This window comes from Bacillus sp. JK106 (assembly GCF_053663355.1).
Window position 1 is genome coordinate 569,257 of the sequence record NZ_JBSJQC010000002.1, and the last position, 57,671, is coordinate 626,927.

Consider the following 57,671-nt stretch of genomic DNA (forward strand, 5'->3'; position numbering starts at 1 on the left):
CAGGGCGGTCTATTTTGCTTGAGAATCCGAAACTGGCCCTTAAGACAATCGGGATATCAGTTTCAGACAAGTCATCGTTGCCGGCTCTTACAGCTGAAATCATCAGATGCGAATCAACTGAAGCGCATCCGGGAGAAACCGATCTTTATTATGAAGGAAATGTGCGCTGGGTCCGTGCCTTACGGGAAGCAGAACCGGCTCAAAACTCAAGTTTCTCCTTTAAAGAAAACGGAGTATACATGATTACAGGAGGGGCCGGCGGCTTAGGCCTTATATTTGCAGAACATATCGCAGCGCAAACGAAAGCCAATATTATTTTAGCGGGCCGTTCTGAACTGACGGAAGACAAAAAGAACAAAATCAGCCGAATGAAAGCAGGCGGTTCTTCGGTTCAATATATAAGAGGAGATTTTTCAGATAGCCGCGATGCAGAGCGAATCATAAAAACCATTAAAAGGCAATTCGGAGAAATCAACGGTGTGATACACAGTGCCGGTGTGACGCACGACGCTTTATTGATTCAAAAATCAAAAGATGAAATTCAGGAAGTGATCGCTCCGAAAATAAATGGGACGGTCTTATTGGACAGCTTGCTGCAAACCGAACCTTTGGACTTCTTTGTGATGTTTTCATCAAGCAGCTCGATGTACGGGAATATCGGACAGACGGATTACGCATTGGCCAATAGGTTCATCGATCTTTTCGCTGAGTGGCGTGAAGGAATGAGGCGGAAAAAAGAACGCTCCGGCGTCTCAGTAGCCATCGGCTGGCCCCTATGGGAAGACGGCGGCATGAAAGTGGATAAACAAACTGAAAAATGGATGAAACAAAAAATCGGTATGGTTCCTCTTAGTAAAACCAATGGGATCAAAGCTTTTCAAGATTCACTCTCTCTGAACGCATCACAGCTGATCGTGTTTGAAGGTGACAAAGAAAAATTGGAATCTGCACTTCAAGATACCTTCATAGAGGATGAAAGCCGTGAGATCCAAATAAATGAAACGGCTGATATAAGGCATCAAGACATTGCCATTATCGGATTAAGCGGAAAGTATCCGATGGCTGAAGACTTACCTGAATTTTGGGATAATTTAAAGATCGGAAAAGATTGTATTACAGAAATCCCGCCTGACCGCTGGAATATGGTTGATTTCTTCAGCGAAGACAGAGATATGAAAGGGAAGTCTTACAGCAAGTGGGGAGGTTTTATCAGCGGTGCCGATCAATTTGATCCGCTTTTCTTTCATATTTCCCCACGGGAAGCAGAACTTATGGATCCCCAGGAAAGGCTCTTTTTAGAAACGGCCAAAAATTGTTTTGAAGACTCAGGGTACCCGAGAAACATGCTGGAAAAGATGAAAGTCGGTGTATTTGTCGGTGCCATGTGGGGCCAATATCAACTATTTGAAGGAGAAGAAAACGGAGTGGCTTTCTCGCCGGCTTCCGTCTATTCTTCAATTGCCAATCGGGTGTCTTATTACTTTCATTTAAAAGGTCCGAGTTTGGCTCTGGATACAATGTGCTCTTCATCACTGACCTCTATTCATTACGCATGCCAAAGCATACATTGCGGAGAGAGCGATATGGCATTAGCCGGCGGAGTGAATTTGTCAATACATCCGAATAAATATAAGTTCCTCAGCATGGGACAGTTTCTATCAAGTGACGGCAGATGCCGGAGTTTTGGAAAAGACGGAAGCGGTTATGTTCCCGGTGAGGGAGTCGGAGCTGTATTGTTAAAACCATTGAAAAACGCAATAGAAGATCAAGATCAAATATACGGTGTGATTAAGGGAAGCGCCGTTAACCACGGAGGAAAGACGAGCGGGTATTCCATACCGAATCCGGATGCACAGGCGGAGGTCATTTCAGAAGCGCTTCGTAAAGCTGACATTGATCCGAACACCGTCAATTATATTGAAGCGCATGGAACAGGGACGTCATTAGGCGATCCGATTGAAATTCAAGGACTGAAAGATTCCTATCAATTGAACCATCCTTGCGCCATCGGTTCGGTGAAATCAAATATCGGACATTTAGAATCTGCGGCAGGAATCGCTGCGGTAACGAAAGTGCTTCTCCAAATGAAGAATAAGCAGCTTGTTCCCTCTCTGCATTCCGATATTGTTAATCCGTTTATAGATTTTGATCAGGTTCCTTTTCAAGTGCAGCGGAAAGCGGCTGAATGGAATATTCCGCAAAACAGCCATGCTGTTCATCCTTTAAGAGCCGGGGTAAGCGCTTTTGGGGCAGGAGGGACAAACGCGCATCTTATATTGGAAGCGTATGAGCCGCCAAAAGTTTTTGATCATCAAAGCGGCCGAGTGATCTTTGTTTTATCGGCTCAAGACAAACAACGGCTGATAAAATATGCGAAGGTTATGGCTGATTTTCTATCAGAAAATGAATCGAAGGATAACAATCATAAACTGCGTCTTCAGGATATTGCCTATACACTTCAGACGGGACGCGATCATATGGAAGAACGGCTGGCGATAGTGGCAGATTCCGGGCAGGTCATTGCTGAAGAGCTTTCAGCTTATACCAGGGGTGAAAAAAGCAGCTTAAGCTATACCGGTAATACATTCGAATCAGAAGTTCACAATGAAATGCCTCACGTTTGTTCAGATTACGCCGAAGCAGCATCCAAATGGGTAAACGGAAGAAAGATAGATTGGGAGACTTTTGAGGTGAATCGGAATGCCCGCAGGATTTCTATTCCGGGACAACCGCTGATCAAACAGCGGTATTGGATAGCGGAAAAAGGGGAAGCACTTGTTTCAGCGGATGTGAGTAAGACGGGTCACCCTTTCTTGGGGAGTAACACGTCCGATTTTAATCAGTTCAGTTTCACGAAAAAAATCAGCCGTAATCATCCGTTCGCACTAAGTCTGTCTGAAGGAAACGTGTCCTTTTTCCCTTACGCATCCTTGGCTGAAATGGCTATCGTCAATGCAGCGGCGGCATTTGGACAACCAGTTCAAACATTGACCGATTTATTGTGGACCGAAAGCATGAACGGGATGACTGATATACTGGAACTGATGATTACGCTGACGCCTGAGCGTGACTTTGCGCGGTTTGACATATATGCAAACACAAAAAATGAGAATAAAGTACGTCTTGCCAGGGGAAATGCGCATATGGTTAAGCCTGAAAGCGGTATGCTTCCTGAAGCGCTAGATATTGCTGAAGTCAAATCAGAAATGACTGAACATCCGGCTGAAGCGCCTTTTGTCATAGAATCAGTGAAAAACAGTTACGGAATGCTGTCGCTTCATTCAATGCCGGATGAGCTTTATGCAAAAAGAGAAAATTTTACGATTTCACCTGAAGCGCTTGAGTCCGCGATTCAAGCCAGTGCATTTTTTGTCAGCGGAGAAACCTTCCCGGAATTGATCGGAATGGGAGCGGCGGATGTCTATCAGCCTCTCGCTCAAAATTTTTATGTCTATACTCAAAAAGAGAACCGGCAGAACAGCCGTGATGTAACATGTCATATGACATTTACAGATGGAAACGGAAGCATTCTGGCGGAGTGCAGAGATGTGAGATTCAGATATGGTCATGAAAAAGACACTGTTCAGACGGACGATGAACTCATTCGTCTCCTGCGTCAATTAGAAACCAATGATATTGATCAGAAGGCTGTATTGAAACAATTAATGGGGGAAGAATGATGAACGGAAAACGTGAACAAATCAGCGATATTCTTGATCTGATTCAAACAGGACAAATGTCGGCTGACGAAGGCTATGCCCGTGTGACATCCATTCAGAATCAAAAATCACGGGCATCGAACCATCCGCTTTTATATTACAAGCCGGAATGGACAGAATCGTTCATTCCGAGTAAGAAGAGCGTGTCCTTGACGGGATTGCTCCTGATTTTTGCAGAAAATGAACGGCAAATACAAGAATTGAGCGGTTTGTTTAAGGACTGCACTCTCTTGTTTGTCATCCGCGGAAAAGAATTTGCTGTTTTACATGATGATACGATTTGTATGAACCACGTGAAAAAAGACGATTATCTAAAGCTGTTCCGATACATTCATGATCATTATCAGCCGCCCGAAAAGATTCTTCACTTGTGGTCTGATTCTCAGGCTGACATGAGTAAGGGAGGTATACAGAAACAATTGGAAAACGGATTGTTTTCTCTTCTGTATATTACACAGGCGCTGATTGAACTAAAATGGAAAAAGATACTAAAACTGACGCATGTTTTTCAAACTGAGAATAAAGAACAACTGCCGCTGCATCATGCTCTCGGCGGATTGGTGAAAACCGTTCACCAGGAACACCCCAATTTTCACTATCAGATTATCAATATCACCCTTTCAGAGGGTGCGGGAGCCGCTCTTCCAGCAATAGCTGATATATATCAGAGAGAGTGTGACGAAAAACGGGATATCCATTTTGAAGTGCGCTATGAAAACGGCAGACGTTTTACGAAAAGCTATAATAAAGCCGGCTCATTCGATTTAACCCAGCCGCTGAAACATCATGGGAATTATCTGATTACAGGAGGCCTGGGCGGTCTCGGTTATATACTGGCAAAACATCTGTCGGAAAAATGGAAAGCGAATCTCATATTGACAGGGCGCTCTGATTTAACTGAAGAGCAGAAAAAAAAGATCGAATATTTAAGAAGCTCAGGTTCAACAATTGAATACATCCGATCTGATGTTTCAAAACAAAGTGATGCTGAACGGATGTTTGCTTTTGCAAAAGAGCAGTTCGGCACCTTACATGGAGTATTTCACAGTGCCGGCGTACTCCGTGACTCTTTTATCTTAAGAAAGACAAAAGAAGAAATCGATCAAGTCACAAGTTCGAAAGTTTATGGCACGCTCTGGCTGGCGGAAGAAATCAAAAAAATGAAAGTTGAATTACTTGTCTTGTTTTCATCCACATCGGCAGTCTTCGGATCAGCCGGCCAATGTGACTATGCTTTCGCCAATGCCTTTTTGGATCAGTATGCAGCAGTTATGACCGCAAAAGAGTCTGCCGAAAGGGTGGTGTCAGTCAATTGGCCGCTATGGACTTCCGGCGGGATGAATATTGACGATGAAGGAATATCCTACATGAAACAGGAACTCGGCCTTGACCCGCTAGATGACGGTGACGGAATGCAGGCTCTGGAGAACAGCTTGTGTCAATCATCTGAACAGCTGATCGCCCTGAAAGGTCGAAAAGAAAAGATTGAGGATGTGCTGAAGCGTGCCGGCACAATCAGCTTACATTCAGACCAGCAGGAAGATGCCGATTTGCAAAGCGATGAATTAAGACAAAATATCATCAGTTATCTAAAAAATATAATGTCAGAGGAATTGAAATTACCGGCCTCACTCATAGATGAAAAACAATACCTGGAGAAATACGGCATTGATTCAGTGATGATCATGCGTCTGACCAAAAAGCTGGAGCAAAGTATCGGCAGATTGTCGAAAACATTATTTTTTGAATATCATTCAATATCGCAGTTAGCCGAATATTTCCTGAGTCATCACAGCGAACGAATGATGAAACTGCTGAACCCGGCCGGCAGATCTGAACTTGTTTCATATCAAAAAAAGCAAAAAAGAAAACCAGTGGAAACAAAAGCGCCGGCACGCTCTGAAGGAGAAGATTCAAAAGAGCACATTGCGGCCGATCCCCTTTCTGCTGATATAGCCATTATCGGTGTCAGCGGCAGATACCCGGGTGCGGAAAACATCAGGGAGTTCCAGAATGTGCTGATGAATGGACGGGATTGCGTAAGCGAAATTCCTGATGACCGGAAGGAAATGCTCGAGGGAAGCTGCTATAAGTGGGGAGGTTTTCTGAAAAATCCAGACCGGTTTGATCCTTTATTTTTCCGGATATCACCGAAAGAAGCGGCTTTTCTTGATCCTCAGGAACGTCTCTTTTTAGAGACAGTGTACAATACCATAGAGGATGCGGGTTATAAACCTTCAGATCTGACCCGCAAAAAGGTCGGAGTATTTGCAGGCGTCACATATGGAAGCTATCAATTTTTCGGCGTTGAAGAATCACTTAAAGGAAATGAACTGGCCGTCGGGTCTCCATTTTCTGCAATAGCAAACAGAATATCGTATTTCTTTAATTTTAAGGGGCCGAGTATGGCGGTGGATACAATGTGTTCATCCTCTCTTAACGCCATTCACTTAGCCTGTGAAAGTATACGGAGAGGGGAAAGCACACTTGCTGTTGCGGGCGGGGTCAATCTTACACTTCATCCGAATAAATATACATTATTAAATCAAAGCCGCTTCTTTGCAAGTGATGGCCGATGCCGTACATTCGGCGAGGGCGGTGACGGTTATGTACCGGGAGAAGGAGTGGGCTCCGTACTTTTAAAGCCGGCGGCGGAAGCGGTAAGGGACGGAGATCATATTTATGCGCTGATTAAAGCGACAGCGGTCAATCACGGAGGGAGAACAAACGGTTTTACGGTTCCTAATCCAAATGGTCAGTCTGAACTGATACAGGACGCGCTTCAGAAAGCTTGTATTGACCCTCGTACAATTAGTTATATTGAAGCTCACGGAACGGGAACCGCACTGGGAGACCCGATTGAGATCACCGGATTAACAAAAGCGTTTCGGGAATTTACGGAGCACACTCAATATTGTTCAATCGGTTCTGTCAAATCAAATATCGGCCATCTTGAGGCCGCAGCGGGAATTGCCGGTTTGACAAAGGTTCTTTTGCAAATGAAATTGAAAAAACTGTTTCCTTCCATACATGCGGAGACGTTGAATCCAAATATTGATTTTAAAGCATCTCCCTTTTATGTACAGCGGTCATTGCAAGACTGGAAGAAACCGAAACTGCAGGAAAACGGAAAAACAGTAACTGTTCCGAGAAGAGCGGGAATCAGCTCATTCGGAGCAGGAGGAACGAATGTTCATATCATTATAGAAGAATATGAAGAAACAAACGTCTCAACAGAACATGTTGAGAACGAACCGCATATTGTCCTGTTATCTGCTAAAGACAATGAACGTCTTCTTGAGTATGCCGAAAACATGAAAGATTTTATTCAGCGTTCACTAAGTCCTGAAGTAAAGGATAAACAGCCTGATATGAAAGAAAAGGTGAATGAAGTACTCAAACCGTTTGTTTCGGAATTGCTTCATATCCATCCGGAAGAAATTAATATTTCTGATCACCTGAGTGAATTTGGCGTAGGGCCTTTGGAATTAAGCCGGATGGCGGATTTTATTAACGAAATGTTTCATATTGAACTCACGATGTATGAATTAACGGATTGCCCCTCTATTCAAGCGGTTACTGAATACTTACTGAAGGAATATGCCGGAGCGATAAGAAACATGTTCCCGAATGAAGTGATGGAAGGCGGCCAATCGGAAAGCGTCGTTTTACGGGATCTGGCATACACTACACAATCGGGCAGAGAAGCGATGGAGGCCAGAGCGGCGATTACCGGTACCTCTCTTAAAGAAATGAAAGATAAATTATCTGAGTTTTGCCGCGGGGACAAGCAAGTTCCAGGCGTATATGTTAATCAGCAATCAGATGCATTTGCTGAAAAAATGAAGGCGTTAACGGAAGGCAGAGCAGGTGAATTGTTTGTAAAAACCATTATTGAGAACGGTGAAGCGGAAAAGCTGGCTCAATTATGGGTTTGGGGGGCGGATATCGACTGGAAATCCGTTCATCAACATTTACAGCAGCCGGGTAAACGGATCTCAATTCCGACTTATCCGTTTGCAAAAGAACGTTATTGGGTTCCGTTCAGGACTGAGAGGGCAGAGATCCCTCAGCATTCTTTTCAACATCACTTGCAAAAAAAATGGAGGGAGAATCCGTTTGTAAATCCTTCCGAAACAAAAGAGTACGGACTGACAGTTGTATTTGTGAATCAAGACACAGAATCAATTGCCCGCACCATTTGTTCAGATATAGATCAGGAGAATCTGATTGTCATAAAACATCACTCTTCATTTATAAAACACTCTGATCAAATGTTTGAGTGTTCTTTATTAGATGAAAACCACGCATACGACGTTATCTGTGAGATCTTCTCGGGCGGTGAGCGGCAGGTCGAAAATATATTTGATTTCTCAGATATCGGAAACCAGAGTGACAATCAGAACGGCATCCCATATGGTAAATTCTTATTTATACAAGAAATAATTAAGCGGAGTAAAAAGGAAACACCATTATCCATTCTACAACTAACCAATGGCTTGCAGGTATTTAAAGCGGAAAAACCAAAACTGACGGGTGCAGAATCAGCGGCTTTTCTGAAAGCCCTTTCTGCGGAATACGGCTTTGTTCATGTGAAAACAATAGATATAGACAGCATGAAAGAAACGCATGAGCTGAAACAAATCTTTGAGATTGAGAGGGCGCAATGTACCGGAGAGAATGAAGTATGCTACCGCAGCGGCGTCAGATATGTTCCGTATTTTGAAGAAGAAAGAATCCATACCGGCGGCGGGCCTGTTTCATTTCCTGCGGATAAAGCCATCGTCATTACCGGCGGGACAGGGGGCATTGGCAGAGCAATAGCTGAAGATTTGGTGAAACGGGGAGTGAAAAAACTCGTGCTGACGGGTACGCGTCCATTACCTTTGCGAAGTGAATGGGATCATTTGCTGAAAGAAGGCAGACAGGACGAAAAGACAGTCAGCAATATAAAACTGTTTCAAAGTTTTGAAGAGAAAGGTGTCGACTATCTGTATTACAGCGGTTCTCTCACAAATGAAGAGAAGCTTCGTTCATTCTTTCACCAAGTAAGCCTTGAATTTAAAGATATTAGCGGTGTCATACACTGTGCCGGACTGCACAGCGGCGGAAATCCGGCCTTTATTCATAAAAGAATGAGTGAATTTAAGACGGTGTACGGGCCGAAAGTCACTGGACTTCAGAATTTGGAGCGGATTTTTAATAATAGGCCGCTGGATTTCTTTATTCTGTTTTCATCAATTGCAGCACAGTCACCCAAACTGTCGAAAGGAATGACTGATTACGCGTCTGCAAATGCATATATGGACTATTTCGCGGCTTATCATTTTCAAAAGGGGAGAACGTATTTTACGTCCATCAATTGGCCGAGCTGGAAAGAAGTCGGAATGGGTACTGTGACGAGTCCTTTATATGATGAATTGGGATTGGACTCTCTATCCACGCGGGAAGGACTGGCGATTTTGTATCATGCACTGGAGAAAAAATCGGCCAATATCATTCCTATCGTGAAAAAAGGAACAGTGTTTCATGCAGGCAGTCTCCTGAACATCAATAAAACCGGCAAGACTTCATTTCCGGCCCGAAGACAGGAGAATCCCGGCACTTTTGATCATTCAGAAGGGCTTGTCAGTGAACTTTCTGCCGTATTTGCCGAGGAATTGAGCATCCCCCTTGAAAAGCTTAACCCAAATACGGATTTTCAGGAATACGGTGTGGATTCTATACTTCTTGTCAGCATTATACATCGTATAGAAGCAATGATTCAGAAAAAAATCGACCCTACTGTGCTTCTTGAACACAACACGATTCATGGTCTTGCGGAATATATCGGTAAGACGGCGCCGCCGTTGAAAAAACAAATCGAACAGACTGATTCTCAAAGCAGCAATCAGCATGATATGCAGTCTGTGACGAGCCGAGATACAGAACCGCAGACGCCTTCCTCTGCAAAGATAGCTGTTATCGGAATCGGATGTAAGTTTCCGGGCGCGGCTGATAAAGAGGAATTTTGGGACAATCTGAGAAAAGGGAAGAATCATATTAAAGAAGTACCTGATTCCCGGTGGAATATAGAAGAAAATTACTCTCCGGTGCAGCAAAAGGGAAAAAGCATCAGCAAATGGGGAGGATTTATTAATGGAATCGGCAGCTTCGATCCGGAGTATTTCCGTATGGAAGAGGAGAAAGCCATCCAAACGGACCCGCTGATAAGACATTTCTTAGAAACGAGTGTACAGACTGTACGGGATGCCGGTTATAAAGAAACAGAATTATCGGGAAAAAAAGTCGGCGTATTTGTCGGTTCCAGAATGGGCGGATACGGTCACAAACTGCCGAAAGAAAGCAGCAGCCACATCGTCGGGCTTAGTCAAAACTTTATTGCTTCACATGTGTCGCATTTCTTTAATTTTCACGGTCCAAGCATGGTGTCTGATACCGCTTGTTCTTCTTCATTAGTCAGCATTCATTTAGCCTGCCAAAGCATAAAAAACGGTGATTCAGAAATGGCGCTGGCAGGAGGGGCGGATCTGCTTTTGGATGAAATTCCTTACCTGATGTTAACAGAAGGAGGAGCTCTTTCGCCGGACGGTCAGTGTTTTACTTTTGATGAAAGGGCAAACGGCTTTGTACCCGGAGAGGGTTTTGGCGCTGTTCTGTTAAAACCGCTGGAGAAAGCAAAAGCTGACGGAGATCGGATATACGGTATCATTGAAGCATCAGCTATTAATAACGACGGTGCGACAATGGGAATTACGACTCCGAATCCTAAGCTTCAAGAGCAGGTTATTCAAGATGCATTTGAAAAAGCCGATATCACTCCCGGATCAGTCAGCTACGTCGAAACTCACGGCACAGGCACGATGATTGGAGATCCGATTGAGCTTCAGGCTCTGACAAAAGTATTCCGAAGAGACACAAACAAAACGCAATTTTGCGGAGTAGGAAGTGTAAAAACCAATATCGGACACTTATTAAGCGCCGCCGGAGCGGCAAGTTTCATTAAAGTGATTTTATCAATATGGCATAAGGAAATTCCGCCTACATTGAATTGTGAAACGCCAAATCCCCGCTTTGAATTTGAAAAGTCGCCTTTTTATCCGAATACAGAACTGAGAAGCTGGAAGGATGGAAAACGGAGGGCGGGCATCAGCGCTTTCGGTTTTGGCGGAACAAACGCCCACCTTTTGGTAAGCGGCCTGGATGATTCATATCATTCCGTCAGAACTCCGCTGCCGCCTGCCGAGTTTGTCAGAAAAGAGTACTGGCCGGATTCAAATCGGAAAAAACAAATCAAACAGAATAAAAAACGGCTTCTTGAAATTATTGATGAAACAGAGTAGCACCTGCTCTGTTTCTTTACTTTGTAAAAGAAGAAAGGTTGTCGAGTTGCATGAGGTTCAGCGTATTAGTCAAACATGACGATTATATTGTTTCAGACCATGTCCTTCATCAAGTGCGTACGATACCCGGCGTAACGTATCTGGATTTAATAACACGATTTTTAGCTGATAAAGGGATATCACCCCGAAGTTTTGAAATCAAACATGTTTTATTCCGTGAACCTGTTGCCACGTCAGTCCATTTTGATAAAAAAGTCACCTTCCAGTTTACGGAACAAGAAAACGGCTGGCTTGTTGAAACAACAAGCAGGAAATGGGTCGCTGAAAAGGCGGAAGGTGAAGCGTCAGTCAACTTGCAGGCGGAAATCATAAGAAAAAATGCGATAAACGAAAAGACAATTTCAATCGAAGCATTAAAGAAAGGGGCCGTCCGGACTTCGGAGGCTGAAGCCGCCTATCGTAATTTGCGCAGGGGCGGCCTGATTCATAAAGATTTTATGAAATTGGAAGGTACGGTATATGAAGGTGAAAATTATATTCTGGGAGAGGTCAGTTTAAGCGGACTTTCAAAAGAATATACAAATGACTTTTACATGCATCCCGCATTTTTGGATGGGTCTCTCAGCCTGTTGGGAATCCTTACATCAGACTTGCCGGATGAAGGAACAAATGCGTTTATCCCTATATATATTGAGACATTCCGGGCACTGCATAAAACAACCGGATCTTGTTTTGTGTATATTAATAAAAACAGTATAACGCAGCCGCCTTCTAAAGACATTTTATATGCGGACATAGAAGTATACAGGCCTGATGGAGAGCTTGCTTTTTATTATGAACGATTCGGTGTGAAAAGAGTCAGAAATGAAAAATCAATACAAAGGCTGGAGCATTCCCATAAAGCTAAAGAGGTCGGCAGCGTAACGAACAATAAAGAAATGATCAGAAATAATTTGATCCAAGAGATAGCCGGCATGATTGAAAAGCCTGCTGAAACGGTGAAGAATGATATTTCCTTTTACGAGATGGGCTTGGATTCTAAACAGTTATTAGACTTATCCAAAAAATTAGAACTGATGTTAGGTTCAAAGCTGTACCCGACTTTATTATTTGATTACTCCACAATCGGTGAATTGACGGAATATCTGCAGGAGAAATACGGAGCTCGCGTTACAGACTCTATCTCTGATACAGTTCAGCACCAAGACAGTCAAAAAACATTAACAGATGAGCTGTCATCCATTATTGGAGATGTTACAAACACGCCGCCAAATAAAGCGGACAAACATCAATCTTTTTACGAACTGGGTCTTGACTCAAAACAGCTGCTGCATATATCGAAAATGCTCGAGGAAAGATTGGATACACAATTGTATCCGACATTGCTTTTTGATTATAACAATATTCATGATTTAGCGGCTTATTTAGAAGAAAAATATGATGTGCGTAATACGCCGGCCGCAGCTGTTAAAGAAAAAACGCAAACGAAAGAGCCGTCTGAAAAGCCGATGCTTGAATCTTTGTATTTACAAAAAGAATGGATTGAATCGCCATTAAAGTCCGGAGAAGTGCCTAAGGAAAATACATTGATTTTCGATTTTGACAGTTCATTGAGTGATGAAATCCGAAAGTACATCGGCAGTGAAAATGTTATTTATGCGGAAGCCGCCGCTGAATATGAAATGGTAAATGAAAAGCATTATAAATTTAATCCGGAGCAGTCTGCTCATTACACCAGACTGTTAGATGATATGAAAAAGTCCGGAGCGTTTCCGGCGTCAATCATTCATTACCTGTCAAAAAAAGCTTATACTGAGGCAGCGTTAGATTTGACTCACAGCTTTTATTCAATCCTTTATTTAAGCAAAGCGTTGATCCGTCAAAAAATAAAAGATAACATCAACATTTTGTACGTACATGACAAGGATCAATATACAAATCCGGTTTACTCCGCGATTGGAGGCTTTTTTAAAACGCTGAATGCGGAGCAGCCGAATATAAAGTGTAAAACGGTTGAGATTTCTTCAAGACAGACCATTGAAAAAGCACCTTTGCTTCTCAATGAATTAAGCGCCGGACATCATGAGGCTGTGAAATATGACGGCGATCAAAAAAGGCGGGTGACAGCATACAAAGATGCTTCGCTGCAATCAGGGCAAAAGGCCGCAAAGTTTGTAAAAAACGGAGTGTATCTCATCATCGGAGGGTTAAGCGGCATCGGCTGGATTATTTCAGCGTTTATTTATGCAAATCACGGAGCCAGCGTTATCATTGCCGGACGATCGAAAATGACAGCAGAAATGGAAGAAAAATTAGACAGCATCCGATATGACGGGGCAAGCATTTCTTACATCCAGGCTGACATGTCAGATAAACAGCAGGTCATCAATTTAGCGGAAAAAATTCATGCTGATTATTCCGAAATCAACGGGGTCATTTACAGTGCAGGCGTGTTGAAAGACTCTTTCATTATGAATAAAACAGACGCAGAAGCTCAGGCGGTGCTGCAATCAAAGGTCAATGGTGTGATTCATTTGGATGAAGCGCTCAGAAATATGCCTTTAGACTTTTTTGTTTTGTTTTCTTCCATCTCATCAGAAATCGGAAGTCTGGGTCAAGCCGATTATGCCTACGCCAATCGTTTTCTGGAGCATTTTGCCGAGTGGAGGGAATGTATGAGAAAGGAAGGGGGGAGATCAGGAAAAACCATCGCTGTAAATTGGCCTTTCTGGAAGGACGGAGGCATGTCAGTTGATCCCGGCATTCAAGACATTATGAAAACGGAGTACGGACTTCACCCATTAGAAAATAATGCCGGAATCAAAGCTTTTGAACACTCGCTTCTCGGCCAAGGCCACCAGCTGATCGTGTTATACGGAGAAAAAGAAAAAATACAAAATGATTTCAATCCGTTATCCGCCCGTTCAGCACCGCCTCTAGTAAGAGATTCAGCGATTGCAGCCGATTTTGATGCTTCGTCAATCGTTACGGAAGAAGCTGAAAGTCCATTCCGAATACTCGGCACAGCTTCCAATCGTCATCTCGACGATTATTTGCATTATTGGAGCAGACTGAAGAAAGGAGCCCTTCAGCACGATCAAAGCGATGCCGCAAAAAAACTCATCGCTTTTTACCAGACAGAAGAAACGGAAACGGTTCATTTTCTGGCAAACACAGAAAATGCCCGGCATATGGAAATATTGATGAGCGGTAAGGGTGAAACAATTTTACTGATTTGCGGTTTTGCTACCACTGCTTACATGTGGAAAGAACAAATGAAGGAGTGGGCAGACCAATTTAATGTAATTGTCATCCACACACCGGGTTACGGGCTGAGTGAGGGGAGCGCCGATTTTACATTGAGCGGGCTGGCTCAGACTTTTATCGAAGTGCTGAACGAGATAGGGGTTGCTTGGCCGATCCACATTGCGGCAGCTTCTTGGGGAGGCATGATAGGGCAGAGGATAGCCTATGAATACCCTGAAAAAGTAAAAACACTCATTCTTTCCGGAAGTTACACCGAATACGAAGAAGACCCTGAAAGCAGTGTTGAGGAAAAACTGAAAAATGATTTTATAGCTATAGGAAAATCGCATGAATATGAAAGTTTATACAGGAATCAATTCTTAAATGCTTCTATTGAACGTTTTATGAAGATACATCAACAAGAAGGCTATTCTACGATCTGCTTTTTAAAAGACATTCATACAAGAACGCTTATCCTTACGGGTGAGAAGGAAAGCGTAGTTGATCAGAAAGAAACAAAAAGGCTGAAGAAACTGCTGAGCAATGCAGAATTAAAGAAAATTAAGGGAGCGGGGCATCTTCCGAACATCACACACCCGGAAGAATTTAATAAAGCGGTGTCAGAATTCATCAAGAAATCAGTAAGTAAGGGATGAAAACGATACATACAGTACAGGGGGAGAAAACAATGAAACAAACAATAAGCAATCCGGCATTTGATATGAAACAAATTAACGCTCTTAACAGCCATTATCAGACGATGATAGACAATGGAGATCTGCAATGTGCGAGTTATATGATGTCAAGAGGAGGCGAGGTTTTTGCAGCTGAGTCGTTAGGGGAATTTACCGGCGGACAAAAAGAAAAGCAAACATTTCAGCTTGATACAATCAGAGAAATCGGTTCTTTGACAAAAGTGTTTACCGCTGTAGCCGTCATGCAGCTCGTCGAAAAAGGTCTGCTCGATCTGAAAATGCCGGTCAAGCTCATTTTGCCTGCGTTTGATAAACCGGGTTTCGGAGACATTAAAATTTTACACCTTTTGACTCATACGGCGGGATTAAGTTTTGAGCTGGATATTCAAAAGGCTGAAGCGATTGACTTAACGAATGAGGAAGAATGGATAAACTATCTGATCAGTACGCCTTTAGAGTACGGAGTGGATGAAGCATGGAACTATTCCAGAACCGGCTTTGTTATACTTGGCATCATTATTTCAAAAGTAACAGGCGTATCCTACGAACAGTATGTGACAAAGCATATTATTGAAGCGCTCGGATTAGAAAGAACGTTTTTTTATGTGCCTGATGCGTTAAAAGAAGAAGTTTGTGTGATCAATGAACACGAGTGCGTACAGCTGGAAAAAAGTCATCACCCGTATTTTCCGAATAAAGCGACAAGCGGTCTGTACTCTTCGCTGGAAGATATTTGGAAGTTAGCTGAAATGTTTAGAAATAAAGGCAGATTGAAAGATAAGAAGCTGCTTGGAAGAAAAACAGTCGAGGCCATGCTGAGAAATCAAATAAAGCCCGGTCTTCCTTTTTACTTCTTCGGAGCGCCCAGAGAGGAAGGCGGCTTTGGTTTAGGCATTAATTTGTGGCCGGCCGGTGACCATTATTTCATGACAGAAGGCACCTTCTCACATCTTGGAATGGGTTGGTGCGGCATGTTTTCTGATCCAGCCGAAGATTTTACGTATGTATTTTTCACTCCGATTTCCGAGTTTCATCCTCATGCCGTGCTGACGCCGCTGAATATCGTGTGGGCGGGTATTGAATAATTAGACAAAAGCATCGTCCCGTCTGTCCGGCAGGCGGGACGATTGCTAACTGCCCGTTTTTATCCCGCGGCATCTTCTCAAAGCCCGCCCTCGAAGTTAAATAACTTAATTTACTCTTTGTAATTTTTTTTAATTATAGTACAGTAGAGCCTTTTTATAATACAGTTTAAAGTCTTTTATAGTACAGTTTGGCGCAGTATGATCTTAAGTTTTATAAGCGGTTTCAAAATAAGGTTATAAATAATTGACGGCTTTGTTTAATTACTGTAAACTATGGTTGTTGATCATATTGTACTAATAAAAAATCTTTTTTTATTAGTACAGTTTAAACGTCATTATCTTTGCTTAAGCGCTATGTGAATTTCTGAATGATTATTTTTAGAATTGCAGAGCATGATAAGACTGTTTTTAATACGGATGGCTAAACGGTATCCTAACCCTGTTAAATCAAAAGAAGAGGTGGTTTAAAAAATGGCTGCAAAGACAAAAACTTCAATTGTTGATAGCAAAAAACAATTTGATGCTATTAATAAGCAGTTTGAAACGTTCCAAATTTTAAATGCTGAAGGAGAAGTCGTAAATAAAGACGCAATGCCTGATCTTTCAGATGATCAGTTAAAAGAATTAATGAGAAGAATGGTGTATATCCGCATTTTAGACCAGCGTTCAATTTCTCTTTCCCGTCAAGGACGTTTAGGTTTCTATGCACCGACAGCGGGCCAGGAAGCTTCTCAAATTGCATCACACTTCGCGCTTGAACAGGACGACTTTATCCTTCCGGGTTATCGTGACGTTCCTCAGCTGATTTGGCACGGGCTTCCTTTACATCAGGCATTCCTTTTCTCAAGAGGCCATTTTAAAGGTAATCAGATGCCTGAGGGAGTAAATGCTTTATCACCTCAAATTATTATCGGTGCTCAAATTATTCAAACCGCAGGTGTAGCTTTAGGTCTTAAAAAGCGCGGTAAAAAAGCGGTTGCTATTACTTACACTGGTGACGGCGGAGCTTCTCAAGGTGACTTCTATGAAGGAATGAACTTTGCCGGAGCATTTAAAGCGCCAGCGATCTTCGTTGTTCAGAATAACCGCTATGCGATTTCAACTCCTGTAGAAAAGCAATCATCCGCGCAGACAATTGCCCAAAAAGCAGTTGCTGTCGGTATTACAGGTGTTCAAGTAGACGGAATGGACGCACTAGCCGTTTACGCTGCAACCGCAGAAGCACGCCAGCGCGCAATTAACGGTGAAGGTCCGACTCTGATTGAAACTCTTACATTCCGTTACGGACCTCATACAATGTCCGGTGACGATCCGACTAAATACCGTACGAAAGAAATAGAAAATGAATGGGAGCAAAAAGACCCGCTCGTACGTTTCCGCAAGTTCTTGGAAAACAAAGGACTATGGTCTGAAGAAGAAGAGAACAAAGTGATTGAACAGGCCAAAGAAGAAATCAAACAAGCTATCAAAAAGGCTGACGGCGAATCAAAACCGAAAGTAACAGAGCTGATTGAGAATATGTTTGAAGAGCCGACGTTCAACTTGAAAGAACAACTTGAAATTTACAAAGCGAAGGAGTCGAAGTAAGCCATGGCGCAAATGACAATGATTCAAGCGATCACTGATGCGTTACGCACAGAACTGAAAAACAATGAAAACGTTCTGCTTTTCGGGGAAGATGTAGGCGTTGCCGGAGGCGTATTCCGTGCAACTGAAGGCCTTCAAAAAGAATTCGGTGAGGACCGCGTATTTGACACGCCGCTTGCTGAATCCGGTATCGGCGGTCTCGCTCTCGGTTTAGGCCTGCAAGATTACCGTCCTGTTATGGAAATCCAATTCTTCGGATTCGTATATGAAGTAATGGATTCAATCTCAGGACAAATGGCTCGTCTCCGCTACCGTTCCGGCGGACGCTGGACTTCTCCGGTGACAATCCGTTCTCCATTCGGCGGCGGGGTTCATACACCTGAACTTCACGCTGACAGTTTGGAAGGCCTTATCGCTCAGCAGCCGGGTATTAAAGTTGTTATCCCTTCCACTCCTTACGATGCAAAAGGACTGCTGATTGCCTCTATCAGAGACAATGATCCGGTTGTTTTCTTAGAGCATATGAAACTTTACCGTTCTTTCCGTCAGGAAGTTCCTGAAGAGGAATACACAATCGAGCTTGGCAAAGCTGATGTGAAACGCGAAGGTACTGACCTTTCTATCATCACATACGGCGCGATGGTTCATGAGTCGCTTAAGGCTGCTGAAGAGCTTGAAAAAGAAGGCGTTTCTGCTGAAGTTATCGACCTTCGCACTGTAAGCCCGCTTGATATTGATACGATTATTGCTTCTGTTGAAAAAACAGGCCGCGCAATTGTCGTGCAGGAAGCTCAAAAACAAGCCGGCATCGCTGCCAACGTTGTAGCTGAAATCAATGACCGCGCGATTCTGAGCCTGGAAGCTCCGGTTCTGCGTGTTGCGGCGCCTGATACAGTATTTCCTTTCTCGCTTGCTGAGAGCGTATGGCTTCCAAACCATAAAGACGTTCTTGAAACTGCGAAAAAAGTTCTTGAATTTTAATCAGGCATCATAAAAGACGGTAAAGAGAGTCCTTTTCTCTTATGATGAAGGAGTCTGTTTACTAGGTTCAATGCTTGCGTATGCATAACTAAAATTTGCTTAATCAACTAGGAGGTCGAAAACTGTGGCATTTGAATTTAAACTTCCGGATATCGGGGAAGGTATCCACGAAGGCGAAATCGTAAAATGGTTTGTTAAGCCGAACGACGAGGTAGAAGAAGACGATGTTCTGGCTGAAGTGCAAAATGATAAAGCAGTGGTAGAAATTCCTTCACCTGTTAAAGGAAAAGTATTAGAATTAAAAGTTGAAGAGGGAACAGTTGCAACTGTTGGACAAACGATTATTACGTTTGACGCACCTGGTTACGAAGATCTTCAATTCAAAGGAAGCCATGATTCAGGAGAGGCGAAAACTGAGGCTCAAGTTCAGTCGTCTGCTGAAGCAGGGCAGGATATCTCTAAAGAAGAGACTCCTAAAGAGCCTGCAAAAGAAACCGGCGCAGGACAGCAGGACCAAGCGGAAGCTGATCCGAACAAACGCGTGATCGCGATGCCTTCCGTACGCAAATATGCCCGTGAAAAAGGCGTGGATATCCGTAAAGTAACAGGTTCAGGCAATAACGGACGTGTTGTAAAAGAAGATATCGACAGCTTTGCAAATGGAGGAGCGGCTCAAGAAGCGGCACCGCAAGAAACAGCTGCACCTCAGGAAACAGTTAAACCTGCAGCGGCTCAGGCTCCTGAAGGCGAATTCCCTGAAACACGCGAAAAAATGAGCGGTATCCGTAAAGCGATCGCGAAAGCAATGGTGAACTCTAAGCATACTGCACCGCACGTAACTCTTATGGATGAAGTTGACGTAACAAATCTTGTTGCTCACCGCAAACAGTTCAAACAAGTTGCTGCTGATCAAGGCATCAAGCTGACTTATCTGCCTTACGTCGTCAAAGCATTAACATCCGCTTTGAAAAAATTCCCTGTTTTAAACACATCGATTGATGATAAAACAGATGAAGTGATCCAAAAACATTACTTCAACATCGGAATTGCAGCGGATACCGAAAAAGGCCTGCTTGTGCCGGTAGTGAAAAATGCCGACCGTAAAGCCGTTTTCGAAATCTCTGATGAAATCAACAGCCTTGCTACAAAAGCGCGTGAAGGCAAGCTTGCACCTGCGGAAATGAAAGGCGCTTCTTGCACGATCACAAATATCGGTTCTGCCGGAGGCCAATGGTTCACACCGGTTATCAACCACCCAGAGGTTGCGATTCTCGGTATCGGCCGTATTGCTGAAAAAGCGATCGTCCGTGACGGTGAAATTGTAGCTGCTCCTGTCTTAGCTCTTTCTCTCAGCTTTGACCACCGTATGATTGACGGAGCAACTGCACAAAATGCGTTAAACCACATCAAGCGTTTACTGAACGATCCACAACTTATTTTAATGGAGGCGTAATGTTATGGTAGTAGGAGATTTCCCTATTGAAACAGATACTCTTGTGATTGGTGCGGGACCAGGCGGCTATGTAGCTGCCATCCGCGCTGCTCAGCTTGGACAAAAAGTAACAGTCGTTGAAAAAGCAACGCTTGGAGGCGTTTGTCTGAACGTCGGCTGTATTCCTTCAAAAGCGCTCATCAATGCAGGCCATCGTTACGAGAATGCAAAACATTCAGATGACATGGGAATCACTGCTGAGAACGTAACGGTTGACTTTACAAAAGTCCAAGAATGGAAAGCTTCTGTTGTAAATAAGCTTACCGGCGGTGTTGCAGGTCTTTTAAAAGGAAATAAAGTGGACGTTGTAAAAGGGGAAGCTTATTTCGTAGACAGCAACTCTGTCCGCGTAATGGATGAGAACTCTGCGCAAACATACACATTTAAAAACGCAATCATTGCTACTGGTTCTCGCCCTATCGAATTGCCAAACTTCAAATATAGCGAACGCGTTCTGAACTCTACAGGCGCACTTGCGCTTAAAGAAATTCCGAAAAAGCTCGTTGTTATCGGCGGCGGATATATCGGTACTGAGCTTGGAACAGCGTATGCGAACTTCGGAACTGAATTGGTTATTTTAGAAGGCGGAGATGAAATTCTTCCTGGCTTCGAAAAACAAATGAGTTCCCTTGTTACCCGCAGACTGAAGAAAAAAGGCAACGTTGAAATCCATACAAGCGCCATGGCTAAAGGCGTTGAGGAAAGACCTGACGGCGTAACAGTTACATTCGAAGTAAAAGGCGAAGAAAAGACGGTTGATGCTGATTACGTATTAATCACTGTCGGACGCCGTCCGAACACTGATGAGCTCGGCCTTGAGCAAGTCGGTATCGAAATGACTGACCGCGGTGTCATTAAAACAGACAAGCAGTGCCGCACGAACGTACCGAACATTTACGCAATCGGTGACATCATTGACGGACCTCCATTGGCTCACAAAGCGTCTTACGAAGGTAAAATCGCTGCGGAAGCTATTTCAGGAGAGCCGGCTGAAATCGATTACCTCGGTATTCCGGCGGTTGTATTCTCTGAGCCTGAACTGGCTTCTGTCGGTTACACTGAAGCACAGGCGAAAGAAGAAGGCATTGAAGTCGTTGCAGCTAAGTTCCCGTTTGCAGCAAACGGACGTGCGCTGTCTCTTAACGAAACTGACGGCTTCATGAAGCTGATCACCCGTAAAGAAGACGGTCTTGTAATCGGTGCGCAAATTGCCGGCGCAAGCGCTTCTGACATGATTTCTGAATTGAGCCTGGCGATCGAAGGCGGAATGACTGCTGAAGATATCGCGATGACAATTCACGCTCATCCGACATTGGGCGAAATCACTATGGAAGCTGCCGAAGTAGCAATCGGAAGCCCGATCCACATCGTAAAATAATGATGTAACAAAGAAACAGCCCCCGTTTGTAAAAGCGGGGGCTGTTTTTATTGTGCAAGCACATGCTGCATAGGTTTGATGATATCCTCTTTTTTCTTTACGGATCCCTCAATCTTCATGACCACATGCCGATGATTGATCACCATCAGCGCAGGGAACGTGTTGATTTCCTCTTCCCATCCCTTTCTGTTGTCATAAACCTTCATTTGATCGACATGATGGGGATATTTCTTTTCTAAATCAAGAATCGCATCGTAATAAGGAACTTCTTTATCTATATGATTTTCATCGGAAAAAAACAAGATTTGAGTGTGATGAATGCTGTCGATCCGGTTATTTTTGAATGGAATGACAGTAGAAACCGAACAGCTTGACAGAACGAACAGCATCAAAAAAAAGGGAATCACCGTACGGTAGCGCATCTATCTTACTCCTCTGTTTTATATAATATATTGGTTCATCCATTTATAAGGACTATATTAAGTGTATCACGAGAGGTGAAAAACCTAAGGCTTGTTACTGAATTGTTATATAATTGAAACCGTTTTTAATGAAGAAATAATACGTGTGACAACTTGTACAGCCGATGTGTAAAAAAGGCACATTGTTTTTCGTGAGAGCGCTGTTTTTTCGTTATACTGGGGGCAAAACCATATCAGGAGGGATTGTCATGTATAAAGCCGCTGCAGCCGTCATATGTATGTGCTTACTCGCCGGCTGCCAATCAAATGAAAAGATGCAAACAAACAAACCCTATTCTCAAGCCGCGGCCAATCATGCCAAACGGGAAAACCATCATACAAAAGAGAAAAAACAGAAGGCGGAGCCCCGTTACTATATCAATCCGAAAACCTTTTCTGTGGAAAAAATGGATGAACAGAAAGAAAAAAAACCGATCGCATTGGTAACGATCGATGACGCGCCTGATCAGCATGCCGCTGAGATTGCGGACAAACTGCATGATCTCAATGCGTCAGCGATCTTTTTTGTAAACGGACATTTTTTGAAAAAAGATGAAAATAAGAAAGCGCTTAAGCATATTCATGAGTTAGGCTTTATGATCGGAAATCATACAATGACTCATCAAAACTTAAAAGATCTTTCCGAACAAAAACAACGGGAAGAAATCATTGGCGTCAATAAAGCGGTTGAAAAGGTAATAGGAGAGAAACCCGCATTTTTCAGGGCGCCTTTCGGAAGCAATACGGACTACAGTGACAGACTTATAAAAAAAGAAGGAATGGTGAAAATGAACTGGACCTTCGGGTATGATTGGGATCAGAAATATCAATCCAAAAAAGCGCTTACCGATATCACCCTGAGCAGTCCTTACCTGCGGGACGGCGCAAACATATTGATGCATGACCGGAAATGGACGGCTGAAGCCATGCCGGACATTGTAAAAGGATTGCGTCATAAAGGATATACCGTGATTGACCCTCGAGCTATAAAAAGACCGTAAAAAAATAAATGTGTTATACAATTTATCAGTTGACATATTAAATGTGACATAATAATATAATAACAACAAGTGAAAATTAAGCGTTTTCAAATTCTGAGAAATGGGGAATGACAGATGGGTACAATTGTTTGCCAAGACTGTAACGAAGCGATTCATTACTTTGAGGATGAGAAGGTCACGACGTTATACGGAACATGCTGCGGACAATGCCAGTGTCATCTTGAAGAAGAGTAAAAAGCGTAAAAAAGGCCCGAAACGATTTCGTTTCGGGCTTCTTTATGTTTATTGGATGGCTTTTTGCTCTTTGATGACTCTGATCATTTCAAGCGTGGCATCTTCGGGACCCTGCACAGGAAGGCCGGCGTCCAAGTTTTTAAAAATGTAGCTGATATTTTCTTCAGTAATGATCTCACCCGGAATAAAGATCGGAATTCCCGGCGGGTACACCATGACAAACTCTGCAATGATCCGTCCCGCGGATTCTGTTAACGGAATGACTTCCGTATTTGCGTAAAACGCGTCTCTTGGCGTCATCGCTAACAGAGGAATCTCAGGAAGCAGAACTTCCGCTTGCTGATGAGCATAGTCATTTGCAGAAGCCTGCTTTGAAATGTCTGTAAGCGCGCTTACAAGACGGTCGGCATCTCCTGCTCTGTCTCCGGGGGTGAAAATACATAAAATATTATACAAATCGGACAGCTCGACTTCGATATTAAATGATTCGCGGAGCCATTTTTCAACGTCATGACCCGTCAGGCCGAGGTTTTTGACCGAAATGATTAATTTAGTCGGATCATAACTGAAGGCAGCTTTTGACCCAGTGATTTCTTCGCCGACACAGCGGATGCCTTCAATTTGATTGAGGCGTTCCCGTGTCTGATCCGCCAGCAGAATCGTTTCTTCAAGAAGATCGCGGCCTTCTGTAGCGAGGCGTTTTCTTGCGACATCCAGTGAAGCGAGAAGCAGATAGGATGTTGACGTTGTCGTCAGCATGCTTAAAATCGACTGTACTCTTTCTTTGGAAACAAGGCCTTCTCTCACATTTAAAATGGAGCTCTGCGTCAGGGAGCCTCCCAATTTGTGCACGCTTGTGGCTGCCATATCAGCGCCCGCCTGCATGGCGGACAGAGGAAGCTTATCATGAAAATGAATATGCACGCCGTGCGCTTCATCGACAAGAACAGGCACATCGAAAGAATGCGCGAGCTTTACAATGCTGCTCAAGTCAGCTGCCACACCGAAGTATGTCGGATTGATGACAAGCAGGCCTTTTGCGTCAGGGTGTTCCGTCAAAGCCCGCTCGGCGGACTCAAGCGTAATGCCGTGAGAAATTCCGAGCTCATCGTCAATTTCCGGGTGAATAAAAATCGGCACCGCTCCGGAAAATACAATGGCCGACATAATGGATTTATGAACGTTTCTCGGGATGATGATTTTATCTCCGGGTCCGCATACGGCCATGACCATCGTCATAATGGCGCCGCTCGTCCCTTGTACGGAAAAGAAGGTATGGTCTGCGCCGAATGCTTCCGCGGCCAGATCCTGGGCTTCTTTAATGATGCCCTTTGGCGCATGTAAATCATCCAGAGGTTCGATATTAATTAAATCTATGCTTAACGCGTTTTCTCCGATAAATTGTCTGAATTCCGGGTCCATTCCCGCGCCTTTTTTATGGCCCGGAATGTGGAATTGGACAGGCTGTCTGTCCGCGTGCTTTTTCAGTCCGCTGTACAGGGGTGTTTCATGTTGCGGCAATTGTTTTCCCACCTTTATCATAATACCTACGGATTAGTTTGTATTACATTCAGTTTTATTACCCGTTTTTTAAACGTAAAACAAATGAATTATATTATGAACTTGAAAGAAAGTAAAGAACAATTTATGATCTATGGAAGATGCTTATTTTGAGCATGATGATAAAGGAGTGAAGACATTTGGAATATCAATATCCGATGAATGAGGACTGGACGACAGAGGAGGCCGTGGACGTCATTGCTTTTTTTCAGCAGGTGGAAAACGCCTATGAAAAAGGAGCTGACCGAGACAGACTTCTGAATGCGTACCGCCGCTTTAAAGAAATCGTTCCCGGGAAAGCGGAAGAAAAGAAAATCTGCAGCCAATTTGAAGCTGACAGCACCTATTCCCCGTATCGGACTGTGAAACAGGCGAAACAATCAGATCAAGCGATTATCAAAATGTAGACAAAAGCGAGCCGGCAATCGGCCCGCTTTTTATGTTATGAGACTTTCTGAGTCAGTGTGTATAAAAAGGAAAGCTTCCTAAAAGCATCTTCAATGGTTTGCAGGAATTCATTGTTGTTCATGTTGATCACGTCTTCTTTTTGCAGCTGAATGCCGCATAAAAGCTCTGCTTTTTTCACTGTCTGCAGGCGTTCAAATAATGTTTTCAGCTGCTCCTGATCCATGTCGGACTGCTTGTACGCACCTGGCTTCGTATGATCCGGCGACCATACAAAATGACCGGGAATCTGTTTTGTGATTTCCTCCTGCTTCGCTTCCAGCAATCTGCCGTATTCCTCTTTTATCGGAGATTCATAAATGATGGCAAACCATACAAACATATGGGTGTCCCATAAACCGATCTGAAAGTGAGGGAGTTTCTTATAGCCGCGTTTGCTGTTGGCAAAGGCAACCCAGCTGTCAGCCGGCGGGTTGACAGATCTTCTCGCGTGCTTGGCGACATGCGGGAACATTTCATCTCCTGTCAATGCTGACAATGTCGGTGCGAAATGCTCTCCTAACAAGGTCAGCTTCGGACGGACTTGTTCTTTTAACACCTCCATGCGCGGATCTAAACCTTCTATTGTAAATGTATCGAAGTCTTCTTTTGTAAAACGCATCTGAGTCATCTTTTTCCTCCTTAACGTAAGTATTCATATTTTACCACAGCCGCCGCCGGCCGCAAAAACATTGAGAACGTTTGAGCCGAGAGGATTGGTGGTAAAAAACGAATAGGTAAACACACAATTTTAAGAATGTTGTTACAGCCGAATATAAGTTTCCATACGATATAAGAAGTATCATTAATAAATTGGAAAAATGGGATGCTTTTTTAACAAATGATCTCTGGAAGGGGCGAAAGACAATGAGGCAAGTGGTGAAGGAAGGATTCAGGGAGGAAAAAAATAACCGTGTAGCTGTCTGGAGACTAGAGGTTGATTATGAATTGGCAACCCTGTACGAGGCCATGCAAAAAGAGAATGAAGATCAAATCGATCTCAGCAAAAGAAAACTGGAACGTCTCAGAAAAGAATGGATTCGGCTTAACGGATAAAGAATAGTAAAAACGAACCGCAGGAAATGGTTCGTTTTTACGTGAGAAGGCATTTTTTTCATTTTCCTTGCTTTTTCATCGCCTTTATCAGTATGCTATAGAATAAGCTATACATAGAAAAGAGGTACACGGTATGACAAATTGGACGGAAATTGATGATATCGCAAAACAATGGGTAAAAGAAGCCGGAACGAGAATCAGACAATCCATGCAGGAAAGCTTGACGATTGAAACAAAATCAAATCCGAATGATTTAGTCACAAATATTGATAAAGAGACGGAGCGCTTTTTCATTGACCGTATACAAGGAACTTTTCCCGGACACCGGATTCTCGGAGAAGAAGGGCAGGGGGATAAACTCCGCTCCCTTGACGGAATCGTCTGGATCATTGATCCGATTGACGGGACGATGAATTTTGTCCATCAAAAGCGGCATTTCGCGATCTCCATCGGCATCTTTGAAGACGGAAAAGGCAAAATCGGCTTAATTTATGATGTGATGCAGGACGAACTGTATCACGCATTCAGCGGAAAAGGGGCTTATCTGAACGATACGCCGCTTGCTCCTTTAAAAGAAGCTTCCATTGAAGAAGCCATTATTGCAATCAATGCCACATGGGTGACGGAAAACAGAAGGATTGACCCGAGTATTTTGGCGCCGCTCGTAAAACGGGTCAGAGGAACGCGTTCCTACGGTTCGGCGGCACTTGAGCTGGCCAGTGTTGCGGCCGGCCGCATTGACGCATACATTACGATGAGGCTCGCGCCGTGGGATTACGCTGCCGGCTGCGTGCTGCTGAACGAAGTCGGGGGCATTTACACGACCACAGACGGCGAACCGTTTACGTTTTTAGACAACCACAGCGTGCTTGCGGGCAATCCGGCAATACATAAAATTATCTTTGACGACTATTTACATGCTGACAGGTAGAGATTTTGAAGAAGAAGATCTCGGGTTTCTGGAGCAGCTGGCGGCATCGCACCCGGTGTGGAAAAACGAAGAGTTCGGAACAAAAAATGCGGCGGAGTTTATGCTTGCATACTCCATGTACAATGGAACGTGGCTCGTATGGGAGATTGACGGCGCTCCTGCCGCCGTCAGTTTTCATTTGGAATGGGCCCTTTCAAACGGAAAACCGTGGCTCGGAACCGTGGCCGTCGCTCCGGAGGCAAAAGAGAAAGGAATCGGACGCGCGGTCATTGAAGAGATTGCGGGCCGGCTGAGAGGAGAGCATAAAGCGATGTTTTCAGCCGTTCCCCTGGACAGGCAGGAATGGGTTTTGTTTTTAAGTCAATGCGGCTTTGAACAGCTTAAGCTTGAAAAAGACGATCGGGAAAAGACATATATGATCATGGTGAAGCCATTGTGAAATGTTTCAGATATAAAAAAGAGACCGGATTTCTCCGGTCTCTTTTCTTGTTTACAAGCCGACCGCATTCCAGGCCGCTTCTACGCTTGCAGCGTCTTGAGAGCCGTAAAGGTCCCGCGCTGATTGAATCAAAGCTGCTTTTGCATCTTTAAAGCTTGATGACGGAGTGAGATATACCGTCAGTGCGCGATAGTAAATCTGCTCCGCTTTTTTCACGCCGATTTTTGTAATCGTGTTGTAAGCGGCTTTGTTCGGAATTCCGCTGTTTGTATGCACGCCGCCGTAGTCGCCGGCATCAGTGTTCGGAAGGTTTTGATAATTTTTGTAATGGTCGGGCTGTCCGTATTTTGTCGGATTGGATAAGCTGCGGAGAGCCGGCTGGCTGACCGTAATATCCTCACCGATATCCCAGTCCTCAGTATCGGTGAAGTACCCGAATACATCAGAGAAGGATTCGTTTAAAGCGCCCGGCTGATTTTCATAGTTCAGGTTGGCTGTTTCCTGTGTAACGCCGTGTGTCATTTCATGAGCCGTGACGTCCATTGAACCGGAAAGAGGCGAGAAGAATGAACCGTCACCGTCTCCGTAAATCATTTGGTCGCCGATCCAGGCCGCGTTATTGTATTTGCTGCCGTAATGAACAGAAGATACGATTTTGCCGCCTCTATTGTCGTAGCTGTTGCGTTTAAACGTCTGATAGAAATAATCATACACTTTGCCGAGATTGTAATGCGCATCAACCGCAGCGCGCTGAGAAGAAGTTGTGAACTGGTTTGTAGTGCTAGATACGAGCGTGCCCGGCAGGTTATATTGTCGGTTTTGCAGATCGTACGTAATAATTTGTGTTCCGGTAGGCTTCGAAAGATCGCGCATTACATATTTGCCGTTTTCAGAAGAAATATTTAATGAGACCGTTTTTCCTTTAAGAGTCGTACCTGTTCCGGTTGCAGCGGCATGCTCCACTTTGTTTTGCTTTTTCAGGACTTTCCCTGTTTCCGCATCAACGGTTACTTCCCAGTTAGCTGGTTCCGGTTCGATGTAGCGGATGGTTACATCATAGGCGAGGCGGTATTTACCGTCTTTTGTGGCCGCTGCTTTCAGCTCGGCTTTGTTTTTGTTTGCAACGTTGCCGTTAGAGACGGCTTCAGGTGATTTGCCGATTGCTTTAAAAGCATGATCCAGCGCCTGATTTGCAGATAATTTTTTGCTGTTTGCCGTTTTGGCAGAAGCATCGTTGTTTAATTCACCGTTAATCGCATAGACATTGTTGGATTTATCGACGTGAATAATGACTTGCGAGTCTTTCACAGGCACACCGTTAACGACAGGCACATAACGGAAGTGCTTGTAGCCGAGATCATCGGTCGTGTGGTCAATCAGCTTCAGTCTCTCAGAAGGGTTGCCTTTGAAGACTTTGCCGTTTTGTTTCAAGTATTGCTTGATTGCTTTGTCACTGACTGAAGGCAATTCAGATTGCACCAAAGAATGCTTCGGCACAAAGTTCGTCAGGTTTTCTTTAAGCTGAGGATTCTCAGCGGCCTGAACACCCGGAAGACTGATGGTTAAACTCATAAAGGAAGCGGCGACAGCAACAGACAATTTCTTACCTAAACCCACAATAAATCCCCCTTTTTGAAAATAATGAAAACTTATATTGTTATAATAAACCAGCATTCTCTCATTCTGCAATATAAAACTAGACTCCGCTGGTGAATTGATAGAATCGTCCCGTAAAGGCTTCCGGCGGGCAGCGTCAGGGGATAAGCCGAGAGGCACGTGTTGAATCAGACATGAGTCGAATGATGCGATTTATTCTGAAAAAAATGACAAATGAAGTCGGGAAAAATGATAGAGGAAAAATGTTCCGATCTGTAAAACTTTTTTTATAGCCGTTTGTCTAAACAGGTGAGGCCTTAATAAACGAAAAGGATTGTTTCAGATGTCAGAGATTTTCAGTCATTTTATTCAGCATTTCGACAGATATTTCATTTTAAGCAGACAAAGCGTGTTGATCATTCAGTGGTCAGCCGTCTGCCTTGCTGTTTTATACGCGCTGACTTTTCATCCGAAAATCAGCCGTGAGAGAGTTTGGTTTTATTCAGGAATTCTGCTCAGGGCCGTATTATTGGCGGGCATAACAGTTGAATTGGTTCATCAGGTGCAGAGTACTCGCTTTAGCGCGAACTATTTGATATCGGAAGAAAGAGAGCTTCTTCCGATCGTTCATCTCTTAATGTATGGGTATGTGCTGCTCACCGCGTTTCACTATATGCTCATGCCGCAGAAGCAGAGGGGAAAGGGCATATTTTATACCTTTGATCTCACTGTGGTGACACTGCCCGTCATTCAGCTGATCTTCAGTTTTTTCACTTTCTGGAATAACAGTCCCGATGCGATGGCGGGGGAGGATATAGTTTCGATGCTATGTTTTATTACGGTTGTTTTACTACTTCTGATTTCTATGAATGTTTTATTCTTTAAAATGTATTGGAAACCGAGACCCGTTTTTATCGGCGTGTTTTATGCCGGGGTCATCGGGCTGTTGGTGTGGGTGCTCGCTGCGCCCTCGGCAGGTGTAACAAAAGATTACGGCAGACTTCTCCCATTTACGGTGTATTTAACGATGGTCGGTTTTCTGATGACCCATCATTTATTTCATCGGTCAGACAGGATCAGACAGCGGACGAAAAGCTTTCTTGCGGCGGCAACGGCCGCTGGTTTTATTGTCTTTTTGAACCCGGTATACAATGCGGGCGATGCAGCTTTTGCGGTTTCAAAGCCGATAGCTGAAGATTCTGTTGATAATGTGGGTGAACATATCACTTCAGACCAAGCGGAACGGATCCTTACGTCATTTTTTCCGGCTGAGAATCCGATTTATTTAACAGAGACCAATCAGGACCTCCATTACTTTTACCGTTTTAAAACGGAAGATTATGAAGCGGAAGTGGACGAGGTTTCCCGATTGATTACAAATTATCAATATCTTAAAAAACCGGAAGGCCGCACTTTTACAGAAGAGGAATACCGGAAAAAGTCGCTGGATTTCTTGTCGGCGCACGGCCGAAAAATAAAAACACAAGGCATTCAGACAACAGTGAAAAAAGAAGACGGACAGTTTATCGTGGAGATTGCGCCGAAAAGACAAGGGACGAAACACGAAGATTCAGGCACAGTATTTTACTGGGAAAAAGACACCATTATGGGTTTTTCAGAAGATCCGTCTATTTATCAGCTTGAGTCCCTGCCGCAGGTGCATATGAAGGAAAAAGACATAGTGAAAGCAACAAAAGCCGCCTTTCGTACGCTGCAAATGCCTGATCAGACATTTGAAATTACAAATACAGCTATAAACAGCCTGATCGGCAGCAGTTTGACCGTAACTGCGACTAACGGAACGGAGCTGATATTTGATGCAGCATCCGGACGTCTTATGAAAATCAGAGTCTCACCTGACAGCACCGTTTTAACAAAAACAGAACTTCAGAAGAAGCTCTTTTCATTGCTGCTGGGCGCGGATACTTCAAAACTTAGACAAATTGACAAATCGGAAGGCACTCTCGTTTTTGAAAACTCTGAAGGCACATTCGTTACGCTCCGGAATGAAGAAGGCATGAAAGAGGTCTCATTCTACGGGCAGGTAAGCGCCAAAACATTCCCGCATACATACAGAGACGGGGAAACAGCCTTCAAAAGAGTGGCGGGGGCATATAACGGCATCATTTACAAAAAGCGGGTGAAGCCTGTCATAGCGGTGAAAGCCGGCGTAACATATAACGCATGGCTCGTCATTATTCAGCCGTTCGGTTCAAACCGTCATGACGCATATGTAGTGAACGCGGATACTTACGAGGCGGTGAACCTTTATGAACAATAAAGAAAAAAAGGCTGTCTTCTTCGATTTATACGACCTTTATAAAGAAGGAGAACTTGAAGGCGGCACGCTCCAGTGGATGAAAGAACATCAGCATTTATTCGGAGCAGAGGCGGAAAACAGAAAAGGGCAGAATGAACATGGCTTGAATGCGCCGTCCGGCGATATCCGCCAGATTAAATACATGAAATGCCTGACGTATGGATTGTACGGATTCTTCATTGTGCTCTCAATCTGGATGACAGTGTGGTTTTACTTTTAAATGAAAAACAAGATGTCAATTGAACAGCTGTATCGTGAACATTATCAAGATATTATGTATTACCTTTACAGACGCACACAACATGCTGAGACCGCTAAAGACCTCGCTCAGGATACGTTTATGAAAGCATTTAACGGGCTTGATTCGTTTAAGGGCCACTCGTCTATCAGAACGTGGCTCTATGCAATTGCCCATCATACCTTCATCAATTGGTACAGACGTGATAGAAAATATCAATTTTCAGATATCACCCTGAATGAAGGGCTTCAGCAAACAACATATGAACTGCCAGAGCATTACGTCGCCCGGACAGACACTCAGAATGCGCTGACCGGGCAGATTCAGCGTCTGAAAAGCGATCAGCAGACCGTTTTAATTTTAAGGGAATTTCAAGAGCTGTCTTACGAAGAGATTGCTGATGTTTTGGACTGGAGTCTTTCGAAGGTGAAGAGCACCCTGTACAGGGCGAGAATGCAGCTGAAACAGCACTTGGCGGAAAAAAGGAAGGACGGACAGATATGACTTGCTGTTTAGTGAGAGATTTACTCCCTTTATATATTGAAGGCGATTGTGAAACAGAAACGGAGCGGTTTATTTCCCGCCATCTTGAATCATGCGGTAAGTGCGAAAGTTTATATCTTATGATGAAGGAGCCGCTTGACCTCGGCATCCCTGAGATGAAGGCGCCCCCCTGTTATGCAGAAGAAGAAAGGCGGTTTAAGGAACGGTATTACGGGAAGCTGCTGATAAAAGCAGCCTGTTTGTTCGGCGCTGTTTTCTTTATCATGCTGATCCTTAAAATGCTGATTTAAAAAAACGCCCGGCTGAATGACCGGGCGTTTTATCCGTTTACTCAGCCGGATGAAAGGCTGTATAAATACCTTCAAGCAATTCTTGGGGCAGTGAATTAAAGAATCCGGCACACAGCTTTGCTTCTTTTTTTCCTGCTCCTGCTTTTTCAGCAAGGTCCTGATCAAACGTATACACACCGTCTTCTTCAATCAGCGCAGATTGAAGGATATGAAGACTTTGGGAAAAAGCGGTGAACAGCTGATCAACGATAAGGGCCTCTTTTTCCGTAAATCCGAGCTCCACCGCTTTTTCTTTATTAAATGTATATTCGCCGTCCGTTTTCTCAATACATTGGGAAAGAACGGTTAAAAATTCGGTTGAACTGTCCCACAGCTTTTGAATGGTCTGTGCGGCTTCTTTATCTAATCCCAATTCAACCGCTTTTTCACCGTCAAAATAATAGACACCGTCTTTTTCGTAAATGGATTGGCTGATGATGTCAATGAGTTTTGCCGCGTCTTCCGGTGTTTTCTCTGCGGAAGCCTGCAGGGCATGCAGTTCATTTGCCTGGATCGTTTTTGCGCCGGCAGAATCAAGCGGACTGAATGCAAGCAAGGCGGCTGAGGCGGTTGCGGCGGCAGTTACAGCGGTTTTCTTCAAAAAAGATGTTTTCATTTCATTCTCTCCTTGTCATGTGTATTTGCTTACAGCCACAAGTATAAAAAGACAATGATGGAATTGATATAGGAGGTATGGTATTTTCTGCATAACGATGCCGGACTATTTCAGACTGCATTTTCTGAGGGAATCTGCTGATATAACTAGAGTGGGGGCCGTCATTTCCGGCTTCCTGACTAGGCGGCGGGGGAGATAAGCCTTACATCTGGAGCCTGTTTTTGAGGATGTAAAAAAGCCTGAATCTTTGATTCAGGCTTCATAAGATTGTCTTTCCATGTTTACGGAATTTTGCAAAGGGTCATGCTTTTAATCAAGCAGTCCCTGTTCGCGCATTTTTTTCTTTACGGTGAAACCGCTTCCCATCATGGCGATAACGAGAACAATGCTTCCGATGATGCCCCATGCGCTTTTCTCAGCGATTGATACGCCGATCAGCATCATGCTGAAGACTGCTGCGAATGCAAATAATAATAAGAGCCAATTCAATTTTTTCATATTTCCATCCCCTTTAACGTCATACTTTCAGTTTACAGAAAAACGTAACGCTTTTAAAGAGGATGTGTGGTATAATATGAAAGTTATCTAATTTTTTTAGGAGATGAAAATGTGAAACTTCGAAACGATCTTCGCAACATCGCGATTATTGCCCACGTTGACCATGGGAAAACGACTTTGGTAGACCAATTGCTTCACCAAGCCGGAACATTCCGTGCCAACGAAAATATTGCCGAGCGCGCAATGGATTCAAACGATCTTGAACGTGAACGCGGTATTACAATTCTTGCGAAAAATACTGCGATTAACTATAAAGATACACGCATTAATATTTTGGACACTCCGGGACACGCCGACTTCGGCGGAGAGGTAGAACGGATTATGAAAATGGTTGACGGCGTTCTGTTAGTCGTTGACGCATATGAAGGCTGCATGCCGCAAACCCGTTTCGTACTGAAAAAAGCCCTTGAGCAGAACTTAAATCCGGTTGTCGTCGTAAACAAAATCGACCGTGATTTCGCCCGCCCGGAAGAAGTCATTGATGAAGTGCTTGATTTGTTCATCGAGCTTGACGCAAACGAAGAACAGCTTGAGTTCCCTGTCGTCTACGCTTCTGCGATTAACGGAACGGCAAGTCTGGATCCGAAAAAGCAGGACGAAAACATGGAATCACTGTATGAAACGATTCTTGAACATGTCCCTGCCCCGGTAGATAACGCCGAAGAGCCTCTTCAATTCCAAGTGGCGCTGCTTGATTACAATGATTATGTCGGCCGTATCGGTATCGGACGCGTTTTCCGCGGCACGATGAAAGTGGGTCAGCAGGTTTCATTGATGAAACTTGACGGAACGGTTAAATCATTCCGCGTAACGAAAATCTTCGGTTTCCAAGGATTGAAACGCGTGGAAATTGAAGAAGCTAGAGCGGGAGACCTCGTTGCCGTTTCGGGCATGGAAGACATCAACGTCGGTGAAACGGTTTGTCCGGCTGACCACCATGAGCCGCTGCCGGTTCTGCGCATTGATGAGCCTACGCTTCAAATGACATTTGTCGTAAACAACAGCCCGTTTGCAGGCCGTGAAGGCAAATATGTCACAGCCCGCAAAATTGAAGAGCGTCTGAACGCGCAGCTTCAAACAGACGTCAGTCTTCGTGTCGAACCGACTGCATCACCAGACGCATGGGTTGTTTCAGGACGCGGTGAGCTTCACCTGTCCATTTTAATTGAAAACATGCGCCGTGAAGGCTATGAGCTTCAAGTGTCTAAACCTGAAGTTATCATTAAGGAAATCGACGGCGTCAGCTGCGAGCCTGTTGAGCGCGTGCAGATTGACGTGCCTGAAGAGCATACTGGTTCTGTTATGGAATCAATGGGTGCGAGAAAAGGCGAAATGCTTGATATGATTAATAACGGAAACGGCCAGGTCCGCCTGATCTTTACCGTACCATCACGCGGACTCATCGGCTATTCTACTGAGTTTCTGTCACTGACACGCGGTTTCGGTATCCTGAACCACACGTTTGACAGCTATCAGCCGATGCAAAAAGGCCAAGTCGGAGGCCGACGTCAAGGTGTGCTCGTTTCCATGGAAAACGGAAAAGCGACATCTTACGGAATTCAAGGTATTGAAGACCGCGGCGTCATCTTCGTTGAGCCCGGAACAGAAGTATATGAAGGCATGATTGTCGGCGAACATAACCGTGACAATGACCTTGTCGTCAATGTCAGCAAAATGAAACAGCAGACAAACGTCCGTTCCGCTACGAAGGATCAAACGACTACGATTAAGAAAGCGCGCATTATGTCGCTTGAAGAATCACTCGAGTACTTAAACGAGGATGAATACTGCGAAGTAACGCCGGAATCCATCCGTTTAAGAAAGAAAATCCTGAATAAAAACGAACGTGAAAAAGCGGCGAAAAAGAAAAAAACAGCAGGAATGTCTTAATCACTTGCAGAATTTGAAAAGGTAGAACCCGAACGGAAAAGGGGAGGGGGATCTTTTTGAATGAAGTAAGTGAACGGCTGTCGTTCTTTGCGGCTCTTTACCAAGTGGATGAGCATCCGCTGGCGGGAATGTGGCTGTTATACGGAACGATCGTCGTGCTTTCGGTGATTGTATTTAAACTCGGCTTTGCCAAACGGCTGCCGGTGTTGAAGGCTGCGGCAGTTTATCTCTTTCTCGTGCTCGGCTGCACCGTGCTGACTTTTTTCGGTGTGTTTCTGCCGGTCGGAGAAGGGCTTGTTGTCGCCGCCTTGATTTTGATCATTTACAAAATCCGTCTGCACCAGTCTAAAAAAAGCCAGTCAGCTAAACCGCAATAAAAAAATGACCTTGCCTTCCGGCGGGTCATTTTTTATTCGGTTTATTTTTTCAGTTTATCTTTTTTCGCTTTTTGTCCGGGATGAAAGGAAAAGTGTCCGGTATTCAGCCGCGCCTCCGTTTTGATTTTGATTCGGTCATGGCATTCCCGGCACATATATGTATGAATCGGACGATTGCGGAGGCGTTTGGCTGTCAGTGTTTCATCATCAATTTGTTCGATTTTGTCGCAAATGGAACATTTTACTCTCATTGATTTTCACCTCTTTCACTATGACAAGCATTATATCATGGATGCCCCTCCTGCCAAAGGGAAAGAAAGCAGCGCCCTTCCTTTGGAGCGGGCGCTGCTTTTTACTGGCGGTTTTTCATATGATGATCCGATTGATCGTTCTGTTCGTTCTGCAGCTTGTTCTGGTCTCTTTGGTTCAGCTGATCATCATTCGATTGAGTCGGTGATTCTTTTTCATTGTCGGTCACATCATTCGGGACTTCCGGCATGACACGACCGACGATGGCGGCAAGTTCGTCCAAAATGCCTGAAACGGGGCGGCCGGCTTTAATGTCGCTGCCCATGCCTCTCAGACGGGAAACCGTATCAGGATCAGCCACGACAACGGCATTGGCGCCGTAAGGATCGTTTTTTAACGCCTGGGCAACCGTGTATTTAATGCTCTCCACTTTGCTTCTTTCTAAATTGTCATCCACATCGATTCCGACAACGGAGTATCTTCCGAGTACAACCGCGGTGGCATCTGAAATGCCGGGGATTTTTTCGGTTACTTCGACGAGATGCTTAGCGATGTCTGTCCGGCCGGGATTTTCAGCTGTCTCAGGAGCCGTATTTTTAACATGAATCGGTTTTGCATCACGCTGATCGGTTGATTCGTTCTGGATATTGCGGCCGCGGCCGTCCTGTACAGCAGTGCAGCCGGTCAGGATAAACAAGGCTTGTATGATAATGAAAAGAATTCGCACGTCAGATTCCCTCCTTGAATGCTTTCATTTATTTTATTGTTGAATTAACCTTCTATCTTTATTCACCAAATCATATATTTTAGCAGGCATCCCCGTTTTTCGCGGAAAGAGAAGCACACGATGGGCTTTGATCCTTATTTCAGGAGGCTGAGACTTGAGTAAAATTTATGTGTTAGATACGAATGTACTTTTGCAGGATCCTAACGCCATTTTTTCCTTTGAAGAAAACGAAGTTGTCATCCCCGCCGTCGTGCTGGAAGAGGTCGATTCAAAAAAGCGGTATATGGACGAGGTCGGGAGAAATGCGAGGCACGTATCTAAGCTGATAGACGGGCTCAGGGAGAAAGGAAGGCTGCACGAGAAAGTTCCGCTTGAAAGCGGAGGAACGCTCAGAATTGAACTGAACCACCGGTCATTTCATCAGCTCCAAGAAATTTTTATCGAAAAAACGAATGATAACCGCATTTTGGCGGTGGCAAAAAATTTAAGCCTTGAGGAGGAAACGAAAGAAAACGGCCGCCTCGTCATCCTGGTCAGCAAAGATGTGCTTGTCAGGGTAAAGGCGGATGCCATCGGGCTTTTGGCGGAGGATTTTTTAAACGACAGAGTCGTTGACCATGATGAAATATATAGCGGGTACAAAGATATATTTATGAATAAAGAGCGGTTTGCCTCGTTTTATAAAAACAAACAAATTTCAGTCAAGGAGCTTCAGCAGCATCAGGTTTATCCGAATCAATTTGTGCTGATGAAAGATGAATTAGGAGGATCATCGTCTGCGGTCGGCATGGCGGATAAGAAAGGCGAGACTGTAAAAAGACTCGTTTTCGATGATGAGCACGTATGGGGTATCAGGCCGAAGAACGTCCAGCAGACAATGGCGCTCGAACTTCTGCTGAGGGAAGATATCCCGCTTGTCACCCTGATCGGAAAAGCGGGAACGGGAAAAACCTTGCTTGCTCTCGCGGCAGGGCTTCTGCAGACGGAGGATCTCGGTATTTATAAAAAGCTGATCGTCGCGCGTCCCATCGTCCCGGTGGGAAAGGATATCGGATATTTGCCGGGCGAAAAAGAGGAAAAGCTCAAGCCGTGGATGCAGCCGATCTTTGATAATCTTGAATTTTTATTCAATGCGAAAAAGCCGGGTGAACTTGAAGCGATTTTGGCAGGAATCGGATCGATTCAGGTGGAGGCGCTGACATACATTCGGGGAAGAAGCATTCCGGATCAGTTTATTATTATTGATGAGGCTCAGAATCTGACGAGGCACGAGGTCAAAACGCTTTTGACAAGGGTGGGAGAGGGCAGCAAAATTGTCCTGATGGGCGATCCGGAGCAAATAGATCACCCATACTTAGACAGTTTAAACAACGGACTTGCTTATGTTGTAGAGCGGTTTAAAGGACAAACCGTCTCCGGCAGCGTGAAGCTTGTGAAAGGTGAGAGATCCGGCCTTGCACAGCTTGCCGCCGATTTGTTATAAAACTTCGATTTCTGTGACGCCCGTTATCGGTTTTTCAAAGTCTCCGTCCACGTAAAAATGGACCGGGCCGCCGTCTTGAAGCGGTTTCCCCGCATCGCTGAAATGCGCGATTGCGTCCATCGCCTTTTCGAGCGGCACTTCGGTTCTTTCTGATTTTGAAATAAATGCGCACAGGACAGCGCTTTCTTTCGGCTCGGCATTTGCTAAAACAGCGCCGAGCTTCATGGCGAAGCTGCCGTTCATCAGTCTTTCTTTTTCATAACGTTTTTCGCTTTTTAAAGTCGGCGGCGAAATGCGCCCTTCTCTGATCACCCGTTCCGGATCAAGCGTATGCTCCTGGGTTTCTGCAGAGCCGTCCGGATGAACGGGCTGATTGTTTTCAAACGGAAACTTGCGGTCATCGAAAATCCAGACACTCGGATCAATTGTAATCGGGTATGTAACATTGCCTTTTACTTGAATAACGCTCATGTTGAAGCCCCCCTTTACTTAAAGTATAAAAGTTTTCGCATGAATTGTCACTTTGCGTCGCAAACTTAGATGTATACAACGGCAGCGAAGTGAGGATGATCGACATGGTATGCCGGCATTACCAAGAGCTGGACGCATTAGTTCAGGAAGCGAAAAAAAGGACTGAAGAAGGCAAAGTGGCAGACTATATTCCGGCTCTGGCTGAATCCGAACAAGACAGCCTTTCGGTCACGATTTATCATGCGGAAAATACATGTCTGACGGCAGGAGACGCCGACCGGACATTTACGCTGCAGAGCATTTCGAAAGTGCTTTCTCTGGCGCTCGTACTGATGGATTACGGAAAGGAAAAGGTGTTCAGCTGCGTGGGTCAGGAGCCGACCGGCGACCCGTTTAACTCCATGATTAAGCTTGAAACAGTGAATCCGGGCAAGCCTTTAAATCCGATGATTAATGCGGGAGCTCTCATCGTTACGGCTTTAATTAAAGGGCATTCGCCGAAAGACCGCCTGGATTACCTGCTCGGATTCATCAGAAGACTTGCGAACAATCAGGACATTACATATTGCAGACATGTCGCGGAATCGGAATTCAAATCTTCCATGATTAATCGGGCCATGTGTTATTACATGAAGCAGTATGACATTTTTAAAGGCGATGTTGAAGAGGTCATGGATTTGTATACAAAACAGTGCGCGATTAAGATGAGCAGTCTGGATTTAGCCAAAATCGGCTGTGTATTCGCCCTTGACGGGAAGCATCCGGAAACCGGGGAGCAGGTCATTAAAAAAGATGTGGCGAGAATCTGCAAGACGTTTATGGTGACATGCGGCATGTACAATGCGAGCGGGGAATTCGCAATCAAGGTCGGCATTCCCGCTAAAAGCGGCGTTTCGGGAGGAATCATGGGCATTTCGCCGTACAACTTCGGAATCGGTATATTCGGCCCGGCGCTTGATGAAAAAGGCAACAGCATCGCGGGTGTGAAGCTTTTGGAAATCATGTCTGAGAAATACAGGCTGAGTATTTTTTGAAACATTTTTTATCATAACATCTGCTTAAATCCTCTTGCAATTTCATCTGATACCCTTTATGATAAATAGAAGAATTAGGTACTCGCCTGGGGAACGGAGGGATACTTTTGGCTTCAGAGATTATAGTTGACCATCAGCAGAAAGCATTCGAGCTGTTGAAGTTAGATGCTGAGAAGATTTTGAAGCTGATCCGAGTACAAATGGATAACTTAACGATGCCTCAATGTCCTCTGTATGAAGAGGTCTTGGATACTCAGATGTTCGGACTGTCGAGGGAAATCGATTTTGCTGTCCGCCTGGGATTAGTTGACGAAAACGACGGCAAAGAGCTGCTGGACAGACTTGAAAGAGAACTGTCTGCTTTGCATGACGCGTTTACAGGAAAATAAATGATCAAACTCAAACTATTCAACGGTTTGGGTTTTTTTATAACCGTAAACCGTTTTTTTTTGCATCTTCTTTTCGTAAGACGGTCTCTTAATCTGCATTTCATCCGAAAAACTATAAAGAAACTGCGTAAATTGTTTATGAATTATAGTAAAATATAATACGCAATAGGTATTAAACGTAAGCTTTAAGCAGGAAAGAGGATGTTATGTTTAAAAGAATGTTAAAATCTTACGATTATTCATTGATATGCGCTATCATTCTGCTGTGCAGTTTCGGGTTGGTAATGGTATACAGCTCAAGCATGATTACCGCCGTTATGCGTTACGGCGTGAGCAGCGACTATTTCTTTAAACGGCAGCTGTTCGCCGTCATCGCGGGGTTTGTGCTGTTTATTATCGCGGCCGTTTTTCCGTACAAAGTGTTCGCCCATCAAAAGATTCAGAAAATCATACTGCTTGCGTCAGTGGCTGCGCTTTGCGCGCTGTTTGTTTTCGGACATGTTGCCGGAAATGCGCAAAGCTGGTTTAAAATCGGCGGAATGGCCATTCAGCCGGGGGAATTTGTCAAGCTGTCCCTGATACTGTATCTTGCCGCGGTGTACGCAAAGAAACAAAGCTACATCGATCAGCTTTTGACGGGGGTTGCGCCGCCGGTGATCGTCACCGTAGTCATTTGTGCGCTTATCGCTATTCAGCCCGACTTCGGAACGGCGATGATTATCGGTCTGATTGCGTTTTGCGTCATTATGTGTTCGGGATTCAGCGGAAGGACCCTGCTCAGGCTGGTTCTCATGGCGGGAATCGTATTACTCCTTGTCAGCCCGATCATCTATCTGAAATGGGACGATATTTTGACACCCGGGCGTATGAGCCGGTTTGAAAGCCTTGAAAATCCATTTAAATACGCCAGCACATCAGGTCTGCAGATTATAAATTCGTATTATGCGATCGGCTCAGGCGGTTTTTTCGGTCTCGGTCTTGGAGAAAGCATTCAAAAATACGGTTATCTGCCTGAATCACATACAGACTTTATTATGGCGGTTATTTCAGAGGAGCTCGGCATTTTCGGCGTCCTGTTTGTCATTGTGCTGCTGGCTTTTGTCGTGTTAAAAGGTTTTTATATTGCGAGAAAATGTGAAGATCCGTTCGGAAGCCTTTTGGCAATCGGGATATCCAGCATGATTGCGATTCAGACCTTTATCAATCTCGGCGGTGTCAGCGGTTTAATTCCGATCACAGGTGTTCCGCTGCCGTTTATCAGCTACGGGGGATCATCAATGTTTTTGTTATTAACGAGCGCCGGTATATTGGTGAATGTCAGCATGCATGTCAAGTACTCAGAAAAGAAGAAAAAGAGGGAGCCCGTTCCGTCTAAGGGGGTAAAAAGACGGCAGACGGAAAAATCTGTGTATCTCTAAAAAACAAGTGTATACACAGGGCGGATATTCCTTTATTATAAACTACATATTTATTAGGCCAAGGGGGAGAAAAGTTTGTCACAACAATCCATCCAAAAAGTGTTAGTAGCAAACAGGGGAGAAATTGCGATCCGGATTTTCCGGGCGTGCACAGAATTGAACATCAGAACGGTAGCCGTTTATTCAAAAGAAGATTCGGGCTCCTATCATCGCTATAAAGCGGATGAAGCTTATCTTGTGGGCGAAGGCAAAAAACCGATTGACGCGTATCTTGATATTGAAGGGATTATTGAGATCGCAAAAAGAAACGGCGTTGATGCCATTCATCCGGGCTACGGATTTCTCTCTGAAAATATCCAATTTGCGAGACGCTGTGAAGAAGAGGGCATCGTATTTATCGGACCGACGTCAGCGCATTTGGATATGTTCGGAGATAAGGTAAAGGCGAGGGAGCAGGCAGAAAAAGCCGGTATCCCCGTTATTCCGGGGAGTGACGGACCGGCTGAAACAATAAAAGATGTCGAACAATTCGCAAAAGTCCACGGATTTCCGTTTATTATTAAAGCATCGCTCGGAGGCGGAGGCCGCGGAATGAGAATCGTCCGAAGCGAAAGCGAATTGAAAGAATCGTTTGAGCGGGCCAAATCAGAAGCGAAAGCCGCATTCGGAAACGATGAAGTGTATGTTGAAAAACTGATCGAAAATCCTAAGCATATTGAAGTTCAGGTGATCGGAGATAAAGAAGGCAATGTCGTCCATCTGTATGAGCGGGACTGTTCCGTTCAGAGACGCCATCAAAAGGTCATTGAGGTGGCGCCGAGTGTATCTTTGCAGCCTGAATTAAGGGACGAAATCTGCGAAGCGGCTGTGGCGCTTGCGAAAAATGTCGGCTATATCAACGCGGGGACCGTGGAATTTCTCGTAGCGGGCGGTGAATTTTACTTTATTGAAGTGAACCCGCGCGTACAAGTAGAGCATACGATTACGGAAATGATAACGGGGGTTGATATCGTTCAGACGCAGATCCTCGTCGCGCAGGGCCACGGACTGCACAGCCGTGCCGTCAATATCCCAGAGCAGAAAGACATTTTTACAAACGGGTATGCGATACAATCACGTGTGACCACTGAAGATCCGCTGAATGACTTTATGCCTGACACGGGTAAAATTATGGCTTACCGCTCAGGCGGCGGTTTCGGCGTCCGCCTTGATACGGGAAACAGCTTCCAGGGCGCCGTCATCACGCCTTATTATGATTCACTGCTCGTCAAGCTGTCGACATGGGCGCTGACGTTTGAACAGGCATCAGCGAAAATGGTCCGCAACCTGCAGGAATTCAGGATCAGGGGCATTAAGACCAATATTCCGTTTCTTGAAAACGTGGCAAAGCATGAAAAATTCCTGACGGGCCAATACGACACATCGTTTATCGACACAACGCCTGAGCTGTTTGTTTTCCCAAAACAGAAGGACCGCGGAACAAAAATGCTTTCCTATATCGGCAATGTCACGGTGAACGGTTTTCCGGGAATCGGGAAAAAAGAAAAACCTGCATTTGATAAGCCTCAGACCGTTACGTTAGATATCGGGGAAAAGCCGGCAAACGGTACGAAACAGATCCTTGATGAAAGAGGCGCCGAGGGGCTTGCAGACTGGGTGAAAGAGCAAAAATCCGTGCTCCTGACCGATACAACGTTCAGGGATGCCCATCAGTCCCTGCTTGCAACCCGGATCAGATCCAATGATTTGAAAAAAATCGCGAATCCTACGGCTGCCCTGTGGCCTGAACTGTTCAGCCTTGAAATGTGGGGAGGCGCGACATTTGATGTAGCGTACCGTTTCTTAAAAGAAGACCCTTGGAAACGCCTTGAAGATCTTCGCAAGGAAGTGCCGAACACATTGTTCCAGATGCTGCTTCGTTCATCAAATGCCGTCGGTTATACAAACTATCCGGACAATGTCATCCAAAAATTTGTCCGGCAGTCAGCGGAGTCAGGTATTGACGTATTCCGGATCTTTGACAGCCTGAACTGGGTAAAAGGGATGACGCTGGCCATCGATGCCGTCCGTGAAACCGGAAAAGTGGCGGAGGCTGCGATTTGTTACACGGGAGATATTCTTGATAAGACCCGGACGAAATATGATTTGCAATATTATCTTTCTATGGCGAAAGAGCTTGAGGCGTCTGGTGCGCACATTCTCGGCATTAAAGACATGGCCGGTCTTTTGAAACCTCAAGCCGCATACGAACTTGTCTCAGCGCTGAAGGAAACGATTGATATTCCCGTTCATCTTCACACGCATGATACGAGCGGCAATGGCGTCTTTCTCTATGCCAAAGCTGTTGAAGCGGGTGTGGACATCGTGGATGTCGCCGTCAGCTCAATGGCGGGTCTGACTTCACAGCCGAGCGCAAGCGGATTTTATCATGCGCTTGAAGGAAACAGCCGCCGTCCTGAAATGGATGTCCGGCAGGTGGAAAGACTGTCACAATATTGGGAATCCGTCCGTCAGTATTACAGTGAATTTGAAAGCGGGATGAAGTCTCCGCATACTGAGATTTATAATCATGAAATGCCGGGCGGCCAGTACAGCAATCTGCAGCAGCAGGCAAAAGGAGTCGGCCTGGGCGATCGCTGGAATGAGGTGAAAGACATGTACAGCGTCGTCAACCGCATGTTCGGCGACGTCGTGAAAGTAACACCTTCTTCCAAAGTCGTCGGAGATATGGCGCTTTACATGGTGCAAAACAATTTAACAGAACAAGATGTTTATGATAAAGGCGAAACGCTTGATTTTCCGGATTCAGTCGTTGAGCTCTTTAAAGGGCAGATCGGCCAGCCGCACGGCGGATTTCCGGAAAAACTGCAAAAGCTCGTTCTGAAAGGACAGACGCCGATCACGGTAAGACCGGGGGAGCTGCTTGAACCGGTATCTTTGAAAGGCATTAAAGAAGAATGGAAAGAAACGCATCAGATGGAATTGAGTGATCAGGACGCAATCGCGTATGCTCTTTATCCGAAGGTGTTTACTGAATATGTTAAAACGGCTGAACGCTTTGGTGATATTTCCGTATTGGACACACCGACTTTCTTCTACGGCATGACACTCGGTGAAGAAATCGAAGTGGAAATCGAGCGCGGAAAAACGCTGATCGTGAAGCTTGTATCTATCGGTGAACCGCAGCCAGATGCAACACGTGTCGTTTATTTCGAATTGAACGGCCAGCCGCGCGAGGTGGTCATTAAAGATGAAAGCATTAAATCGTCCGTGCAGGAAAAATTAAAAGCAGATCGGACAAACCCAAGCCACATTGCGGCATCTATGCCGGGAACGGTCATTAAATTGTTAACGGAAACCGGGGCAAAGGTGAATAAAGGCGATCATCTGATGATTAATGAAGCGATGAAAATGGAGACGACGGTACAGGCGCCGTTCTCCGGGACGATACAGCAGATTCATGTGAAAAACGGTGAACCGATTCAGACAGGCGATTTACTGATCGAAATTGAAAAAGCGTAAAAAATGAACATAAAAAACCCTGATCCGCCCCGTGTGCGATCAGGGTTTTTATATGTAAAAAGGCCGAAGCTCTGATGCTTCGGCCTTTTCGTGTGCCTCAGATGTTCCGCTGTTTTGATTCATAGCGGAAGCGGGCGATTAATAATAAGAAATAGCATAAGACGCCGAACAGGCCGGCAATAAAGAGCGAATGGGCAAGTGCAAAGCCGGTGGCCATTTCTGAATAAACAACCATGATTCCGGACAGCGCCTGTAATACAACAAAGGCAAGAGCCGCTATCCAGCCCCCGAGAATCTGTTTTTGGTCTTTGTAGGAGCGCACCGCATGCGCAAAAGCGACAAGAATCCATACGAACAGAAGCAGCGCTGCCGTTCTGTGGCCCATCTGCACCCATTCCTGAAAATGGGACGGAAGCCCGTGATTCAGCCTGCTGCAAAGCGGAACGTCAGGGCAGGCAAGGCTTGATTTCGTATGGCGCACATAAGCCCCCGTATAAACGACGATATACGTGTAAATCGAAAGGCCGATCATATGAAACTGCATTTTCCTGCCGATTCTGAGCGGCTTGACGAGCTTTTTGTCTGATTTATCAGCTTCAAATATGAGCAGCGTCAAAATCAGAACAGAAGCGAAAGAAATCAGCGATATGCCGAAATGAAGCGCCATAACGAGCGCATTTGATCCGAAAACAACCGCTAATGCGCCGAGAAGCGCCTGTAAAAATAAAAAGATAATGGACATAATGGCGAGAAAGGTTGTTTCACGGAAAACAGGCGTGACTTTTCTCCATGCCCAAAAAGCCAGACTCAGCACGAGAACGATTGAGACACCGCTTGCGAGTCTGTGGCTCCATTCAATGATAGAAGCGGCGTTAAGCTCCGGGAAAAACCGGCCGTGGCACAGCGGCCACTGCCTTCCGCATCCGAGACCCGATCCTGTTTTTGTGACAAGAGCGCCGCCGATCAGCACGACGAGCATAACGAATGTCGTCAGCACGCCGAGCGCTTTCAAAGCTTTATTCATTTTACATTCACCTTCTTAACAAACTGGACAAAATGATATACGTACCAAGTGTAAGCGAATATGTGTTTTGTGGCAATTCTCAATTCTGTTTGTTCACAAAAATATAATAGAATCAGGACTTCTTAGATAATGGGGTTGATTATTCCAGATGGGTCTGATAGAAATAAAGTAACCGCTTTATTATGAAACCGGCGGATTTGGTAAAATTCATAAAAAGTTCACAAATAAATTCCTGTTTCTCGTTTAATATTTAAGAGGATGTTTTTTTACAGGTCATTATCTTGTATGATAGAGTTGCAGGTCTTAAAAAACCTGCTTTAGGTTTGTAAGGGAGGTTTACGTTATGGCTAATTCCAGAATTTTAAACGATACAGCTATAGACGGACAGATTGAAGAGACGACGGCATGGAAGGATTTCCTTTCGCTTATCAAAATAGGAATCGTCAATTCGAATTTAATTACGACTTTTACCGGCATGTGGCTTGCGTTACATATATCCGGTCTGAGTTTTTTAGGCAATTTAAACACCGTGCTTCTTACATTAATAGGATCTTCTTTGATCATCGCCGGTTCTTGTGCGGTTAACAACTATTACGACCGTGATATTGATCATTTAATGGAACGCACGAAAGTAAGACCGACGGTAACCGGAAAGATTCAGCCGAATCAAGCGCTGTGGTCAGGAATTTTACTCATTGCTTTAGGACTTATCATGCTTTTGATGACCACCGTGATGGCAGCAGTCATCGGTTTTATCGGCGTGTTTACGTACGTTGTTCTTTATACAATGTGGACGAAACGCCGTTATACGATTAATACGGTTGTCGGAAGTGTATCAGGCGCCGTGCCGCCGTTAATCGGCTGGACAGCGGTTGAAGGGCACATCGGTGTTGTCGCGTGGGTTTTATTCATGATTTTATTCATCTGGCAGATTCCGCACTTTTTAGCGCTTGCGATTAAAAAGACGGAAGATTACAGAGCAGCGAATATTCCGATGCTTCCGGTAGTGCACGGCTTTGAAGTGACGAAAAGACAGATTATCGTCTGGGTCGCATGCCTGCTGCCGCTTCCGTTTTTCCTCGGCAGTCTCGGTCTTCCGATCGTTATTCTCGGCACTTTGCTTAATGTTGGATGGCTTGTTCTCGGACTGATGGGATTCCGCATGAAAAACATCATGAAGTGGGCAACTCTTATGTTTGTCTATTCGCTTAACTACATGACCATTTATTTTGTAGCGATGGTGGTCTTCACGCTGTTTTAATTGAATAATGAGCTTGTTTGATCGCCAAAACAAACAATGACAACTAGTAAACGCCGCCTTGACCTTTTGTTTAATCAGGCGGCTTTGCTTTTATACATAGATGGAATTTTAAGTAAAAAATCTCATATTTTAAGAAATGAGGAAATGAAGTATTTCGGCTGGAAGCAGATTTACTGCTTGTGCATCTCGTACTGATTCAAAAAAGGGGTTGGGTGAAATGTTAAAGCGTTGGCGTCTTTTATCATTATTAGCCTTAGTGCCGCTTTTATTGAGCGGCTGTGGAAAACCGTTTCTGTCCACACTCAAGCCTGCCGGCGAAGTGGCTGATAAACAATATGATCTGACGGTGCTCAGCACACTTATCATGGTTGTGGTCGTTGCGGTCGTAGCAGTTATTTTCTTTTACGTCATTGTGAGATTCAGACGGTCGCGTATAGGGGAAGACACGATACCGAAACAGGTGGAGGGGAACCGTTTTTTAGAGATCACCTGGACCGTTATTCCGATCCTGCTTCTGATTATTCTTGTCATTCCGGTTGTCATCGATACATTGGCACTGGCGGATACGTCGCCGATGGATAAGAAAAACCGTAAAGCAGAGGATGCGCTCGTGATTAATGTAAGGGCGAATTTATACTGGTGGGAATTCGAGTATCCTGATTACGGGTTTGTGACAAGTCAGGAGCTGATCGTTCCCACAGATGAACGCGTCTATTTCAAGCTGAAGTCCTCAGATGTGAAACACTCTTTCTGGATTCCGTCAGCGGGGGGGAAAATCGATACGAATACGGATAATGACAATACTTTCTTTCTGACCTTCGATTCTAAACGCAGCAAAGAAGCGGGAGAATATTTCTTCGGGAAATGCGCAGAGCTGTGCGGGCCTTCACATGCGCTGATGGATTTCAAAGTGAAACCGCTGCCGTCAAAAGAATTTAAACAATGGACGAAAGCGATGAAAAATTATAAGCATACAACAGATTCCGGTTTAGCCGCGCAAGGAGAAGAGCTGTTTAAGGAAAAAAACTGCCTGAGCTGTCATGCGGTTGAGCCCAATGATAAACGGGCTGAAGCGGCAAGAACGGCTCCGAACCTCGCTACATTCGGTGAACGGGTCAAAGTGGCCGGCATTAAGGATGCGAATAAAGAGAATATAAAAGCCTGGCTGAAAAATCCGGACAGCATTAAACCGGGCAATAAAATGACAGGCACTTATCCGAAGCTCTCGGACACTGAAACGGATGCGCTGTATGAATATTTAAAAGGGCTGAAAGCGGAGAACAAGTGAGGACAGGGAGATATCAGGGGGGAGGTCGCAAATGATGAATACGCTTACAGGACAGCAAAGAAAAAGCTCTTTGCTTTGGGATTATTTGACGACGGTTGACCATAAGAAAATCGCGATTTTATATATGATCGCCGGGGGATTTTTCTTCGTCGTCGGCGGACTTGAGGCCATGCTTATCAGGATTCAGCTCTTGAGGCCGGGGAACGATTTTATGGGTGCTCAGCAGTTTAATGAAATTATGACGATGCACGGCACGACAATGATCTTCCTGGCGGCGATGCCGCTGTTATTCGGGCTGATGAACGCGGTTGTGCCGCTTCAGATCGGGGCGCGTGACGTATCATTCCCATTTCTGAATGCGCTCGGATTTTGGCTGTTTTTCTTCGGAGGCATCTTTTTGAATCTGAGCTGGTTTTTAGGGGGCGCTCCTGATGCAGGCTGGACGTCGTACGCGTCGCTTGCGCTGAATTCGAAAGGGCACGGCATAGACTTTTTCGTGCTCGGTCTGCAAATATCAGGCTTAGGGACGCTCATTGCGGGAATCAATTTTCTCGCCACAATTATTAATATGAGGGCGCCGGGTTTGACGTATATGAGACTGCCGCTGTTTACGTGGACGACATTTGTGGCGTCGGCACTCATTTTATTCGCATTCCCTCCGCTCACCGTCGGTTTGGCGCTGATGATGCTGGATCGTTTGTTCGGAACGAATTTCTTTAATCCTGAATTGGGCGGCAATACGATAATCTGGGAGCATCTGTTTTGGATTTTCGGGCATCCGGAAGTATACATTTTAATTCTTCCCGCCTTTGGGATTTTTTCAGAAATCATTCCCGTATTTGCGAGGAAACGTCTGTTCGGTTATTCGTCTATGGTCTTTGCGATCGTGCTGATCGGCTTTCTCGGGTTCATGGTATGGGTTCACCACATGTTTACGACGGGACTCGGACCGATCGCTAATGCGATATTTGCGGTTGCGACGATGGCGATCGCGGTGCCTACCGGCATTAAAATTTTCAACTGGCTTTTGACCATCTGGGGAGGAAACGTCAAATTCACGACGCCTATGCTGTATGCCGTCGCCTTTATTCCCTCTTTCGTACTCGGAGGAGTCACGGGTGTCATGCTGGCGGCCGCAGCGGCAGATTATCAGTTCCACGATACGTATTTTGTCGTAGCGCATTTCCACTACGTCATTATCGGCGGCGTTGTGTTCGGCATCCTGGCGGGCGTGCATTTCTGGTGGCCGAAAATGTTCGGGAAGGTGCTTCATGAAACGATGGGGAAAATTTCGTTCGTCTTATTTTTTATCGGGTTTCATCTTACCTTCTTCATTCAGCATTTTCTCGGCTTGATGGGAATGCCGCGGCGCGTTTACACATATCTGCCCGGCCAGGGGCTTGATACCGGCAACCTGATCAGTTCAATCGGCGCGTTTTTCATGGCGGGCGCGGCTGCTTTACTCGTCGTCAATATTATTTATACCTCAATAAAGGGGAAATACGTCGGGAACGACCCGTGGCTGGACGGTCGTACGCTTGAATGGGCGGTCTCTTCGCCGCCGCCGGAATATAATTTTAAACAGCTTCCGTTTGTCCGGGGACTTGACCCGCTGTGGATTGAAAAGCAGGCCGGAAATGAAGGGATGGCGCCTGCAGAGCCTGTAGAGGACATTCATATGCCGAACGGCTCCATCATGCCGTTTATCATATCTTTCGGGCTGTTTGTCGCAGCGTTCGGGTTTTTATACCACTCCGATTATTCATGGGGGCTTCCGGTTATCTTCATAGGGCTCGGCATCACATTCTTTACCATGCTGCTTCGCTCTGTGGTCGATGATTACGGCTATCATATTCACAAAGAAGATCTGCCGAATGATGATAAAGGGGTGAAGGCGTAATGCAGCTGCAGGAAAAAATGACGGCTGAAACCTTTCCGGCTTCTCCTGAAAAAGCAACGCTGGAGGGGAAAAATAAGTTTTTGGGATTTTGGCTGTTTCTCGGCGGCGAAACAGTTCTGTTCGCTTCGCTATTTGCGACATTCCTTGCTTTACGGGAATCTAAAGCCGGAGGGCCGTCAACGGCTGAGATGTTTGAGCTGCCGATCGTGTTTATCGCGACGATGCTTCTTTTGACGAGCAGCTTAACGAGTGTGTATGCGATGTATCATATGAAAAATTTCTCCTTTAAAAAAATGCAGGTGTGGCTTCTGGTTACCGTATTATTGGGAGCGGGATTTTTAGGGGTTGAAATCTATGAATTTATGCATTACACTCACGAATTCGGCTTTACCATTACAAGCTCTGCGCTCGGCTCAGCGTTTTACACGCTCGTCGGCACACACGGAGCACACGTGGCGTTCGGGCTGTTGTGGATCAGCGCGCTCATGATCCGGAATGCGAAAAGAGGGCTCAGCCTTTATAATGCGCCGAAATATTATGTGGCCAGCTTATATTGGCATTTTATCGATGTCGTGTGGGTCTTTATCTTTACCGTTGTATATTTGATGGGGATGGTGGGATAACGATGGACGATAACAAAAACAGAGGGACTGTCAGTACGGATCTCGAATATCGGAGAAGGAAAAATGCCGAGGAAATGAAATATCAGGTCATATCCTTCGGCTTGATGATCGGCCTTACGCTTGTCGCGTTTTTGACGGTGGCTGCAGACGGCATTGCCGGATGGTTTACGATGCCGTTTCTGATCCTGCTTGCGGTCATTCAGGTCATCTTTCAGCTGTTTTACTTTATGCATATGAGCCAGAAGGGGCATGAAGCGCCGTCATTATTTCTGTATTCGGGAATATTTGTCGCGTTTATCACCGTGCTTGCATTTGTCACGATTATTTGGTGGTAATCGGGGCGGCGGGGAGTGAGAGATTTGATTAATTTGGAAATGTTCGGGTTTCGCGCAATGTGGAGCCCGTATCTGTTTTGTATAACTGCCGTGATAACAGGTGTTTACTTTTACTGGTGCAGCCGGCATAAAGGACGTGTGGCCGTTAAGGAGAAGGTGCTGTTTGTGCTTTCCGCGCTATTTTTTTACGCGGCTGCGGGAAGTCCGGTTGATTTATTGGGCCATGTGATGTTCAGCGCCCATATGGCGCAGATGGCGGTTCTGTTTTTAGTCGTACCGCCGCTGTTGATCTCCGGAATTCCCGGCTGGGCATGGAAAAAACTGATCTTCCGTCCTGTCGTAAAGCCGCTGTTTTCGTTTTTTTCAATGCCGCTTATCGCTTTAGTGCTGTTTAACGGTATTTTTTCGCTGTATCACATCCCGTTTATATTTGATTTCGTCAAAACAGATTCGCTGTATCACACGCTGATGAACGGACTCATCTTTGTAACGGCGTTTTTTATGTGGTGGCCGCTTGTGCATAGGGTGGACGGTCTGCCCCGTCTCAGCGGTTTAATGAAGCTGGGGTATATTATGGCAGACGGGATTTTGTTAACGCCGGCCTGCGCGCTCATTATGTTCAGCGGGGCGCCCATGTATGCCACGTATACAGATCCGGCGGCTTGGGCCGAAGCAATGAAGCTTTGCGTTCCTTTAGATTTGCTGGAGGAGATCCCTTTATCCGGACCGGAGATGTTTAACACGCTGCCTCCTCTGGAAGATCAGCAGCTTGGGGCAGTACTGATGAAAATCATTCAAGAGGCGGTCTACGGAATATATTTGGCTGTCATCTTTTTTCAATGGGTCAGAACGGAACGGGAAAAAGATACGCTGTCAGAGCCGCCGTATATCGAGCATACCGTCTCATAAAAAAAGTACAGCAGAATATGCTGTACTTTTTTATTACATTTGCACTGTTTTTAATGACTCTTCCAATTCAAGCAGTAAAGCTTTGCTTTCAGCGACGACATGTTCCGGAAATTCTTCAGCGCTGCCGTATTCTACGCCGTGCGGATAATAATGCTTTCCTAAAAGAGGGGCCTTCAGCTGAATCACGGCCCGTCTGCCGCCGACATCGCCCTCTTTTGCCGTTCCTTGAATCCGCAGATAAAATGTCCCCTCAGGTACTGAAAACTTTTTGTCGTAAGTCACTCTTTCATAATCCCATTGTCCAGCCAGAATGAGCCCTTTACCTTCCATCAGATCATTCAAGCGGCTGAGCTCCGCTGTTACCCCTTCAAGACCGCTGTTTTCAAACTTCAAACCTTCCCCCTCCTTTTAAAAATGCCCTTTCCTGACAATCATAGTATGAAAGCGTTACACTTTCAATGATTCATACGGTGAAAGTATGCAAAAAGAAAAATTTGACGACAATAGTAGCAGAAAAAAGGAGGAATTCCGCAATGACAAAGATCAATAAGCTCATGACGTCAGACTTGCAATATTGTACAGTATTAGATAATGTATATGAAGCTGCGGTGAAGATGAAAGACGCGGATGTCGGCGCCATTCCGATAGTGGATGAAGACGGCGCCACACTTGTCGGGATCGTGACAGACAGAGATCTCGTATTACGGGGAATTGCTTCAAAAAAGCCGAACTCTCAAAAAATAACCGACGCAATGACAGAGCGGGTTATCAGTGCAGAAGAAGACGCCTCTGTGGAGGAGGTTCTCCATTTGATGGCTGAACATCAGCTCAGAAGAATTCCCGTCACAAGGGATAAAAAACTGGTCGGCATTGTTACGCTCGGCGATCTTTCGTTGGCCGAGCAATCAAATGAGCAAGCGGGCCGGGCGCTGTCTGACATTTCTGAAGACGGAGGTCCGGAGGGGTTTATCCATTAAACATAAATCACGGACGATGCAAATAGGCTGTACTGTATAAGAGTAAACAATAACAGAACGGTTTGATGATATGGGGGTGAGAGGTTGAAAAATATCGCAAGGGCTCTCTTTATCCTTTTGCTTATTTACGGAGCGTATGTTCTGTTTATACAATATGGATCGGCTCCTCAGAAAAAGACCAATCAGGAGGAGCCTCAGGTTTCCAATGAAGAAGAGAGCGGAAAACGGCTGAAAATGCCGTCATCCGGACTGCTTTCTCTCATGGGGAAATCTGCCGCCGATGTGAAAAAGAAACTTGGGGAACCGTCTCGGAAAGATCCTTCTGCCTACGATTACGAGTGGTGGGTGTACAACCAGGGGAAAGACCAATACGTACAAGTCGGTATTTTGAATGATAAAGCCGTGACTTTATACGCTTCGGGAAGCGGCATCAACGCAAAACCGTTTAAGATCGGCGAATCGACGGGCGAAGTTTTTAAAACGACGCAGGTTTCTCCTTTTGTCAATGTGACTGACAAGGGAAACACGTATCGGTTTGAGTTTTCCGAAGAAGATATCAATACCCGTCCCACCGTCAAGATAGGCGGAATGTATGTTCAGCTGTACATGGACAAATTTGACGGGAATCTGTCAAGCATCAGGGCTTTTGATGCGGAAACGCTTGTGAAACAAAGGCCGTATGAGGTCATGTACAGAGGAAAGCTGACAGAACCCGAGCCAGTTTCTGATAAAAAATGGAACGACATTGAACGAGCGAGTGAACAGCAGATTCTCGACATTACAAATGTCATCCGCGTGAAACACGGACTGGCAAGGCTGAAATGGGACGAAGGCGCCGCGAAAGTGGCATTCGGCCACAGCAAGGACATGAAGGATAACAAGTATTTCTCTCACGTCTCAAAGAAATACGGGACTCTGAAGGACCGCTTGGAAAAAGGCGATGTGAAATACCGGGAGGCCGGTGAAAATATTGCCTACAACTATGTGGACGGTCCTGCAGCCGTGGAGGGCTGGCTGAACAGCGAAGGCCACAGGAAGGCGCTGTTAAGCCCGGATTATACGCACCTCGGTGTCGGCGTGGACCGGAAGTATTATACGCAAAACTTCATTAAGCCTTGGCAGTAAAAAACCGCAGAGGGGCGCGTCCCCCGCGGTTTTTTTATGTTTTTTCACGAGCGGCGCTCCTGCTGAAAAAATATACCTGCTTTTTTTCGCAATTTAGGCGAACATTAAGGCGCATGAACCGATACATTATAGCAGGCAAAACTTTTCGGAGGGGGTGAGAATTGTGGCGAATCAGCAATCACGGCAATCAATCGATGATTTTAAACAATTCGTAAAAAAGCATCCCAAACTGATCCAAAATGTTCGCAAGGAACAAAGAAGCTGGCAGGAAGTCTATGAAAACTGGGTGCTCCTAGGCGAGGATGATCCGATGTGGGACCCTTTTAAAGACGAGGCCGTTCAGCCTTCTTCCGACGCGGAAACCAAACAGGAACCAGCTGAAAAGAATGATTTCGTTTCAAAAATGGTCACTGCCGTCAAAAAGATGGATATCAACCAAATGAATGAGCAGATCAATAAAATGAGCCAGTCCATTTCATCATTGCAAAGTCTTTTAAGCCAATTTTCGGGGAGCAGCACGAAGCAGCCCCGGCAAGGCTCCGGACAACATCCTTTTTCATTCAGAAAGGATTAAAGAAGGGGATCGTGTATGCGAAAAGAGGTTCAGGAATTCATATCCGCAGATGAGGAACGGAAACGGTTTATACGGCAGCGTCCCGTCTGGTACCGCAGACTTGCGAGAAAACCGGACGATCTCAATTCCTTTCAGCTTGACATGATGAATTTTTATGAAAAGACGATACCGCATCGGGTAAGTCAATTCTCAAACGGGATTCAAATGGCGCAGATGATGATGCAGATGGTACACGCCATGCGTTCGCAGGATTAAAAAGCGTTTAAACGCCGCATTTTCCAATTGGGTGGTTTCATGGTAAACTAGCAACTGGAGGTGCGTATTTATGTATGCAACAATTGAGTCCGTCAAGCTTCAAAGTGAAGCGGAGCAGCTTGCCGGCATGATTCTGCAGTCTGAGACGGCTGAAAATTACCGCGATTGTTACAAGCGTCTCCGTGAAGATGAAGAGGCAGGGCGGATCATTCGTTCTTTTATGAGCGTTAAAGAGCAGTATGAGGATGTGCAGCGCTTTGGCAAATACCATCCTGATTATAGAGAGATTTCCCGCAAAATGAGAGAAATGAAGCGGGAGCTCGATTTAAACGATAAGGTGGCCGAATTTAAAAAAGCGGAGACTGAGCTTCAGTCGCTGCTTGACGAGATCAGCATTGAACTCGGAACGGCCGTCTCGGAGCATGTAAAAGTGCCGACGGGGAATCCTTATTTTGACGGCCTGTCATCCTGCGGCGGCGGCTGCGGTTCCGGCGGCGGCTGCGGATGCAAAGTTTCCTGACGAGACGGCCGTCTCGTCTTTTACATAAAATGAACAGAAAGTCAGGCGGGTGATCATGATGGAAAATAAGCGCCAAGGCATAATCGTATATCTGCATTCCTTAAAACACAGCAAAATGCTGAGAAAATTCGGCAATGTTCATTATGTTTCCAAGCGGCTGAAATACGTTGTGCTGTATTGCGATATGGACCTGATCGAAAAAACAATGGAAAAGATTTCTTCTTATTCTTATGTGAAGAAGGTAGAGCCTTCTTATAAACCTTTTTTAAAGCTGGAATTTGAATCAAAGCTTGATAAAGCGAAAGAGTACGATTATAAAGTCGGTATATAAAAAAATCCCCGCAGATACCTGCGGGGTCCTTCTATTCCTTAACAAGTTAAGGAGAAGGAAAAGGGAGAGGAGAAACCGGAGGAAGAACTTATGGGGAAACGTAAGTCTTCTCCGCGGTTGGCAACAACATCATTCTTTGATGCTGTTACACGTAGTCTTGACAGGAATGTGAATATGTATACACGTTTTTCACGTTCATTGTTTGAAAGAATGCTTTATGATAAGATAGGGATTGTTTTTATACATAACGGCTCAGCCGATGAGAAACATCAAAGTTTTCAGAAAAAGTGGTGTGAATAATGAGAGTAATTTCCGGTTCAAGAAAAGGACGAGCCTTAAAGGCGGTGCCGGGCACATCAACAAGGCCGACGACGGATAAAGTAAAAGAGTCTATTTTTAATATGATCGGCCCGTATTTTGACGGAGGAACGGGGCTGGATTTGTTTGCGGGGAGCGGCGGTCTCGGGATTGAAGCGCTGTCGCGCGGATTTGACCGCTGTATCTTTGTGGACCGTGATTTCAAAGCCATCCAAACGGTAAAAGCAAATATCAAAGCGCTCGATCTGCTGGCTTCAGCGGAAGTATACCGCAATGATGCAGAGCGGGCCCTCTATGCCGCGGCGAAACGGGAAAAAGGTTTTGACGGAATTTTCTTAGATCCTCCGTATAAGGAACAAAAGCTGAAAGCGCTTATCGAAATGATTGATGAGCAGAACATGCTGAATGAAGACGGTTTTGTCGTAGCCGAGCATGATAAAGCCGTTGTGCTTCCGGAAGCCGTCGGCGCGCTTTCTGTAACAAGAAGGGAAATCTACGGGCTTACAGGAGTGACGATATACCGAAATAGGGGGTAATGATGTGGCAAGTATAGCTGTATGTCCCGGAAGTTTTGATCCCGTCACCTACGGACATCTGGACATTATCAGACGGGGGGCAAACGTGTTTGAGCATGTGTACGTATGCGTGCTCAATAATTCTTCTAAGCAGCCGCTGTTTACAGTCGAGGAACGCTGTGAGCTGTTAAGAGAAGTGACAAAAGACATTCCGAATATTACGGTCGAGACGTCACAGGGACTGTTAATCGACTATGCGAAAAAAAAGCAGGCGAAAGCGATTATCAGAGGGCTCAGAGCCGTTTCTGACTTCGAATATGAGATGCAGGGGACTTCCGTCAAC

Annotated in this window: 51 protein-coding genes (2 of these 51 only partly in view); 40 read left to right on the forward strand and 11 right to left on the reverse strand. The window is 45.1% G+C overall.

Annotated elements, in window-relative coordinates:
- The 8 genes from ACWJJS_RS08375 to lpdA all read left to right on the forward strand — a co-directional run.
- Positions 1-3,680: the 3' portion of a type I polyketide synthase gene (locus ACWJJS_RS08375; RefSeq protein WP_454023480.1), read on the forward strand. 2,032 nt of this gene lie to the left of the window's left edge; the window shows 3,680 of its 5,712 coding nt (coding positions 2,033-5,712); the start codon falls outside the window, past its left edge; it ends in the stop codon at positions 3,678-3,680.
- The gene (locus ACWJJS_RS08380) at positions 3,680-11,062 is read left to right on the forward strand and encodes an SDR family NAD(P)-dependent oxidoreductase (protein ID WP_454023481.1); all 7,383 of its coding nucleotides are present in this window, start codon (positions 3,680-3,682) and stop codon (positions 11,060-11,062) included. Before ACWJJS_RS08375 ends, ACWJJS_RS08380 begins: the two co-directional genes overlap by 1 nt.
- Positions 11,063-11,112: 50 nt before the next feature.
- Positions 11,113-14,964, forward strand: coding sequence for an alpha/beta fold hydrolase (locus tag ACWJJS_RS08385; protein ID WP_454022299.1), 3,852 nt, complete (start codon positions 11,113-11,115; stop codon positions 14,962-14,964).
- A 32-nt stretch (positions 14,965-14,996) separates the two neighbouring features.
- Entirely contained in the window at positions 14,997-16,088 is a 1,092-nt protein-coding gene (locus ACWJJS_RS08390) for a serine hydrolase domain-containing protein (RefSeq protein WP_176283306.1), read from the forward strand.
- A 471-nt stretch (positions 16,089-16,559) separates the two neighbouring features.
- Complete coding sequence (pdhA, locus tag ACWJJS_RS08395; RefSeq protein ID WP_003154530.1) at positions 16,560-17,675, forward strand: pyruvate dehydrogenase (acetyl-transferring) E1 component subunit alpha; 1,116 nt, start codon at positions 16,560-16,562, stop codon at positions 17,673-17,675.
- A gap of 3 nt (positions 17,676-17,678) precedes the next feature.
- Positions 17,679-18,656, forward strand: a complete 978-nt coding sequence (gene pdhB / locus ACWJJS_RS08400; RefSeq protein ID WP_003154528.1) for a pyruvate dehydrogenase complex E1 component subunit beta — start codon at positions 17,679-17,681, stop codon at positions 18,654-18,656.
- A gap of 124 nt (positions 18,657-18,780) precedes the next feature.
- Entirely contained in the window at positions 18,781-20,109 is a 1,329-nt protein-coding gene (gene pdhC / locus ACWJJS_RS08405; RefSeq protein WP_317461439.1) for a pyruvate dehydrogenase complex dihydrolipoyllysine-residue acetyltransferase, read from the forward strand.
- 4 nt (positions 20,110-20,113) lie between these two features.
- Positions 20,114-21,526: a dihydrolipoyl dehydrogenase gene (lpdA, locus tag ACWJJS_RS08410; protein WP_033574600.1), complete on the forward strand. Its 1,413-nt coding sequence runs from the start codon at positions 20,114-20,116 to the stop codon at positions 21,524-21,526.
- Positions 21,527-21,573: 47 nt separating this feature from the next.
- Here lpdA and ACWJJS_RS08415 read toward each other — a convergent pair whose 3' ends face one another.
- Positions 21,574-21,948: a hypothetical protein gene (locus ACWJJS_RS08415; RefSeq protein WP_014304946.1), complete on the reverse strand. Its 375-nt coding sequence runs from the start codon at positions 21,946-21,948 to the stop codon at positions 21,574-21,576.
- A 248-nt stretch (positions 21,949-22,196) separates the two neighbouring features.
- Here ACWJJS_RS08415 and ACWJJS_RS08420 point away from each other — a divergent pair, with 248 nt between their 5' ends.
- Both ACWJJS_RS08420 and ACWJJS_RS08425 read left to right on the forward strand, forming a co-directional pair.
- Positions 22,197-22,988: a polysaccharide deacetylase family protein gene (locus tag ACWJJS_RS08420; RefSeq protein WP_071391881.1), complete on the forward strand. Its 792-nt coding sequence runs from the start codon at positions 22,197-22,199 to the stop codon at positions 22,986-22,988.
- Positions 22,989-23,102: 114 nt separating this feature from the next.
- Complete coding sequence (locus tag ACWJJS_RS08425) at positions 23,103-23,222, forward strand: GapA-binding peptide SR1P (protein ID WP_003154518.1); 120 nt, start codon at positions 23,103-23,105, stop codon at positions 23,220-23,222.
- A gap of 48 nt (positions 23,223-23,270) precedes the next feature.
- On the opposite strand, the gene ACWJJS_RS08430 is transcribed toward ACWJJS_RS08425, so the two are convergent.
- Entirely contained in the window at positions 23,271-24,743 is a 1,473-nt protein-coding gene (locus tag ACWJJS_RS08430) for an aminotransferase class I/II-fold pyridoxal phosphate-dependent enzyme (protein ID WP_077722165.1), read from the reverse strand.
- A 179-nt stretch (positions 24,744-24,922) separates the two neighbouring features.
- Between ACWJJS_RS08430 and ACWJJS_RS08435 the strand changes: the two genes are divergently transcribed.
- The gene (locus ACWJJS_RS08435) at positions 24,923-25,189 is read left to right on the forward strand and encodes a UPF0223 family protein (RefSeq protein WP_007409667.1); all 267 of its coding nucleotides are present in this window, start codon (positions 24,923-24,925) and stop codon (positions 25,187-25,189) included.
- 35 nt (positions 25,190-25,224) lie between these two features.
- Here ACWJJS_RS08435 and ACWJJS_RS08440 read toward each other — a convergent pair whose 3' ends face one another.
- Entirely contained in the window at positions 25,225-25,857 is a 633-nt protein-coding gene (locus ACWJJS_RS08440; RefSeq protein ID WP_014470447.1) for a DUF1054 domain-containing protein, read from the reverse strand.
- Between the two features lie 236 nt (positions 25,858-26,093).
- Here ACWJJS_RS08440 and ACWJJS_RS08445 point away from each other — a divergent pair, with 236 nt between their 5' ends.
- From ACWJJS_RS08445 to ACWJJS_RS08455, 3 genes are all read left to right on the forward strand, one after another.
- A complete protein-coding gene (locus ACWJJS_RS08445; protein ID WP_003154513.1) occupies positions 26,094-26,282 on the forward strand; it encodes a hypothetical protein in 189 nt (62 codons plus the stop codon).
- A gap of 133 nt (positions 26,283-26,415) precedes the next feature.
- Positions 26,416-27,213: an inositol-1-monophosphatase gene (suhB, locus tag ACWJJS_RS08450; RefSeq protein ID WP_007409670.1), complete on the forward strand. Its 798-nt coding sequence runs from the start codon at positions 26,416-26,418 to the stop codon at positions 27,211-27,213.
- On the forward strand, positions 27,200-27,652 hold the full coding sequence (locus ACWJJS_RS08455; protein WP_454023482.1) for a GNAT family N-acetyltransferase: 453 nt from the start codon (positions 27,200-27,202) through the stop codon (positions 27,650-27,652). Before suhB ends, ACWJJS_RS08455 begins: the two co-directional genes overlap by 14 nt.
- A 51-nt stretch (positions 27,653-27,703) precedes the next feature.
- Here ACWJJS_RS08455 and ACWJJS_RS08460 read toward each other — a convergent pair whose 3' ends face one another.
- Positions 27,704-29,269, reverse strand: coding sequence for a M4 family metallopeptidase (locus ACWJJS_RS08460; protein ID WP_069473399.1), 1,566 nt, complete (start codon positions 29,267-29,269; stop codon positions 27,704-27,706).
- Between the two features lie 322 nt (positions 29,270-29,591).
- On the opposite strand from ACWJJS_RS08460, the gene ACWJJS_RS08465 reads away from it, so the two are divergent.
- From ACWJJS_RS08465 to ACWJJS_RS08480, 4 genes are read left to right on the forward strand one after another with little or no spacing between them, the layout of a single operon-like run.
- On the forward strand, positions 29,592-31,529 hold the full coding sequence (locus tag ACWJJS_RS08465; RefSeq protein WP_454023483.1) for a hypothetical protein: 1,938 nt from the start codon (positions 29,592-29,594) through the stop codon (positions 31,527-31,529).
- The gene (locus tag ACWJJS_RS08470; protein ID WP_454023484.1) at positions 31,519-31,788 is read left to right on the forward strand and encodes a hypothetical protein; all 270 of its coding nucleotides are present in this window, start codon (positions 31,519-31,521) and stop codon (positions 31,786-31,788) included. Before ACWJJS_RS08465 ends, ACWJJS_RS08470 begins: the two co-directional genes overlap by 11 nt.
- Positions 31,789-32,310, forward strand: a complete 522-nt coding sequence (locus ACWJJS_RS08475) for a sigma-70 family RNA polymerase sigma factor (RefSeq protein WP_166706310.1) — start codon at positions 31,789-31,791, stop codon at positions 32,308-32,310.
- Positions 32,307-32,600 carry an anti-sigma factor family protein gene (locus ACWJJS_RS08480; RefSeq protein WP_454023485.1) on the forward strand — a complete coding sequence of 98 codons (294 nt, stop codon included), beginning with the start codon at positions 32,307-32,309 and terminating at the stop codon, positions 32,598-32,600. Before ACWJJS_RS08475 ends, ACWJJS_RS08480 begins: the two co-directional genes overlap by 4 nt.
- Positions 32,601-32,637: 37 nt before the next feature.
- Here the strand turns inward: ACWJJS_RS08480 and ACWJJS_RS08485 are convergent, their stop codons facing one another.
- Positions 32,638-33,255: a hypothetical protein gene (locus tag ACWJJS_RS08485; RefSeq protein WP_454023486.1), complete on the reverse strand. Its 618-nt coding sequence runs from the start codon at positions 33,253-33,255 to the stop codon at positions 32,638-32,640.
- Between the two features lie 309 nt (positions 33,256-33,564).
- On the reverse strand, positions 33,565-33,753 hold the full coding sequence (locus tag ACWJJS_RS08490; protein ID WP_003154504.1) for a YlaF family protein: 189 nt from the start codon (positions 33,751-33,753) through the stop codon (positions 33,565-33,567).
- A 111-nt stretch (positions 33,754-33,864) separates the two neighbouring features.
- Between ACWJJS_RS08490 and typA the strand changes: the two genes are divergently transcribed.
- Positions 33,865-35,703 (forward strand): translational GTPase TypA, encoded by a 1,839-nt coding sequence (typA, locus tag ACWJJS_RS08495; protein WP_003154502.1) that lies wholly within the window; start codon positions 33,865-33,867, stop codon positions 35,701-35,703.
- Positions 35,704-35,759: 56 nt separating this feature from the next.
- The gene (locus tag ACWJJS_RS08500; RefSeq protein WP_014304952.1) at positions 35,760-36,080 is read left to right on the forward strand and encodes a YlaH-like family protein; all 321 of its coding nucleotides are present in this window, start codon (positions 35,760-35,762) and stop codon (positions 36,078-36,080) included.
- A 41-nt stretch (positions 36,081-36,121) separates the two neighbouring features.
- Here ACWJJS_RS08500 and ACWJJS_RS08505 read toward each other — a convergent pair whose 3' ends face one another.
- Positions 36,122-36,331, reverse strand: coding sequence for a YlaI family protein (locus ACWJJS_RS08505; RefSeq protein ID WP_003154499.1), 210 nt, complete (start codon positions 36,329-36,331; stop codon positions 36,122-36,124).
- Between the two features lie 101 nt (positions 36,332-36,432).
- Entirely contained in the window at positions 36,433-37,056 is a 624-nt protein-coding gene (locus ACWJJS_RS08510) for a YhcN/YlaJ family sporulation lipoprotein (RefSeq protein WP_003154498.1), read from the reverse strand.
- 154 nt (positions 37,057-37,210) lie between these two features.
- Between ACWJJS_RS08510 and ACWJJS_RS08515 the strand changes: the two genes are divergently transcribed.
- Positions 37,211-38,539, forward strand: coding sequence for a PhoH family protein (locus ACWJJS_RS08515; RefSeq protein ID WP_146276708.1), 1,329 nt, complete (start codon positions 37,211-37,213; stop codon positions 38,537-38,539).
- Here ACWJJS_RS08515 and ACWJJS_RS08520 read toward each other — a convergent pair.
- The gene (locus tag ACWJJS_RS08520) at positions 38,534-39,010 is read right to left on the reverse strand and encodes a hypothetical protein (protein ID WP_003154496.1); all 477 of its coding nucleotides are present in this window, start codon (positions 39,008-39,010) and stop codon (positions 38,534-38,536) included. The genes ACWJJS_RS08515 and ACWJJS_RS08520 overlap by 6 nt on opposite strands.
- 104 nt (positions 39,011-39,114) lie before the next feature.
- On the opposite strand from ACWJJS_RS08520, the gene glsA reads away from it, so the two are divergent.
- From glsA to pyc, 4 genes are all read left to right on the forward strand, one after another.
- Positions 39,115-40,044, forward strand: coding sequence for a glutaminase A (gene glsA, locus ACWJJS_RS08525; protein WP_094246964.1), 930 nt, complete (start codon positions 39,115-39,117; stop codon positions 40,042-40,044).
- A gap of 107 nt (positions 40,045-40,151) precedes the next feature.
- Positions 40,152-40,433, forward strand: coding sequence for a YlaN family protein (locus ACWJJS_RS08530; protein ID WP_003154494.1), 282 nt, complete (start codon positions 40,152-40,154; stop codon positions 40,431-40,433).
- A 206-nt stretch (positions 40,434-40,639) separates the two neighbouring features.
- On the forward strand, positions 40,640-41,851 hold the full coding sequence (locus tag ACWJJS_RS08535; protein ID WP_070081777.1) for an FtsW/RodA/SpoVE family cell cycle protein: 1,212 nt from the start codon (positions 40,640-40,642) through the stop codon (positions 41,849-41,851).
- A gap of 75 nt (positions 41,852-41,926) precedes the next feature.
- Entirely contained in the window at positions 41,927-45,373 is a 3,447-nt protein-coding gene (gene pyc, locus ACWJJS_RS08540) for a pyruvate carboxylase (protein ID WP_454023487.1), read from the forward strand.
- 97 nt (positions 45,374-45,470) lie between these two features.
- On the opposite strand, the gene ctaA is transcribed toward pyc, so the two are convergent.
- Entirely contained in the window at positions 45,471-46,397 is a 927-nt protein-coding gene (gene ctaA, locus ACWJJS_RS08545) for a heme A synthase CtaA (RefSeq protein ID WP_007611205.1), read from the reverse strand.
- 343 nt (positions 46,398-46,740) lie between these two features.
- On the opposite strand from ctaA, the gene cyoE reads away from it, so the two are divergent.
- From cyoE to ctaG, 6 genes are all read left to right on the forward strand, one after another.
- Positions 46,741-47,658 (forward strand): heme o synthase, encoded by a 918-nt coding sequence (gene cyoE, locus ACWJJS_RS08550; protein WP_003154486.1) that lies wholly within the window; start codon positions 46,741-46,743, stop codon positions 47,656-47,658.
- A 217-nt stretch (positions 47,659-47,875) separates the two neighbouring features.
- On the forward strand, positions 47,876-48,946 hold the full coding sequence (gene coxB / locus ACWJJS_RS08555) for a cytochrome c oxidase subunit II (protein WP_070081779.1): 1,071 nt from the start codon (positions 47,876-47,878) through the stop codon (positions 48,944-48,946).
- A 31-nt stretch (positions 48,947-48,977) separates the two neighbouring features.
- Entirely contained in the window at positions 48,978-50,846 is a 1,869-nt protein-coding gene (gene ctaD, locus ACWJJS_RS08560) for a cytochrome c oxidase subunit I (protein ID WP_007611227.1), read from the forward strand.
- Entirely contained in the window at positions 50,846-51,469 is a 624-nt protein-coding gene (ctaE, locus tag ACWJJS_RS08565; RefSeq protein ID WP_003154482.1) for a cytochrome c oxidase subunit III, read from the forward strand. Before ctaD ends, ctaE begins: the two co-directional genes overlap by 1 nt.
- 2 nt (positions 51,470-51,471) lie before the next feature.
- Positions 51,472-51,804 (forward strand): cytochrome c oxidase subunit IVB, encoded by a 333-nt coding sequence (ctaF, locus tag ACWJJS_RS08570; RefSeq protein ID WP_015388278.1) that lies wholly within the window; start codon positions 51,472-51,474, stop codon positions 51,802-51,804.
- 24 nt (positions 51,805-51,828) lie between these two features.
- Complete coding sequence (ctaG, locus tag ACWJJS_RS08575) at positions 51,829-52,713, forward strand: cytochrome c oxidase assembly factor CtaG (RefSeq protein ID WP_172614669.1); 885 nt, start codon at positions 51,829-51,831, stop codon at positions 52,711-52,713.
- A gap of 33 nt (positions 52,714-52,746) precedes the next feature.
- Here the strand turns inward: ctaG and ACWJJS_RS08580 are convergent, their stop codons facing one another.
- A complete protein-coding gene (locus ACWJJS_RS08580) occupies positions 52,747-53,106 on the reverse strand; it encodes a YugN family protein (RefSeq protein ID WP_003154479.1) in 360 nt (119 codons plus the stop codon).
- A 140-nt stretch (positions 53,107-53,246) separates the two neighbouring features.
- On the opposite strand from ACWJJS_RS08580, the gene ACWJJS_RS08585 reads away from it, so the two are divergent.
- From ACWJJS_RS08585 to coaD, 9 genes are all read left to right on the forward strand, one after another.
- A complete protein-coding gene (locus tag ACWJJS_RS08585) occupies positions 53,247-53,690 on the forward strand; it encodes a CBS domain-containing protein (RefSeq protein ID WP_003154478.1) in 444 nt (147 codons plus the stop codon).
- An 84-nt stretch (positions 53,691-53,774) separates the two neighbouring features.
- On the forward strand, positions 53,775-54,815 hold the full coding sequence (locus ACWJJS_RS08590; protein WP_278071820.1) for a CAP domain-containing protein: 1,041 nt from the start codon (positions 53,775-53,777) through the stop codon (positions 54,813-54,815).
- 163 nt (positions 54,816-54,978) lie between these two features.
- Positions 54,979-55,389 (forward strand): YlbD family protein, encoded by a 411-nt coding sequence (locus ACWJJS_RS08595; RefSeq protein ID WP_071391875.1) that lies wholly within the window; start codon positions 54,979-54,981, stop codon positions 55,387-55,389.
- 15 nt (positions 55,390-55,404) lie between these two features.
- Positions 55,405-55,644: a YlbE-like family protein gene (locus ACWJJS_RS08600; protein WP_003154475.1), complete on the forward strand. Its 240-nt coding sequence runs from the start codon at positions 55,405-55,407 to the stop codon at positions 55,642-55,644.
- Positions 55,645-55,714: 70 nt separating this feature from the next.
- The gene (locus ACWJJS_RS08605; RefSeq protein ID WP_003154472.1) at positions 55,715-56,164 is read left to right on the forward strand and encodes a YlbF family regulator; all 450 of its coding nucleotides are present in this window, start codon (positions 55,715-55,717) and stop codon (positions 56,162-56,164) included.
- Positions 56,165-56,222: 58 nt separating this feature from the next.
- Positions 56,223-56,495 (forward strand): YlbG family protein, encoded by a 273-nt coding sequence (locus ACWJJS_RS08610; protein ID WP_003154470.1) that lies wholly within the window; start codon positions 56,223-56,225, stop codon positions 56,493-56,495.
- A gap of 90 nt (positions 56,496-56,585) precedes the next feature.
- The gene (locus tag ACWJJS_RS08615) at positions 56,586-56,795 is read left to right on the forward strand and encodes a hypothetical protein (RefSeq protein ID WP_094246961.1); all 210 of its coding nucleotides are present in this window, start codon (positions 56,586-56,588) and stop codon (positions 56,793-56,795) included.
- Positions 56,795-57,349, forward strand: coding sequence for a 16S rRNA (guanine(966)-N(2))-methyltransferase RsmD (rsmD, locus tag ACWJJS_RS08620; protein WP_071391873.1), 555 nt, complete (start codon positions 56,795-56,797; stop codon positions 57,347-57,349). Before ACWJJS_RS08615 ends, rsmD begins: the two co-directional genes overlap by 1 nt.
- Positions 57,350-57,353: 4 nt before the next feature.
- Positions 57,354-57,671, forward strand: partial view of a pantetheine-phosphate adenylyltransferase gene (gene coaD / locus ACWJJS_RS08625; RefSeq protein ID WP_172614670.1) — the 5' portion only. Its footprint extends 165 nt past the window's final position; 318 of the gene's 483 nt are visible here — the first part of the coding sequence; it begins with the start codon at positions 57,354-57,356; the stop codon falls past the right edge of the window.

Coding starts and splice junctions, on each gene's coding strand:
- ACWJJS_RS08485 (WP_454023486.1), bottom strand. CDS start 33,255: ATGAAAACATCTTTTTTGAAGAAAACCGCTGTAACTGCCGCCGCAACC.
- ACWJJS_RS08520 (WP_003154496.1), bottom strand. CDS start 39,010: ATGAGCGTTATTCAAGTAAAAGGCAATGTTACATACCCGATTACAATT.
- coxB (WP_070081779.1), top strand. CDS start 47,876: ATGTTAAAGCGTTGGCGTCTTTTATCATTATTAGCCTTAGTGCCGCTT.
- glsA (WP_094246964.1), top strand. CDS start 39,115: ATGGTATGCCGGCATTACCAAGAGCTGGACGCATTAGTTCAGGAAGCG.
- ACWJJS_RS08600 (WP_003154475.1), top strand. CDS start 55,405: ATGCGAAAAGAGGTTCAGGAATTCATATCCGCAGATGAGGAACGGAAA.
- ACWJJS_RS08445 (WP_003154513.1), top strand. CDS start 26,094: ATGAGGCAAGTGGTGAAGGAAGGATTCAGGGAGGAAAAAAATAACCGT.
- lpdA (WP_033574600.1), top strand. CDS start 20,114: ATGGTAGTAGGAGATTTCCCTATTGAAACAGATACTCTTGTGATTGGT.
- ACWJJS_RS08615 (WP_094246961.1), top strand. CDS start 56,586: ATGGGGAAACGTAAGTCTTCTCCGCGGTTGGCAACAACATCATTCTTT.
- ACWJJS_RS08455 (WP_454023482.1), top strand. CDS start 27,200: ATGCTGACAGGTAGAGATTTTGAAGAAGAAGATCTCGGGTTTCTGGAG.
- cyoE (WP_003154486.1), top strand. CDS start 46,741: ATGGCTAATTCCAGAATTTTAAACGATACAGCTATAGACGGACAGATT.
- ctaD (WP_007611227.1), top strand. CDS start 48,978: ATGATGAATACGCTTACAGGACAGCAAAGAAAAAGCTCTTTGCTTTGG.
- ACWJJS_RS08380 (WP_454023481.1), top strand. CDS start 3,680: ATGAACGGAAAACGTGAACAAATCAGCGATATTCTTGATCTGATTCAA.
- ACWJJS_RS08390 (WP_176283306.1), top strand. CDS start 14,997: ATGAAACAAACAATAAGCAATCCGGCATTTGATATGAAACAAATTAAC.
- ACWJJS_RS08535 (WP_070081777.1), top strand. CDS start 40,640: ATGTTTAAAAGAATGTTAAAATCTTACGATTATTCATTGATATGCGCT.
- pdhB (WP_003154528.1), top strand. CDS start 17,679: ATGGCGCAAATGACAATGATTCAAGCGATCACTGATGCGTTACGCACA.
- ctaE (WP_003154482.1), top strand. CDS start 50,846: ATGCAGCTGCAGGAAAAAATGACGGCTGAAACCTTTCCGGCTTCTCCT.
- ACWJJS_RS08610 (WP_003154470.1), top strand. CDS start 56,223: ATGGAAAATAAGCGCCAAGGCATAATCGTATATCTGCATTCCTTAAAA.
- pdhA (WP_003154530.1), top strand. CDS start 16,560: ATGGCTGCAAAGACAAAAACTTCAATTGTTGATAGCAAAAAACAATTT.
- ACWJJS_RS08415 (WP_014304946.1), bottom strand. CDS start 21,948: ATGCGCTACCGTACGGTGATTCCCTTTTTTTTGATGCTGTTCGTTCTG.
- ACWJJS_RS08470 (WP_454023484.1), top strand. CDS start 31,519: ATGAACAATAAAGAAAAAAAGGCTGTCTTCTTCGATTTATACGACCTT.
- ctaF (WP_015388278.1), top strand. CDS start 51,472: ATGGACGATAACAAAAACAGAGGGACTGTCAGTACGGATCTCGAATAT.
- rsmD (WP_071391873.1), top strand. CDS start 56,795: ATGAGAGTAATTTCCGGTTCAAGAAAAGGACGAGCCTTAAAGGCGGTG.
- ACWJJS_RS08440 (WP_014470447.1), bottom strand. CDS start 25,857: ATGACTCAGATGCGTTTTACAAAAGAAGACTTCGATACATTTACAATA.
- ctaA (WP_007611205.1), bottom strand. CDS start 46,397: ATGAATAAAGCTTTGAAAGCGCTCGGCGTGCTGACGACATTCGTTATG.
- ACWJJS_RS08480 (WP_454023485.1), top strand. CDS start 32,307: ATGACTTGCTGTTTAGTGAGAGATTTACTCCCTTTATATATTGAAGGC.
- ACWJJS_RS08465 (WP_454023483.1), top strand. CDS start 29,592: ATGTCAGAGATTTTCAGTCATTTTATTCAGCATTTCGACAGATATTTC.
- ACWJJS_RS08490 (WP_003154504.1), bottom strand. CDS start 33,753: ATGAAAAAATTGAATTGGCTCTTATTATTATTTGCATTCGCAGCAGTC.
- ACWJJS_RS08425 (WP_003154518.1), top strand. CDS start 23,103: ATGGGTACAATTGTTTGCCAAGACTGTAACGAAGCGATTCATTACTTT.
- ACWJJS_RS08420 (WP_071391881.1), top strand. CDS start 22,197: ATGTATAAAGCCGCTGCAGCCGTCATATGTATGTGCTTACTCGCCGGC.
- ACWJJS_RS08505 (WP_003154499.1), bottom strand. CDS start 36,331: ATGAGAGTAAAATGTTCCATTTGCGACAAAATCGAACAAATTGATGAT.
- ACWJJS_RS08605 (WP_003154472.1), top strand. CDS start 55,715: ATGTATGCAACAATTGAGTCCGTCAAGCTTCAAAGTGAAGCGGAGCAG.
- ACWJJS_RS08385 (WP_454022299.1), top strand. CDS start 11,113: ATGAGGTTCAGCGTATTAGTCAAACATGACGATTATATTGTTTCAGAC.
- suhB (WP_007409670.1), top strand. CDS start 26,416: ATGACAAATTGGACGGAAATTGATGATATCGCAAAACAATGGGTAAAA.
- ACWJJS_RS08475 (WP_166706310.1), top strand. CDS start 31,789: ATGAAAAACAAGATGTCAATTGAACAGCTGTATCGTGAACATTATCAA.
- ACWJJS_RS08585 (WP_003154478.1), top strand. CDS start 53,247: ATGACAAAGATCAATAAGCTCATGACGTCAGACTTGCAATATTGTACA.